Origin of the sequence: Kitasatospora sp. NPDC059577, assembly GCF_042735475.1 — a bacterium.
In the GTDB taxonomy this organism is placed as follows: domain Bacteria; phylum Actinomycetota; class Actinomycetes; order Streptomycetales; family Streptomycetaceae; genus Kitasatospora.
The window spans coordinates 288,870-331,303 of the sequence record NZ_JBHWBZ010000003.1 but is presented as its reverse complement, the minus strand read 5'-3'; the positions used below and the strand labels follow the sequence as shown (position 1 = coordinate 331,303).

The 42,434-nt window shown below is 75.8% G+C and carries 23 protein-coding genes and 1 pseudogene; 9 read left to right on the top strand and 15 right to left on the bottom strand.

What is annotated here, in order from left to right; translation table 11 throughout:
* The 3 genes and pseudogenes from ACFV0O_RS05390 to ACFV0O_RS05380 form a co-directional block, all read right to left on the bottom strand.
* Positions 1 to 1,952: pseudogene (locus tag ACFV0O_RS05390) on the bottom strand (hypothetical protein); the annotation flags it as partial.
* A gap of 206 nt (positions 1,953 to 2,158) precedes the next feature.
* The gene (locus ACFV0O_RS05385; RefSeq protein WP_380336701.1) at positions 2,159 to 3,745 is read right to left on the bottom strand and encodes a lipase maturation factor family protein; all 1,587 of its coding nucleotides are present in this window, start codon (positions 3,743 to 3,745) and stop codon (positions 2,159 to 2,161) included.
* 420 nt (positions 3,746 to 4,165) lie between these two features.
* A complete protein-coding gene (locus ACFV0O_RS05380) occupies positions 4,166 to 5,242 on the bottom strand; it encodes a GAF domain-containing protein (RefSeq protein WP_380336655.1) in 1,077 nt (358 codons plus the stop codon).
* Between the two features lie 410 nt (positions 5,243 to 5,652).
* Here ACFV0O_RS05380 and ACFV0O_RS05375 point away from each other — a divergent pair, with 410 nt between their 5' ends.
* The 5 genes from ACFV0O_RS05375 (at position 5,653) to ACFV0O_RS05355 (ending at position 11,091) form a co-directional block, all read left to right on the top strand.
* Positions 5,653 to 6,921, top strand: a complete 1,269-nt coding sequence (locus ACFV0O_RS05375; protein ID WP_380336652.1) for an acyl-CoA dehydrogenase family protein — start codon at positions 5,653 to 5,655, stop codon at positions 6,919 to 6,921.
* A gap of 506 nt (positions 6,922 to 7,427) precedes the next feature.
* The gene (locus ACFV0O_RS05370) at positions 7,428 to 9,593 is read left to right on the top strand and encodes an ATP-binding protein (protein WP_380336649.1); all 2,166 of its coding nucleotides are present in this window, start codon (positions 7,428 to 7,430) and stop codon (positions 9,591 to 9,593) included.
* Positions 9,593 to 10,024 (top strand): roadblock/LC7 domain-containing protein, encoded by a 432-nt coding sequence (locus tag ACFV0O_RS05365; RefSeq protein WP_360251186.1) that lies wholly within the window; start codon positions 9,593 to 9,595, stop codon positions 10,022 to 10,024. Before ACFV0O_RS05370 ends, ACFV0O_RS05365 begins: the two co-directional genes overlap by 1 nt.
* On the top strand, positions 10,021 to 10,404 hold the full coding sequence (locus ACFV0O_RS05360) for a DUF742 domain-containing protein (RefSeq protein ID WP_360251183.1): 384 nt from the start codon (positions 10,021 to 10,023) through the stop codon (positions 10,402 to 10,404). Before ACFV0O_RS05365 ends, ACFV0O_RS05360 begins: the two co-directional genes overlap by 4 nt.
* A gap of 111 nt (positions 10,405 to 10,515) precedes the next feature.
* Entirely contained in the window at positions 10,516 to 11,091 is a 576-nt protein-coding gene (locus ACFV0O_RS05355) for an ATP/GTP-binding protein (RefSeq protein ID WP_380336646.1), read from the top strand.
* 194 nt (positions 11,092 to 11,285) lie between these two features.
* Here the strand turns inward: ACFV0O_RS05355 and ACFV0O_RS05350 are convergent, their stop codons facing one another.
* The 8 genes from ACFV0O_RS05350 to ACFV0O_RS05315 all read right to left on the bottom strand — a co-directional run bounded on the left by ACFV0O_RS05350 (position 11,286) and on the right by ACFV0O_RS05315 (position 26,862).
* Positions 11,286 to 11,738, bottom strand: coding sequence for a MarR family winged helix-turn-helix transcriptional regulator (locus ACFV0O_RS05350; protein ID WP_380336643.1), 453 nt, complete (start codon positions 11,736 to 11,738; stop codon positions 11,286 to 11,288).
* A 107-nt stretch (positions 11,739 to 11,845) separates the two neighbouring features.
* Positions 11,846 to 13,813, bottom strand: coding sequence for a hypothetical protein (locus ACFV0O_RS05345; protein ID WP_380336640.1), 1,968 nt, complete (start codon positions 13,811 to 13,813; stop codon positions 11,846 to 11,848).
* Between the two features lie 2 nt (positions 13,814 to 13,815).
* Positions 13,816 to 17,550, bottom strand: coding sequence for a DUF5682 family protein (locus tag ACFV0O_RS05340; protein WP_380336637.1), 3,735 nt, complete (start codon positions 17,548 to 17,550; stop codon positions 13,816 to 13,818).
* Between the two features lie 4 nt (positions 17,551 to 17,554).
* Positions 17,555 to 18,751, bottom strand: coding sequence for an AAA family ATPase (locus tag ACFV0O_RS05335; protein ID WP_380336634.1), 1,197 nt, complete (start codon positions 18,749 to 18,751; stop codon positions 17,555 to 17,557).
* Positions 18,748 to 23,832, bottom strand: a complete 5,085-nt coding sequence (locus tag ACFV0O_RS05330) for a hypothetical protein (RefSeq protein WP_380336632.1) — start codon at positions 23,830 to 23,832, stop codon at positions 18,748 to 18,750. Before ACFV0O_RS05330 ends, ACFV0O_RS05335 begins: the two co-directional genes overlap by 4 nt.
* The gene (locus ACFV0O_RS05325) at positions 23,829 to 24,686 is read right to left on the bottom strand and encodes a DUF4132 domain-containing protein (RefSeq protein WP_380336629.1); all 858 of its coding nucleotides are present in this window, start codon (positions 24,684 to 24,686) and stop codon (positions 23,829 to 23,831) included. The genes ACFV0O_RS05330 and ACFV0O_RS05325 overlap by 4 nt, the downstream gene beginning before the upstream one ends.
* A 356-nt stretch (positions 24,687 to 25,042) precedes the next feature.
* Positions 25,043 to 25,825, bottom strand: a complete 783-nt coding sequence (locus ACFV0O_RS05320) for an ABC transporter ATP-binding protein (RefSeq protein ID WP_360251162.1) — start codon at positions 25,823 to 25,825, stop codon at positions 25,043 to 25,045.
* A 26-nt stretch (positions 25,826 to 25,851) separates the two neighbouring features.
* Complete coding sequence (locus ACFV0O_RS05315) at positions 25,852 to 26,862, bottom strand: ABC transporter substrate-binding protein (RefSeq protein WP_380336626.1); 1,011 nt, start codon at positions 26,860 to 26,862, stop codon at positions 25,852 to 25,854.
* A gap of 117 nt (positions 26,863 to 26,979) precedes the next feature.
* Here ACFV0O_RS05315 and fhuB point away from each other — a divergent pair, with 117 nt between their 5' ends.
* The 3 genes from fhuB to ACFV0O_RS05300 all read left to right on the top strand — a co-directional run bounded on the left by fhuB (position 26,980) and on the right by ACFV0O_RS05300 (position 31,258).
* Positions 26,980 to 29,160, top strand: a complete 2,181-nt coding sequence (gene fhuB / locus ACFV0O_RS05310) for a Fe(3+)-hydroxamate ABC transporter permease FhuB (protein WP_380336623.1) — start codon at positions 26,980 to 26,982, stop codon at positions 29,158 to 29,160.
* A 21-nt stretch (positions 29,161 to 29,181) separates the two neighbouring features.
* On the top strand, positions 29,182 to 30,309 hold the full coding sequence (gene fes, locus ACFV0O_RS05305; protein ID WP_380336620.1) for an enterochelin esterase: 1,128 nt from the start codon (positions 29,182 to 29,184) through the stop codon (positions 30,307 to 30,309).
* Between the two features lie 94 nt (positions 30,310 to 30,403).
* A complete protein-coding gene (locus tag ACFV0O_RS05300) occupies positions 30,404 to 31,258 on the top strand; it encodes an MBL fold metallo-hydrolase (RefSeq protein WP_380336618.1) in 855 nt (284 codons plus the stop codon).
* A 99-nt stretch (positions 31,259 to 31,357) separates the two neighbouring features.
* On the opposite strand, the gene ACFV0O_RS05295 is transcribed toward ACFV0O_RS05300, so the two are convergent.
* The 4 genes from ACFV0O_RS05295 to ACFV0O_RS05280 form a co-directional block, all read right to left on the bottom strand.
* Positions 31,358 to 31,906, bottom strand: a complete 549-nt coding sequence (locus tag ACFV0O_RS05295) for a Uma2 family endonuclease (RefSeq protein ID WP_380336616.1) — start codon at positions 31,904 to 31,906, stop codon at positions 31,358 to 31,360.
* A gap of 70 nt (positions 31,907 to 31,976) precedes the next feature.
* Entirely contained in the window at positions 31,977 to 33,380 is a 1,404-nt protein-coding gene (locus ACFV0O_RS05290; protein ID WP_380336614.1) for a DHA2 family efflux MFS transporter permease subunit, read from the bottom strand.
* Positions 33,377 to 33,562, bottom strand: a complete 186-nt coding sequence (locus ACFV0O_RS05285) for an MbtH family protein (RefSeq protein WP_360251144.1) — start codon at positions 33,560 to 33,562, stop codon at positions 33,377 to 33,379. Before ACFV0O_RS05285 ends, ACFV0O_RS05290 begins: the two co-directional genes overlap by 4 nt.
* Positions 33,559 to 41,001, bottom strand: a complete 7,443-nt coding sequence (locus ACFV0O_RS05280) for an amino acid adenylation domain-containing protein (protein WP_380336611.1) — start codon at positions 40,999 to 41,001, stop codon at positions 33,559 to 33,561. The genes ACFV0O_RS05285 and ACFV0O_RS05280 overlap by 4 nt, the downstream gene beginning before the upstream one ends.
* 120 nt (positions 41,002 to 41,121) lie before the next feature.
* Here ACFV0O_RS05280 and ACFV0O_RS05275 point away from each other — a divergent pair, with 120 nt between their 5' ends.
* The gene (locus tag ACFV0O_RS05275; RefSeq protein ID WP_380336608.1) at positions 41,122 to 42,264 is read left to right on the top strand and encodes an amidohydrolase; all 1,143 of its coding nucleotides are present in this window, start codon (positions 41,122 to 41,124) and stop codon (positions 42,262 to 42,264) included.
* The last annotated feature ends 170 nt before the right edge of the window (positions 42,265 to 42,434 follow it).

Here is a 42,434-nt window from a genome sequence, read left to right as displayed (position 1 = left end):
ACCTCTTCGGCAACAGCCTCGGTCAGCTCGGCAGCGGGCTCCTCGGCCTCAACGGCCGGCTCCTCCACCTCGACAGCAACGGCCTCGACCTCAGCCGCAGGCTCCTCGGCGACAGCCTCGGTCACCGGCTCGGCCTCGACGGCCGGCTCCACGGCAACGACGGCCGGCTCCTCGACGACAACCTCAGCCACCGGGACGACCTCGACGACCTCTTCGGCAACAGCCTCGGTCAGCTCGGCAGCGGGCTCCTCGGCCTCAACGGCCGGCTCCTCCACCTCGACAGCAACGGCCTCGACCTCAGCGGCCGACTCCTCGGCGACAGCCTCGGTCACCGGCTCGGCCTCGGCGGGCTCCTCGGCAGCGACGGTCTCCACCGCCACCTCGTCGGTAGCCTCGTCAACCTCGGCGGCGGACTCGTCGGTGACGACGTCGGCCTCGGCGGCCGGTTCCTCGACGACGACCTCGGTCTCCGTGACCTCGGCCTCGACCTCGGCCGGAGTGGGCTCCTCGACCTCGACGGCCGGCTCGGTCTCCGCCACGGCGTCGACCGGATCGGCGGTCGCGGCGGCGACCAAGTCGTCGGCGGCCGGGGAGGGCGCAGGGAGGGAAACCGCGGCAACCGGGGTCTCTTCCTCCGCCACCGGCTCGACGTCAGCGGCGTCCTGGTCGACGCCCGAACCCGTCACCGCCTCGACCTCGACCTCCGCGACCTTGACCTCGGCGACCTCGGTCTCAGCCTCGGCGCCGGTCCCTGCCTCGGTCCCTGCCTCGGGCTCGGCCTCGACAACGGCCGCAGCCTCAACCTCGGCCTCGGCACCCGCCGCAACCTCGTCGGCTTCCTCGACCGGAGCCGACACCGGGACCTCCTCCACGAGGCCGTCCCGCTGTCCACCGGCCAGCGCCTGACGCGCAGCCGCTTCGGCCTCGGCGTCGGCCACGGCGGTGTCGTCCGCCTCCGTCGTCGGCGCCTCGACCGCGCTCTCCTCGGCGGCGGCCTGCTGCGCCAGCCCGTCCCGCTGCCCGCCGGCGAGTGCCTGGCGGGCGGCGTACGCGGCCTCGGCGGCGCGGCGGTCGGCCTTGGTGGCGGCGAGTTCGGCGAGCAGGTCGCCGAGGCCGGCCTCCTCCAGGCCGGCGCGCAGGCCCCGGATGGTGGGGAGGCGGTAGAGGGTGCCCTCGTCGGCGGCGAGCCGGTCGACCAGGTCGACGAGCTCGGTGAAGGGGAGCCCGTCCAGGTCGTGGTCGGGCAGCAGGCGGGCGAGGTCGCGCAGGCCGCTGTTGATCGCCTCGAAGGCCTGGGCGGTGCGGTCGACCAGGGCGCCGTCGGCGGGCGCGGTCGGGAGGGCGCCGGCCGGGGCGAGGGCGGCCCAGGCGCGGCGCTCGATCTCGGCGGAGGTGAGGGCCTCGTGCAGGTCCTCGCGGCGGATGCGGCGGTCGGTGGCGAGGGCGGTGGCCTGCTTGCGCAGCGAGCGGCCGCGCAGCCAGGAGAGCTTGACGCCGTTCTCGCGGCGCCAGGCGCTGTCGGCGGTGGCGGCGGCGAGGGCGCCGAGGTCGGCGTCGTAGGCGGCGCTGGTGAGGGTGGCGGAGGTGCGGCGCACCCGCTGGAGCATCTCGACCAGCAGCGCGGTCTTGGCGACGGTGTCCGGCTCGTCCAGCTTGGCCTCGGCGGCGAGGGCGGTGACGGCCTCCCAAGTCTGCTGGAGGTCGTGTCCGCGCAGTTCGGCGAGCGCGGTGGAGGCGGCGCGGGCGTCCTCCGGGGTGGCGACGGTGTCGACGGCCGCGTACCAGGCGTGGGTGTCGGCGGTGAGGGTGAAGGCCCCGAGTTCGGCGTAGCGGCCGAGGTCTTCGCGGAGGTCGGGCTCCGCGGCGGCGTCCTGGGAGTCCTTGACGTCTGCGGCGTCGGCGACGTCCGCCGGGTCGGCTGCGTCGGCGTTGCGCGAGTGAAGCACTGTCATGTGAGGTCCGGTTCTGGGCGACGACGGCGGGGCTGGCGGCGAGGGGGCGGCGGACCGGTTGCGCGGGGTGCCCCTGGGGCGGGGCGAGGGGGCGCGCGGTCGGCCTGCCGGTTGTGGAGGCCCAGAATACGGGTGCCCGTTCGAGCGTTGCACGCACCCACCGCCCCGACGGGTCGGTGTCGTCTGCCATACCGCCCACCTGGCCGCTACTCGGGTGACCCGCCCGGGTGGTCCGGCGCTGGTCCGGACGGGTGGCCGGGCCGCCGAACGGTGGACGGGCCGGGGCGCCGGCCGGGCTGCCGGGGCCGTTCCAGCGGGACTTCGCGGACGCTGCGGGGCGGTCGGCCCGGCGGTGGCCGGTACCCGGCCCGGCCGAGGGCGGGCAGGTCGACCGGCGCGAGGTACTCGTGCAACGCGGTGCGGTGCCACCACGCTCCGGTCTCCCGCAGTTCGCGCCAATCGGTGAACCGGTAGTGGTAGAGGGTCGCCCGGACGTGGGTCGGCGGAGCGTCCGGGAACGGGTTGTGGCGCAGCAGGCGCAGGGTCGCCGGGTCGCCGGCCAGGAGGCGGGCGACGAGGGGCAGGAACCAGGGGCGGGCGTAGCCGGGCGAGATGCCGGCGAACCACATCAGCCAGTCGAGCCGCAGGTGGTAGGGGGCGTACTGGCGGGGGAGCCGGTGGACGTCGCCGGGTTTGCCCTTGAAGCCGTACTCGCGCCAGACGGTCCGCGGGGTGAGGACCGCCTCGTCGGTGCCTTCGACGACGACCTCCTGGCGGAGGCGGTTGACGCTGCCGAAGGCGCCGTAGGTGTTGACGAGGTGGAGCCGGTTGAAGGAGCGGTTCATGACCTGGCCGCGGGAGATCATGTTCCGCACCGGCCAGTAGCTGAGGACGAGGACGGCGGCGGTCAGCGCGATCACCAGGGTCTCGTACCAGAGCGGGGCGTCGGGGTAGCCACGGGCGTGGACGGGCAGGCCGAGGCGGGCGGGTTCGACGGCGGCGAGGGCCAGGGCGACGGTGAGCCAGTTGAGCCAGGCGAAGTTGCCGGAGGCGATCAGCCACAGCTGGGTGGCGACGACGGCGCAGGCGGCGTAGCTCGCGATCGGCTGCGGGAGCAGCAGGCAGACCGGTACGACGAGTTGGACGGCGTGGTTGGCCGCGGCCTCGATCCGGTGCAGCGGGTCGGGCAGGTGGTGGAAGAACCAGCTGAGCGGTCCGGGCATGGGCTGGGTCTCGTGGTGGTAGCGCAGGCAGGTCAGGTCGCGCCAGCAGCTGTCGCCGCGCAGTTTGATCAGTCCGGCGCCGAACTCGACCCGGAACACCAGCCAGCGCATCAGCCACAGCACCAGGGTGGGCGGGGCGGTGTCGGCGTTGCCCAGGAAGGCGGCGAGGAAGCCGGCTTCGAGCAGCAGGGACTCCCAGCCGAAGGAGTACCAGGTCTGCCCGACGTTGACGATGGAGAGGTAGAGGACCCAGAGCACCGCCCAGAGCACGATCGAGGCCCACAGCGGGACGGCGTCACCGAGCCCGGCCGTGACGGCGGCGGCGAGGGCGGCCCCGCTCCGGGCGACGGCGGCGAAGAAGCGGTCGCTGTAGTGGAGGTGGAACAGGCCGGGCGACTGCCGGAACGGGACGCGGGCGGTGAAGCGCGGCACCGGGAGCATGCCGTCCGTGCCGATGAGTGCGCGGAACTGGGCGGCGGCGTTGAGGAATCCGATCAGGTACAGGGCGGCGAGCAGGCGTTGGACGAGCAGCCGGCTCAGCCAGTAGTCGGGGGCGGCGAACCAGTCCATGCGGCCCATGCCTACCACCGCCGCGCGGCGGGCGGGCCCGGCCGGGACGCGGGCGGCGGACGGTTCACCCGCTCGGCCCGGCGAACTGCGCCGCACGGCCCGGACTGCCGTCGGACCACCGTTGGACTGCCGCCGGACCGCCGTCGAACGGAATCGGAACGGAACCGGCCCCGGACGGCAGCGTGGCGGGGAGCCTCTCCTCGGGGGTGAGAGGCGCCCCGCCACGGCGGTGAGCGGTACGGGTGGTGCGGTGATGCGGGTGATGCGAGTGGCGCCGGTGGCACCGGTGGAGCGGTGGTGCAGGCCGTACGAGCAATGCGGGTAATACGGATGATCCGGATGGAGCGGACGGACGGTACAGACGGTACGGACGGCGAGGACGCGAACCCCGGTGCCGCACGCGGGCGGGCGGTCGGCGGTTCAGCCCGGCAGGACGACGCCGGATCCGCCGGGGATGCCCGGGCGGCCGGTCGCGGTCGCGGTGCCGTTCTGCTGCAGCCGGTCGACCAGCAGGGCGGCCAGCGTGCCGAGTTCCTCCTCCGTGCGGGACTGGGCGGTGACGTCCATGCCGACGGTGAGGACACCGTTGACCTGGCCGGTGCGCGCGGTCCGCAGCGGGGTGCAGGTGAAGCTGAAGATCTGCTGGATGCGCTGGGCCTCGGGGCGGGTCGACTGCACCCGGACCTCGTTGAGGACGGTGGTGCGGCCGGTGCGGTAGGCCTCGGAGACGGCCTGCTGGAGGCCGGCCACGCCGAGTTGCGGGTAGGCCTGCCCGATCGCGCCGTACGCCACCGGGGCGCCGAAGGTGTCGGCGTGCTGGGCGTTGGCGTAGCGGATCTCCTGGCCGGGGCCGTCGGTGAGCATGATGGGGAACGGGGAGCCGTCGAAGGCGGCGAACATCTCCTGCTGCTGGGCGAGGAGGTTGTCGCGCAGCCGGATCTCGGAGAGCAGCGCCTCGGCGAGGTGCTGGATGTCGCGGAGCCGTTCGCGCCCCCACTGCCGGGGTTCCCGGTCGAGGACGCAGACGGTGCCGATGACGGTGTTGGTGTCGTCGACGAGCGGGGCGCCGAGGTAGGCCCGGACGCCGAGTTCGTCGACGACGGGGTTACCGGCGAACCGGGGGTAGGCCAGGATGTCGTCCAGCGCGAGGGGCGAGCGCTGGGCGACGACGTGCGGGCAGAAGCCGTGGCTCATCGGCATCTGACGGGTCGGGAGGTCGAAGGCGATGCCGCGGTCCGCCCACGAAGCTCCCTCTTCGGCCGCGACCTCGGCCGAGTTTGGCGGAATGTAGAGCCCCCGGAACATCTGGCGCTCGTCGTTGATGAAGTTGACCATCGCGATGGGAGCGCGGGTGATGCTCGCTGCCAGGTGCGCGAAGCGGTCGAAGGCCTCGTCCGCGGACGGTTCGTTGAGACCCAGGCTGCGCAGCCTGCGAGTCCGCTCGGACTCCCCGGCGGCACCCGGGAACTGGCCTTGAGTGCTCATCACATCAGTCATGGCGCACATGTAATCAGACATCCGGGCCCTTCGGTGCTACCGGTACCGGTCACCACCCTTGCTGATGAACAGTCAAAGCCGCATGTGAACGGCCGCTCAGCCGGATCGTGAGGAGGGGGAAGATCACTCCCCCGTCCGCACGGGAACGAAACCCGCGAGTAACAACGACGACCGGAATCCCGCCAATCCAAGATCAACTAGGTGTGAAGGGGGTGTTCACATATGACAATGAGCCCTGCCGAAGACACGGACGGTATTCCTCTCCCCCCGGGAAGCCGCGCCAGGGTCCGCATGCACCGATTGCAAGGGAGCGATCGGCCGTCACCCCCACCGATTCCCCGCGGGGCGGCCGGAGCGGCATCGACGGCATGAACGGAGGCACGACACCCACTGGAATGAGAGGACCAAGCATGGCTATGGACTACTTCACCGACGAGCGACACGAGAGCCTCCGGGCGGAGGTCCGAGAGTTCGCGGAGAAGGAGGTGCGTCCGCAGGTCGCCAGAATGGAGGCCGACCGCGAGGTCGAGTTCGAACTCTCGCGGGAGATCGCCCGCCGCGGCTGGATCGGCGTGACGATCCCCAAGGAGTTCGGCGGCCTGGGGCTGGGTCATCTCGCCAAGACCATCATCGTGGAGGAACTCGCCCGCGTCAGCGGCGCGATGGGCGCCATGGCACAGGCCTCCCAGCTCGGCGTCGCCAAGGTCATCCACTTCGGTTCCGACGCCCAGCGGCGCGAGTGGCTGCCGAAGTTCGCCTCGGGCGAGTCCCTGCCGACCATCGCGGTCACCGAGCCGGAGTCGGGGGGCCACGTGCTCGGCATGGCCGGCACCGCCCGCCGCGAGGGCGACGAGTACGTGCTGAACGGCCGCAAGTGGTTCGTCGGCAACTCCCACATCGGCGACGTGCACGGCGTGGTCTTCCGCACCGACAAGGGCAGTGGGGGGCTCTCCGCGTTCCTCGTCGAGAGCGACCGCCCCGGCTTCCGCACCGGCACCCTCGGCACCCAGGGCGGCCTGCACGGCTTCAGCTTCGGCGAGCTGATCTTCGAGGACTGCCGCATCCCGGTCGGCAACCGGCTGGGCGAGGAGGGCCAGGGCCTGGACGTCGCCTACTCCTCCTCCACCCTGTACGGCCGGCTGAACCTGGGCGCCGTCGCGCTCGGCATCCACGTCGCGATCGTCGAGGACGTCGTGCGCTACGCCGAGGAGCGGGTGCTGTACGGCAAGCCGCTCAACCAGCTGAACAGCGTCGCGCTGAAGCTGGGCGAGCTGCAGTCCAAGCTGATGACCGCCAAGCTGGCCGCGTACCACGCCTCGCACCTGCTCGACCACGGCAAGCCCTGCGACGCCGAGCTGATGAACGCCAAGCTCATCAACACCGAGTACGCGATGGACTCGGCGCGCAGCGCGATGGAGATCCTCGCCGCCCGCGGCACGCAGGAGGAGTTCAACATCATCCGCTACCTGCGCGACGCCACCCACATCTACGCCCCGGCCGGCACCTCGGACGTCCAGAAGCTGCGGCTCGGTCAGGTCGCCTCGGGCACCTACGGGAAGCAGTGGTCGGCCGAGCTGTCCGACCTGGCGAGCTGGGCGTGGACCGAGCTGAACCAGCTGGAGGCCGAGGGCCGCGACGAGCAGGACGGACAGGTGGTGCGGATACCGCTGGCGAGCTGACCACCGGCACCGGAGCGGGCCGAACGCCGGCACCGGAGCGGGCTGACCGCCGACACCGCGCCGGTCGTCGGCTCCGGACCGGGCCGAACGCCGGTGTCCGCGGTCCGGGCGGGACCCGGCCGGACCGGACGGCGGCGATCCGTCGGCCCACGACCGCTTGACCTGTTCCTGACGGCTCTCCGGGAGGCGCACCCCGCCTCCCGGGGAGCCGTCCGCATGTCACGGTGAAGGCGCTGAGCTGCGGCGATCCGTCGGCGAACGCTTCGCCCCGCAGGGCCCGGCAGAGCCATCAGCCGTTCACATATCGTCAGTTGATGTTGCGATGAGGGCACCTGGGACTGATAGGTTTCCTGCCGTCGGCGGCCGTGGCTGTACTCCGCCCGGACGGTGACACCGCGTCACCCCGTCCGGCAACCCCGGCCTCGGCGCCCTGAAGCCCGCCCGGGCCGACCCGCCGTTAGGATCCGCGACCCGGCCTGCAACTCGGCCCTGCACCAAGGAATCAGATGCCAGGCATATCGGCCCCCCGCACGGGCCACCGCGCCGGCCGGTCCGGCTCCCTCCGCGGCTCGCTCCTCGCCCTCGTGCTGGTCCCCAGCCTGGGCCTCGCCGCGGCCTGGGGCTACGCCGCCTACCTGCTGCGCGACGCCGGGAACAGCACCGCGGTGCTGATCGGCACCGTCGTCGTCGCCCTCGTCCTGCTGTTCAGCCTGATCCGCGGCATCCGGGCCGCCCGGGCGCTGTCCGGCCGCCTGTCCGGACTGCGCGCCGACACCCTCGCGCTCGCCCAGAGCGAGATCCCCGAGGTGGTCGGACGGCTGCGCGCCGGCGAACCGGTGCCCACCCCGCCCGCCTGGGCCCCCTCCCGCCGGATCGGCGACGAGGTCCAGCAGACCGCCGACGGCCTCGCCGCCGTCCGCCAGGCCGCCGTCGCGGCCATCGTCCACCAGGCCCAGGGACGGGAGGGGACGAAGAAGGTCTTCCTCAACATCGCCCGCCGCACCCAGATCCTGATCCACCGACAGATCAGCATGCTGGACGCGCTGGAGCGCGAGCACGAGGAACCCGAGCTGCTGCGCGAGCTGTTCGCGGTCGACCACCTCGCCACCCGGATGCGGCGCAACGCCGAGAACCTCGTCATCCTGGGCGGCGCCCTGCCCGCCCGCCGCTGGCGCAACGCCGTGCCCATGGTCAACGTGCTGCGCAGCGCCGTCTCCGAGACCGAGAACTACGCCCGCGTCGTCGTCCAGGGCGTACCGCGCGCCTCGCTCAGCGGGCAGGCCGTCGCCGACGTCATCCACCTGGTCGCCGAGCTGATCGAGAACGGCACCACCTTCTCCCCGCCGTACACCCAGGTGCAGGTCTCCGCGCAGGAGGTGCCCAAGGGCCTGGCGGTCGAGGTCGAGGACCGCGGACTCGGCATGACCGAGGACGAGTACGAGCGGCTCAACGAGTACCTGGCCAACCCGCCGGAGCTGGACGTTTCGGCGCTCGGCGACGACCTGCGGCTCGGCCTGTTCGTCGTCGCGCGGCTGGCCGCCCGGCACGACATCCAGGTCACCCTGCGGCCCTCGCCGTACGGCGGCACCCGGGCCGTGGTGCTGGTGCCCTCGGCGCTGCTGGAGCAGGCCGAGCAGGCGGCCGCGGTACCCGGGCTGCCCTCCGGGGCGCGGGTCACCCGCACCCCGGCGCCGGAGGCCCGGCCGACGGCGGAGGGCGACCCCGGCGAGGCCGACCAGGCGCTGTCGGGCGCGCTGGCCGGAGTGCTCAGCGGGCTGCTGGGCACCGGGCCTGGCGGCGCCGCTCCGGAGGCCCCCGAGGGGAGCGCTCCGGGAACGGCCGCCGGGCCCGTCGCGGGCAACGGCAGTGTGATCGCCGGCGACGGTGTGGTCCTCGACGGGGTGCTCCTCGACGGCGGCCTGCCGGAGGACGGCCCCCTCGACGGCGTGCTCCTCGACGGGGTGCTCCTCGACGGCGGCCTGCCGGAGGACGGCCCCGCGGGACCCGCCAACGGCGGACTGCCCGTCGGTGCCCAGATCCCCGGACTCCCCGGTGCCGTCGTCGTGCCCAGGCCCGTACTGCCGCGCCGGTACGACATCCCGGGCGACACCTCCGGCGACGGGACCGCGAACGCCCCGGGGAACGGGCCGACGGCCGGCCGCCACGGCACGGACCTCCCGGCCGAGCCGGCCGCGGCGCCCTTCGACGGGGTCCCCGCCGACCACTCCGCGCCGACCCACGAACGCCCGCAGGAGGACAACGTGGAGCACGGCCCGGACGGCGAGCTGCGCACCCCGCGGGTCCTGCCGCAGCGGGTCCGCAACGCCAGCCTCGCCGAGCAGCTCCGCGAGGCCCACTCGCCCGGCGCCCTGCCGCCGTCCTCCGTCGGCCGCCCCGGCCCGGCCGGGCCCACCGGCCCCGCCGCACCGCCCGCCCCGGCCGCGCCGCTCGCGCCCCGGTACGGCGGCGCCGAGGCCGACACCGAGGACACCTCCCCGCAGCGCTCCCGCGCCACCATGGCCGCCATCCAGCGCGGCACCCGGACCGCCCGCGCGGCCGCCACCGAACCGGGCGCCCCGGACCCCACCGCGCCCGCCGCCCCGCACACCCCGGCCGCACCTTCCGCCGCTCAGGAAGCCTCCGCCGCTCAGGAAGCCAAGGAACAGCAGTGATGACGCAGCACACCGAAACCCAGCGCGACCTCAACTGGCTGCTGGACCAGCTGGTCGCACGGGTACCCGAGACCCGGCACGCCATCGTCCTCTCCGAGGACGGCCTGCTGGTCGGCATGTCCCGGAACCTCGACCGGGCCGACGCCGAGCACCTGTCCGCCGTCGCCTCCGGCCTGCAGAGCCTGGCCCGCGGCGCCGGACACCGCTTCAACGGCGGGCGGGTCCGGCAGACCGTGGTGGAGATGGACCAGCTGTTCCTGTTCGTCACCACCGCCGGTCAGGGCGCCCGGCTGGCCGTCCTGACCAGCGAGCAGGTGGACGCCGGACTGATGGCCTACGAGATCAACATGCTGGTCAAGCAGGTCGGCCAGTACCTCACCGCGGCGCCGCGCAGCGATGCCGGCCAGGTCGGCGCGGGTGGCGGTGCGTGACCACCGCCGACGCCGACGAAGGCTGGTTCTACGACAAGGACGCCGGCCACCTGGTCCGTCCTTACGCGATCACCAACGGGCGCACCGGCCCGGTCCGTGACGGCTTCGCGCTGATCACCCTGGTGGTCACCGCCGACCCGCGCGCCGACACCAGCCGGCTCACGCCCGAACCGGCCGCGATCATCGACCTGTGCCGCGAACGCCCGCTGGCCGTGGCCGAGATCGCGGCCACCCTCGACCTGCCGGTCAGCGTGGTCAAGGTGCTGCTGGACGACCTGGCCGAGGCCCGGCTGATCCTCACCCGCGCCCCGGTCCAGCTCGCCGAGGCACCTGACATCTCGCTGATCCAGGCCGTGATCGAGGGCGTCCGCCGGCTCTGACGGACAGGCGTCCCCGTCGCGGTCGCACCGCGCCGGCGGGGCGCCGCCCCGTCGGCGCCCCGGTCGCACCCCTTGCCCCCGTTCTCCCCGTTCCCTTCCAGGAGACCCGAATTGACGACCCAGAGCCTGGTGCCGGGCGCGGTCAAGATCCTCGTCGCCGGCGGCTTCGGCGTCGGGAAGACCACCATGGTCGGCTCGGTCAGCGAGATCGAACCGCTGCAGACCGAGGAACGGATGACCCGCGCCAGCATCGGGGTCGACAGCCTCGAAGGCGTCCAGGACAAGTCCACCACCACGGTGGCCATGGACTTCGGCCGGATCACCGTCCGCGAGGACCTGGTGCTCTACCTCTTCGGCACGCCGGGGCAGTTCCGCTTCTGGTTCATGTGGGACGACCTCGCGCTCGGCGCCCTCGGGGCGATCATCCTCGCCGACACCCGGCGGCTCGAATCCAGCTTCGCCGCCGTGGACTTCTTCGAGCAGCGCGGCATCCCGTTCGCGATCGGCGTCAACTGCTTCCACGGACGCCGCGAGGCCAGCCCCCAGGAGGTCCGCCGCGCCCTGGACCTCGGGCCGGAGGTCCCGGTCGTGCTCTGCGACGTCCGGGAACGGTCGTCCAGCAAGGACCTGTTGCTCGCCCTGCTCGACCGGGTGCACCAGGAGGCCCTCGCCGCCGGGCGGCGGTGAGGGCCCGCTCCCGGTCGGGCGGGGCGGGCGGGGCGGGATGACCTTCCGGGCCGGCCCGGCCCGGTGGCACAGACGGCCCTGCGGGACGGCCCTCCCCACCGGGTTCAGGCGTGGCCCCGAATGCAGCTCCCGGGCGTGGGCCTCAGGTACGGGTCTCAGGCGTGGGCCTCAGGTACGGGTCTCAGGTGCGGGTCTCAGGCGTGGGCCGGGTGGAGCTCGGCGAGCGAGCCGACCAGCGGGGCCAGTTCCGGGACCTCGGTGGCCTGCGCCAGCGTCGCCTCCAAGGCGGCGTCGTGCACCGGACGGGCGGCCGCCAGCAGGTCACGGCCCTCCTGCGTCAGCTCGGTGTAGATGCCGCGCCGGTCGTCCGCGCAGAGGTAGCGGCTCAGCAGGCCCCGGTCCTCCAGGCGGCTCACCAGCCGGGTGGTCGCGCTGCTGCTCAGCGCCGCCGCGCGGGCCAGCTGCTGCATCCGCATGTGCCAGCCGTCCTGGCGGGAGAGCGCTTCCAGCACCGTGTACTCGACCACCGAGAGCCTGCACTCGGCCTGCAGCGCCTTCTCCAGCGCGGTGTCGATCATCCCGTGCAGCGCGGCGAGCGTGCGCCAGCCACGGGCCCGGATCTCGGCCGCGTCGTCCCGGATCCCCATGGCGCGCCGTCCTTTCCGCTGCACCGCGTGTTCGGTGCCTCCCTCGTCCCAAGTATGCCAGTAGGCGCGGATTACCGGTCCCTGCAAACAGTTCCGCGGCCCACGGTTCACCCCTCCCCGGTCCAGGCCGCCGAGCAGAGCGCCGAGGCCAGTTCCTCGGTGTACCAGGCGGCCGCCAGCCAGGCGGTGGCGTAGGCGTCGTGGTCGTCCGCGACGATCCGGCCGAACACGTCCCGTCGGCGGTTCGCCGCGGCCGCCCGCAGACCGTCCAGGAGTTCGGCGGCGGTGGCCAACCCGGCGGCGCGCAGCAGGCCCCGGTCGGCCGCCGCCGTGGCCTCGCTCGGGGCGAGGGCGTTCCGGCCGGTGGTGACCGTCTGCTCCACCCGGCGGCCGAGCACGTGCACGGGCGGGCCGTACGGCGCCGGGGGTTCCGGCCGCTCCGGGGGCGTACCGGCGACCCCCTCGGGGGGCGTGGGGCCGGCGGGCCCGAGGTCCGTGGACCCGAGGTCGGCGGTCCGAAGGTCGGCGGTCTGCAGGCGTTCGAGACCGAGGTTGACCCGGCCCGCGCGGTCGGCGGGCAGCGCCAGCGGGTCCGGCGTCTGCACGTCGGGCGCCTGCGGGGGCGTGCCGATCGCCAGCAGGCGCAGCTCCGGGCGGTCCGCGCGCTCCAGACGGCCGACCACCCGCAGCCGTAGACCGGGCGCGGTGGCGAGCAGCGCAAGGTTCGCCCGGAACGGCAGGTCGGGGTGCTCGTGCGCCGCACGCAGGGCGAGCACCGGGCCGCCCTCCGTGCAGCGCGCCCGCAGTTGCGGCACTCCGCCCGGGCCGGTGGGGGCCGTGCCCAGCAGCGTGACGTCGAGGAACAACAGGTCGCTCCCGGCCGGGCGGCTCTCGTACGGCAGGTCCTGCACGGCGAGCGCCCGTGCCACCTGGGCGGCCACCGGTTCGGACCAGAGCCGGGCCGCCGGCTCCGCCGTCCACGCCGCACCCGCGGCACGCACGGCGCGGACGGCGGCGCCGGCGCCCAGCCGCCCGGTGGCGGAGCGGGTCGCGCCCTGGACCACCAGCCCGGCCCGGCTGAACTCCCGGTGGCTGAGCGCGGTGTCGCCCAGCCGGACCGTCCGGTTGCCGGCCCCGACCGCCTGCGGGACGGCGGCCGCCGCGTCGTCGTGCGGCATGACCTCGGCGATCGTGCTCAGCCGCCCGTCGGCGTCCACCGCCCAGCTGACCGCGCCCGCGTGGGTCGCCGTCAGCACCGGCTCGGCGAACAGCCCGTGGAGCCGCAGGCCGCCCTCCTCCCGGTAGGCCTGCCGCGCGGTGCCGCGCAGCTCGGCGACCGGGCCGGTGCCGGCCGTCAGGGCCGTGGTGAGGCCCAGCAGTTCGCGCAGGCCTGCCACCAGGTCGGCCAGCCGGTGGTCGGGGGCGCCGGACCGGGCGGCCCGGACCCGGGTCACGACGGCGACGGCCGCCGCGGCCGGGCGGTACAGGCCCGCGACCCGGGCCCGGTGGGCGGCGCGCAGGAGCTCGGCCTGGGAGACGGCGCCCGCGCCGCTCACCCCGGCGGCGAGGACGGCGGCCGCGGCCCGGTGCAGGTGCCGGGCGGCCTCCAGTTCGGCGGCGGTGAGGGAGGCGGGCGCGGTCGGCCCGGCCGCCTCCCGGGCTGCACCGGTGTCCGCCGCGCCGGCCGCTCCGGTCGGCGCACTCGGCCCCGCCTCCCCGGTCGGCTCCGTCGGCCCTGGCGACCCTGTCGGCCCTGGCGGCTCCGTCGGCTCCGGTGCCTCGGCGAGCGGGCAGAGGGTGACGGCCGCGGCCCGGTGCACGCAGGCCGGGGCGAGCAGGCAGCCGCAGCGGACGTCCGCCTGCTCGGCGACCGTCCCGCCCGGGGCGTGCAGGACGAGCACCGTCTCCTCGTCCACCTCCACCCGCCACTCGTCGCCCTCCCGCACCACCGGACGCTCCGCCAGCTTCGCCGCCGCACCGTCCAGCCGCTTCTGCAGCCGGGCGCTCAGCCCGGCCACCACCTCCGCGACCACCTCCGGCCGCACACCGGGCCAGTCGTTCGTCCGATCGGTCACGCTCATCGCACCTTCTCCCCCACCCAGCGGGCCAGTTCCAACGGGCTCAACGCCGCCACGGGCATTCCGGCCGCCACCAGCCGGCCCGCGACCGCCTTCGAGTAGCGGGCCGTGCCGGTGTCGTCCAGCGCCGCGCAGCCGAGCAGGTGCACACCGGAGTCCACCAGCGCGCGGGTCTGGGCCAGCAGCCCGGCGACCGGCCCGCCCTCCTCGAAGTCGCTGACCACCGCGACCAGCGTGCGGGACGGCACCGTCACCAGCTCCCGCGCGTAGCGCAGCCCGCTCGCGATGCTGGTGCCGCCGCCGATCCGTACCTCCAGCAGCAGGCTCAGCGGATCCTCCACGCGCTCCGTGAGGTCGACGACCTCGGTGGAGAACGCGACGAAGTGGGTGCTCAGCGAGGGCACCCCGGCCAGGATCGAGGCGGTCAGCGCTGCCCAGACCGTGGAGGCCTCCATCGACCCGGAGACGTCCACCACCAGGATCAGCCGCCAGTCGTTGGCCTGCCGCGCCCTGGTCCGGAACACCGGGCGCTCGGGCACGATCAGGGTGCCGCCCTCCGGCGAGGGACGGGCGGTGGCGAGATTGGCCCGGATCGTCCGGTCCAGGTCCAGCCCGCCGCCCGGACGGCGGGACGGGCGCGGCACCGCGATGCCGGTCAGGGCCGGGCGCAGCCTCGTCGCCAGCTCCCGGGTCAGTTCCTCCACCAGGCGCCGCACCAGCGGACGCAGCCGGGCCAGCCGGGCCTCGGGCAGCCCGCCCGCGTGCTCCAGGACGGTGCGCAGCAGATCGACGGACGGGCGGACCGCCGCCGGGTCGACCGCCTCCAGGACGTCGGTGCGGCCCTGCGCGACGGCGGCGGCCAGCACCTCCTCCCGCAGGCCCGGGCCGAACAGCGACTCCAGTTCCTCCGCCCACTCCCGCACGCCCGGGTAGGGGGCCTCGCGGCCGCCCCGGTTGCCCCGGCTGTCCGCTCCGGGGCCGGAGCCCTCGCCGTGGCCGCTGCCGTACAACTCGTCCAGGGCGGTGGCGAGTCGGGCGCCGCGGCCGGTCAGGCCACCGTTCCCGGGGCGGCCCAGGAGCAGCCGCCAGCGCTCGGCGGGGAGGAGGGCGTGCCGGTGGACCGGGTCGGCGGGGTCGGGCCGGGCGACCGCGGTGGGATCGTCGGGCTTCTCGGCCGTGTCTGCCGCGGGGGCTGCCGGTGCTGCCGGTGCTGCGGATGCCGCCGGTGCTGCCGGCAGCAGGCCGCGGCGGGCCAGAGCGGCGCGGGCCGCGAGGTCCGCACGCACCCACTCGGCCACCACCGCGGGGCCGGCCTCCTCGGGCAACGCGGTGAGCCGGGTGCCCAGACGCTCCTCGACCAGGGCCAGCAGCCGGTCGCGGGCCGCCGGGCTGAGCGTGTCGAAGCCGCCGCGCAGCGCGGGCAACCGGTCCAGGAAAGCGCCGTCGGGCAGCGAGGTGACCCGCTCCAGGACCGGCTCCAGTGCCTCCGGCGCGGCGTCGAACAGTCCCTCCGCGGCCGTCAGCAGGCCGACCAGCGAGCGCCCGAGCACCTGCCGCGTCTCGGGACCGGTCGCGCCGTCCACCCAGGAGGCCGCCCGGCCGCCCAGCACCCCGGCCGGCTCCTGCCCGAGCAGCACCCGAACCGCCCCGGCCGCTCCCCGTACCAACGGGCTTCCGTGCATGGCGAGTTCGGCCAGCACGTACGCCAGCCGCACCCCGCCCAGCCGGTCCGCCCGCCGCACCAGCTCCACCAGTGCCCGGGCGTCCTGCGGATCGTCCGACCCGCCCAGCCCCTCCAACTGCCGTACTGCGGCGACCGTCAGAACCTCACCGGCTTCGGCCGGCGACCCGGTGGCGCACTGCGCGTGATCGTCACCGACCGCGCCCTCCGCAGCGCTTGACGCTCCGCCACCGGCTGGCGCGGCAGCCACCTCGTCGTCGCTCCCGGACGCGTGGGCGCCCGCGTCGGGTGCGGCGCCGCCCGGACCGCCGGTCGTGCTCGGGGCCGCCGCCGCGTCCGGGGTGCGGACCGGGAAGTGGCCCGCGGCGAGGCGGTCCAGGAGGGCGAGGGCGTCGAGGAGTTCGGGGAGGGTGCCCGAGGCGGGGAGGGTGGTGGTGAGTCGGGTGAGGCGGTCCTCGGTGAGCACGGGGAGGGCGCAGGAGGCGGCGGCGGTGAGGCCGTCGATGATCTCGCGCGGGCCGGGGTCGGCGCCGAGGCGGATGCGCAGGGCGCCCTCGGCGGCCTGGGCGGGGGTGACGCCCCGGGTGCCGGCGACGGTCAGCATGGCCGCGGTGGCGGGCGTCCAGTGGACGCGCCAGCGGGTGCCGAGGGTTTCGGTGCCGCCCGCACCGGTGCCGGCGACGGGGTCGGCGTACGGGACCTCGCAGGCGGTGAGGCGGTGGAGGAGGATCTCGCGGCGGCGGTCGAGCGGGCTGCGCAACGGGTCGAGCCGCAGGTCGCGCGGGCCCGGGTCGGCGGGGCCGGGGAGGCCGAGGTCGGCGAGCAGGGTCTCGACGGCGGGGGCGAGCCCGCTGCGCGGGGCGGCGGGGGTGGGCCGGCCGGTGCGGGTGCCGACCAGGACCTGTTCCAGGGCGCGGGCGACGGCTCGGCCGCGGCCGAGCGGTTCGCCCTGAGCCAGGACGGTCTGCACCGCTTCGACCAGTTCGCCGCGGCCGGGGGCGGCGTGGCCGCGCAACCGGGCGAGGTCACCGGCGAGGCGGACGATCTCGCGGGCGTCGGCCGGTCCGCTGGGGTGGTCCTGGGCGCGCAGGGCGACGCAGATCCGGACGGCGGTGGTGGTGAGCGCGTCGGCGAGCCGTTCCGGATCGCCGCCGGCGTCGAGGACGGTGTGCTGCCACTCCGGGTCGCGGATGCCCGCCGGGTAGCCGGAGCGGGCGTCGAGCAGCGGGTAGGTGTACGGGATCAGGGAGAGAACGTGGCCCGGTTCGTCCGGGTGCGGCGGCTCCTCGACGGCAGGCGGCCCGTCCAGCAGGGCGGGGGCGTGGAAGGCACCGATCACGGCGGCGATCCGGCGCCCGCCGGCCGCGGCGTCCCGGATGCGGGCGCGCATCCACTCCTCGCGGCGCAGGTCGTACGGGTCGACGCCGGGGCCGGTCTCGGCGTCGTGGCGCAGTGCCCAGCCGACGAGCAGGGCGGCGCGCCGGACGGCTTCCGGGGTGGAGCCGGGGGCGGCGGTCTCGACCAGCCGGTCCCACAGGTCCTCGTCGGAGTCCCGGCCGGTGAGCCGGTGGCGCAGCGCGCCGGCCACGCCGGGCGCCTCGGCACCGGGATGCCCGGGGCCGGGTCGGCCCTCCCCGGAGCGGGCGGCGCGCCGGGCGAGCGGGAGGTCACAGGCGATCACCTCCACCCCGTTGCGCCGGGCCCACCGCAGGGCGGCCAGTTCCGGGGAGAAGTCGGCGAACGGGTAGAAGGCGGGCCCGCCCGCCTCCTCGGTCCCGGCGGGGGCGGCCGCGAGGGCGACCGGGGCTTCGGTCGCCTCGTCGGCGAGCAGGCCGAGCCAGGGCTGGAACTCGGCGGGCAGTTCGACCAGGACCGCCTCCGGCCGGGCGGCGTCGAGCAGCGCGGGGACGACCGCACTGAGGGACGGCGCGTGGTGGCGTACGCCGATCAGGTAGGGGCCCGGTCGGCCGGCGCCCGAGGCGGCCAGCCGGTCGGCCTCGGTCCGGACCCTGCGGTCCGCGTCGTCCGGGACGGGAGTCACCGCGCTGCTCATCGGATCAGGCCTCCAGTGCCGAACGGAGGTCCCACAGGGTGCGCCAGGTGCCGGCGCCCTGCTCGGCGCGGCGCCGGACCGGGCCGTCCCAGTAGCCGAGCAGACGGGCTGCGTCGGCCGGGTCGTCCTTGCGGACCACGCCGAGGAGCTGTCCGGGGAGGCGGCCGAGCAGGTCCCCGCCGTCGGGCAGGTAGGCGGCGGTGACGCCGAGCGCGGTGGCGACGGAGACCGCCTCCGCGGTGCTCATCACGGTGGACGGGCGCTCGACGTCCCAGCCCTCGGTGGAGCGGCCGGTGCGCAGGTCGCGGAAGGCGGTGACCAGGGCCTCCAGGACTGCGTCGTCGACCCCGTAGGCGGCGCCGGCCCGGGCGACGGCGACGGTCGACTGGCGGCGGACCAGGTCGACCTCGGCGGCGAGGCTGCCGATCGGGCCGACCGTCTCGAAGTTGAACCGCCGCTTGAGGGCCGCGGACATCTCGCTGACGCCCTTGTCCCGCAGGTTGGCGGTGGCGATCAGGGTGAAGCCGGCGGCGGCGTGCAGCTGTCCGTCCGGGGTGCCCGCCAACTCGGGGACGGCGATGCGCCGTTCGGAGAGCAGGGAGACCAGGGCGTCCTGCACCTCGGGCAGGCAGCGGGTCACCTCCTCGACCCGGGCGACCGCCCCGGTGGTCATCGCGGTGAGCACCGGGGAGGGGACGAGGGCCTCGCGGCTGGGACCCTTGGCGAGCAGCAGCGCGTAGTTCCAGCCGTACTTGAGCTGGTCCTCGGTGGTGCCGGCGGTGCCCTGGACGGTGAGCGCGCTGCTGCCGCAGACGGCGGCGGCGAGCAGTTCGGAGAGCATCGACTTGGCGGTGCCGGGCTCGCCGACGAGCAGCAGGCCGCGCTCCCCGGCGAGGGTGACGACGCAGCGCTCGACCAGGGCGCGCTCGCCGACGAACTTGGGCTCGATGACCAGGCCCTTGCGTCCGGCCTTGAGCTTCTCGCCGCCGCTGCCCATCACGAAGGTGACGACGGCGCGCGGGGTGAGGCGCCAGCCGGGCGGGCGCGGGCCGGCGTCGTGCGCGGCGAGGAACTCCAGCTCGGCGGCGTACTTCTCCTCCGGCGGGACGACCTGCCGCTCCGCGGGGGCCGGAACGGGCGGCGTACCGGTGGCGGTCCCGGGGGTCGTGGTCCCGGGGGTCGTGGTCTCGGTGGCGGTCATCGGCGGGCCTTCCTGCGCTTGCTGGTCTGGAGCTCTTCGTAACCGGGGGCGTCACCGTCGACGGTGCGCTGCCAGGCCCGGGCGAACAGCTCGGGAACGGGCAGGGGCGCCAGCACCGGGTGGTGGGTGGGCAGTTCGTACAGGGCGGCCTTCCAGGTCTCGGCCGGCAGGGCCGGGGACTTGGCCTCCTGCCAGCCGCCGGGCAGGAAGAGGGCGCGGCCGGCCCGGGCGCGCTTGGCCTCCAGCACCAGGTCGGTGGCGGCGAGTTCGGCGCGGGCCTTCTTCAGCCGGGCGGGCTTCCAGCCCGTCCAGCGGGCGACGTTGCGGTCGGTGGGGTCGGGCAGGGCGAGCAGTTGGAGGTAGAGCGCGGCCGCGTCCTCGCCGAGGCCGTGGGTGCGGGCCGCCTCGGCGACCAGCTCGGGGGCGGACAGCTGTGGGTTCTGCAGCCAGGCGGGGGCCTCGCCGGTGGGCGTCACCCCGGCGGCGGAGGCGGCAAGTCGCTCCGTTTCGCCGCGCAGGACGGACTCGATGGCGACGCGCTCCAGGGCGAACCAGTAGCTGTCGGAGAGCCCGTCGACCAGGTCGAGCAGCGGGTCGTCCGGGCCGCTGAGGCCGGCCGGGCGCAGCCAGACCCGCTCGAAGCCCTCGTAGCCGGGGCCGATGACGAGCGCCGGGCCGCAGCGGACCAGGCCGTCCGGGTCCGCGCCGCCCTCGGCGGGCAGCCCGAAGTGGGTGCGCAGCACGGCGGCCAGCGGGGTGCCCTTGGTGGTGCGGAGGAGTTCGAGGTCGAGCAGCAGCTCCGGGTCGGCCAGGCGCCGGCGCAGCGCGGCGGCCGCCTCGGGAAGTAGCGGGCGCAGCGGGCTGTCGGCGGGCAGGTGGTAGGCGAGCCAGCGCAGGGCGTCGACGGCCTTGTCCAGCGCGCCGGACTCGGGCACCGCGGTGATGTCCGCGGGCAGCAGCCGGGGGGTGTCCCGGCCGTCGCTGCTGAGCCGGAAGGTGGTGGTGCCGGTCAGCCAGCGCGCGCGGGCGGGGTTGAGCATCTCCTCGATGGTGGTGATGGAGACGCCCTGGACGGTGGCGTGGGCCTCCTCGGGGAGGGTGACGAGCCGTCCGAAGTGCCGGATCCAGGCCTCGGCCCCGGCGGCGACGTCGGGTCCGTCGGTCCACAGCGTCTTCGGGTCGGCGGGCATCAGGGCGCTCCAGACGGCGGCGACGCCGGCGTGGTCGTGTCCGCGCAGCCAGCTGTGGGCGGCCCTGGTCTCGGCGGTCTTGAAGCCGAACTCGGCGGGCACGTCGATGTTGCCCCAGTGCAGCAGCCCGGACGGCGGGCAGAGCAGCAGGGTGGCGCGGGTGGTGCCGATGCCGGTGAGCGCGGAGAAGGCGGCGGCCCGGTCCGCGTCCCAGGGGACGGTGCCGCTCAGCGCGGCGGCCTGCCGGAACGCGGTCGCCCAGGTGGCGTCGACCCGCTCCTCGGTGCCGCGCTCGGAGACGGTGGTGAAGTGCGCGACGGGGCCGAACTCGCCGCTGGGGTCGTGGTCGGCGGCGAGCCAGTGGACGGTGCCGTCGTAGTTCCGGCCCCGGTGGCCGAGGATGACGACGGTGCGGTCGCCGTGGCGCAGCACCTCGCCCTGGCGGTGGGTGGCGGGCCGGCCGGTGGTGTCGCGTTCCGCCGGTTCGGAGAGGACGATCTCGCGCAGGGTCGCACCGCGGTCGGCGAGCGGGGCCCCGGTGAGTTCGTCGATCAGCAGGAGCAGCGAGGGGCGGTGGGCCGTCCGGGTGAGCGGGGAGGCCACGGCGTGGGCGAGGACGTCGATCCGGCCGAGCAGCCCCAGCCAGCCGTGGTTGGCGTCGCCCCCGCGCAGGGTGACGGTGACCGGGGTGCTCCAGCCCTCGGCGCTCGCGGCGGGCGGGGCGGCCAGGACGGCGGTGACGGCGCGCAGGTTGTTGAGTACCCAGCACTGGTCGGAGCTGCCCCAGCCGCCGCCGAAGCCGTCGAGCTCGGGCAGGACCCCGCGGACGGCGTCGCGCAGCTCGTGGTCGCGGCCGTGCTCGGGCTGCCAGACGGCGGCCTCCGCCTTGGTGGGGCGCTCGGCGTCCGGCTGCGGGACGAAGCGGGCGGCCCTGTCCAGCAGGTCGGCGGCGGCGCGGGCGAGCCCGGCCACGCCGGCGAGCAGCAGCGGGTGGGCGATCCCGGGCAGGACCGTGCCGACCGCCTCGACGGGCAGGGTGTGGCGGGCCTCGCCCCGCTGGGCCACCGGGCGCCGGACGCCCTGGACCGTCAGCCAGCGCTGCTCGTCCTCCGGGACGGGCTCGGGGTCGACGGGCCAGGCGAGGTCGATCAGCCGGGCGGCCTGCCCGGTGGTCACGGTGCGCAGCACCCGGGAGCCGGCCTCGTCGCGGGGGCGCAGGGCGTGCCAGTGGTCGTACGGCGGGATCAGCGCGGTGCCGGCGGCGGCGAGGTCGCCGCCGCGACAGGGGCGCAGGTCGGTGGTGCGGGCCGAGCGGTCGGTGAGGTCGGGCAGGTTGAGGGAGTAGTGGTCGTCGCTGTCGTGGCTGACCACCGGGGCGGCTTCGCCGGGCAGGGTGAGCCGGCCGACCGGCACGGTGTCCGTCCGCTGCCGGCCGTCCAGCGGCATGACGATCCGTCCGCCGTCGGCGGTGAAGGTGGTGACGGCGCGTCCGGCGTCGGCGCGGACCCAGCTGCCGAGGACGGTGCCGTCGGTGCCGAGCGGGGTGCCCTCCAGTCCGGGCTGCAGCGGCAGCAGGCGGGTGCGGTCGGTGACGAGCCGGCCGGCCCCGGCGGTGGCGGCGATCACGGGCGGTTCGGCGATCCGGCCCAGGGTGCCGGTGGCCGGGTCGAGTTCGCGCAGGACGCGGCTGCCGTCAGTGGCGTGGCGCAGCGTCCAGTGGCCGGTGCCGTCGCCGAGGACGTGGCGTTCCTCGGGCATCCGGGTGTCGCCGGGGTGCAGCGGGCGCTCGCCGGTGGTGCGGCCGCCGCCGGACAGCGGGAGCGAGGGGGCCTCCGGAGAACGCTCGCCGTAGTAGTAGCCGGCGATGCTCTGGCCCTCCAGGACGAAGGTCTGCTCCGGCCGTCCGGACCAGTAGGCCCGCTGCTCGCCCTCCTCGTACCAGACGACGAGGAGTTCGCCGTCGACGAAGCGCAGTCGGGGCCGGTTGCGGGTGCCCTGCAGCGGGGGCACCCGCAGGGTGTGCTCCAGCAGGATGCCGTCCGGGCCGACCACGACGGCCCGGTCGAGGCGGGCGAGGACGAGGTACGGCCAGGCGTCCTCGACGATCAGGTCGTTCAGGCCCCGGGGGCGGTGGCCGGGGGCAGTGACCGGGAGGGCGTCGGCGGCGGGCGGGTCGGCGAGCTTGGCGAGCGCGTCCTCCAGGGCGGGCCAGCCGAGTTCGTCGAGGATGCCGGTGGTGAGGGCGCCGGTGAGCAGGCCGGTGACGTCGAGTGCGGCGATCCGCTCGGCGGCGGCCGGGGCGACCGTGCGGATGGCGGTGCGGTGCTGGCCCAGGGCGCGGACCAGGTCGGCGGCGGCGGCCAGGCCGCGGGCGGCGGCGACCTCGTCGGCGCGGGCCTCGGCCCACTCCGCGAACAGCTCGTTCAGCAGCGGCAGCGCGGGGGCCTGGCGCTTGACGGCCGTGTCCCAGGCGCCCGGGGTGGCGCGGCGCAGCAGCGGCCGGAAGCGGTCGTCGGCGGCGACGGCCGCGAGGCCGGGGCTGTCCGCGCCGGTCTGGGCGACCCAGTCGCGCAGGTCGAAGCCGAGGCCGGCGGGCGGGTCGGCGACCGGGACGCCGGCGGCGAGCAGGAGCTCCAGCAGGTCGATGCGGGTGTGGCTGGCGCGGACGCCGGTGAAGAGGTCGACCGGGACGGCGTCGGCGCGCAGCCGCTCGACCATCCGGCGGGCCAGGGCGAGGGTGGCCGGGCAGCTGGGCCGGCTGCGCCAACCGCGGCCGAGGTGGTGGCTCCAGCGCTGGAGCCAGGCGGCGGCGGGTTCGGCGCCCTCGGCGCGCGGGCCGGTGAGCAGTTCCTCGGCGCCGGTGGCGGTGAGGACCTCCAGCCAGGTCGCGTCGTACGGGGAGTCGGAGCCGGAGCCGCCCGGGTCGGGCAGCAGCTCCAGCAACCGGGTGCGGACGGCGGCGTCGCGCCGGCCGAGGTCGAGCAGCGCGCCGTGCCAGGACTTCCAGAACGCGGCGGGTGCCCGGTTGACCGCCGGGGAGTCCAGCAGTTCGGCGAGCAGGGCCTGTTCGTGCTCGGTGCGGTCCAGTCCGGCGGCCCGGATCAGGGCGCGGGCGTCCTCGGCGACCCCGGCGTACGGGGCCATGCCGGCCGCGGAGCGTTCGGTGCACAGCTGGCGGAAGCGCTGCCAGGCGGTCAGCGGGTCGAGCCGCTGGGCGAGCTCCTTGACGTACTGGCGCAGGGACTTGACGGTGAGCGCGCCGGCCAGGGCGAACTCCAGGAAGACGGCGCGCAGCCGCTCCTCGTCCACCGTCAGGCCGTGGGTGCGCTCGGCCTCGCGGGCCTTGCCGAACCAGGCGGCGGCGTAGGTCTGGTTGCCGCAGCCGAGGAAGATCCGGCCGACCTCCTCGCAGAAGGTGGGCAGGAAGTGCGGGACGGCGCGGCCGAGGCGGGTGGCGAGCGCGTCGAAGCCGTCCTTGGCGGCGCCGGGCTTGGAGGTGGCCTGGCGGGCCAGCCGCTCCATCTCCTTGACCAGGGCGAGCGCGTGGTGGCCGTTGGCCGGGTCGTGGACCAGCGCCCAGGCGGGGAAGCCGAGCGCCTCCTGGCGGACCTGGCCGACCTCGACGGGCTCGGCGTCGGGCGTCAGGCCGAGGAAGTCGAGGGCGAGGTCCTCGGCCCCGCCGAGCGCGCCGGGGACGAGCCGGACGATCCGGCGGCCGTCGAGCGCGGGGTGGGCGTAGGTGCGGGCGGTGAGGAGGTCGGCGGCGCTGTCGGGGCGGCCGGCGTCGGCCAGGGTGCCGGTGGGCAGCACGGCCCCGGCGTCGAGCAGGGCCTCGGGCGTGGCGGTCGCCGCCGGGCCGGTGGTGGTGGTGTTCGAGCCGGTGGCGGTCATGCGGCGTCCTCCCCTTCGATGGTGCGGCCGGCGTGCAGGGCGGCGGCCATCCGCATGCCCTCGGACCAGGCGACCGGTCCGACCTCGGTGAGCGGCAGGGCCCGGCCGTCGGGGCCCGCCCAGCTGAGCGCCCCGGTCTCGCAGGCGTCGTACTCGTAGTAGTCGCCGACCCAGACCCGGGCCTCGACGGTGCGTCCGCCCTCGGTGATCGACTGGACGGCGGAGCCGCCGCGCACCCGGCAGCCGAGCCGGTTGCAGCGGCCGACCAGCTCGCGCAGCTCACGGTAGCGGCCGCCGGCGTAGGTGGTGATCTCGGTGCCGCCCGGCAGCTCCGCCGGTCGGTGCCAGACCTCGCGGTAGAGCTGCTGGACGCGCTGGGAGACGCCGAGTTCGACGGCGAACTCGCGCAGTTCGTCGAGGTCCTCCAGGAGGACGGGGTGCGGTATCAGGACCTCGCCGTCGGTGAGGCGGACGGTGTCGCCGTCCAGGTCGACCAGGCCGAGGCCGCGCTCGGCGTCCGCGCCGCGCAGGAAGCCGGCGACCGCGCCGTCCGCCCCGGTGACCACCAGGTCGCGCAGCACGGCCTGCCAGGCCGCGTCGGGCCACACGGCGGTGATCACCGCGGCGGGCACCGGCAGCGAGCGCACCATCCAGCGCTCGACGTCGTCCAGGCAGCTCCGCTCGTGCGCGGACAGCCACTCGGCGAGCTGCTTGAGCTGGGTGACCACCGGGTCGTCACCGAGCTTCGACGGAACGGACTTGAGCTCACGGCCGGCCGCGTTGCGGCACACCACCCGGCCCTCACCGTCGAGTGCGACGCGGTACCCTCCCGCGCCCGTCTCCACCCATGCCACGGCCGTACTCCTCCCACCGGGGAACCACCCGGGAACCACGTCTCGATCGCCTGCTGACCAGCGATGCGAGGAACGTAGCGAGGCCCACTGACAACGCGCCGGGCAGGGTGGAGCCGACCGGGGGAAGGGAAGTCGAAACCGCTCGAACGGGTGATCGAAGCAGTGCCGGGCTCGGGCGGAGGGAGCGGCCGCGCCGGCCCGCCGAAGGGCCCGCGCCCACGGCGAGCACGGCGAAGGCGGCGAGCACGGCGGCTACGGCGAACACGGCGAACACGGCGGAGGCAGCAACCCCGGCGACCACGGCGAAGGCGGCGCCGTCCGGAAGGAACGGCGCCGCCCGACCGGCCGCGCGGGCGTCAGCCCACCGGCGCCCGCGGCACGATGACCGGCGCGCCGTCCCCCGGCGCCGTGAGGACGTGGCTGTCGATGTCGTACAGCGCCCGCACCAGCGGCGCGTCCACCACCTCGCGCGGCGGCCCGCAGGCCACCACCGCGCCGTCGCGCAGGGCGACCAGCAGGTCCGCGTAGCGGGCGGCCGCCGCGAGGTCGTGCAGCACCATGACCACCGTCCGTCCGTCCGCCGCGACCCGGCGGACCAGCTCCAGGACCTCCACCGCGTGCCCGAGGTCGAGCGCGCTGGTCGGCTCGTCGAGCAGGACGACCGGGGTGTCCTGGGCCAGCACCATGGCGAGCCAGCAGCGCTGGCGCTGGCCGCCCGAGAGGCGGTCGAGCCGGCGGTCGGCGAGTTCCTCGACGCCGGTGGCGCGCAGGGCCGCGGCGGTGAGCCGCTCGTCGTCGGGCGACCACTGGCGGAACAGGCCCTGGTGCGGGTGGCGGCCGTAGCGGACGAGTCCGGCGACGGTGACCGCCTCCGGTGCCTGCGGGCTCTGCGGCAGCAGCGCGATCCGGTGGGCGGCCTGACGCGGGCGCAGCCGCCACACGTCCTCGCCGCCGACCAGGACCCGGCCGCCGTCCGGCCGGTGCAGCCGGGCGACGGCCCGCAGCAGGGTGGACTTGCCGCAGCCGTTCGGCCCGACCACGGCCACCACCTGCCCGGCCGGGACGGTGAGGTCGACCCCGCCGAGCACCGGGCGCCCCGGGCCGTAGCCGGCGGTGAGCCCCTCGATCGTCAACTCCATGGCAGCCTCCCCCGGTCCGGCCCCGCTCAGTTCCCGCCGAGCGCCTTGCCGAGGTCGCCGATGACGACGTCGGCCGCGAGCGGGCCGCCCCGGGTGGACCAGACCGAACCGTCCACGGTGACGACGTGGTTGTTCTTCACCGCGTTCAGCTCCTGGTACGCGGGCTTGGACTGGACGTCCTTGAGCGCGGACCTGCCGTCGTCGGTGAGGGTGGACAGGAACAGCCAGTCGCCGTCGATCTCGGAGAGCTTCTCCAGGCTGAGCGCCGGGCTGTGCGCGTTGCCGTCCTTGTCCTGCGCCGCCGGGCGGGTGAGGCCCATGTCGAGGGCGACGCCGGCGGCGAACTGCTTCTTCTCCATCCAGCTCGGGCCGGTGGGGTTCCAGCGGACGATCGAGACGGCGGCGCCCTTGTTCCCGGTGAGTCCGGCGCCGGCCTTGGCGGCCTTGGCCTCGTAGTCGCCGATGACCTTGTTGGCCTGGTCGAGCTTGTTGACGGCGTTGCCGATGCCCCGGAAGGCCAGCTTCCAGTCGTCGGTGGGCGCCATGGTGACCAGGGTGGCGGGGGTGATCTCGCGCAGCTGCTTGAGCACCTGTTCGTCCTGCATGTCACCGGCGAGGATGAGGTCGGGCTTGGCGGCGATCACCTTGTCCATCACCGGCTGCAGCAGGTTGCCGACCACCGGCACGCCCTGGACCTTGTCCTTCAGGTACGCGGGCGGCTCGTTGAGGCCCTGGCCGTTGGTGATGCCGGCCGGCTTGACGCCGAGGGCGAGCACCGCGTCGAGGTCCTCCTGGGTGAGGGTGACGATCCGCTTGGGTTCCGCGGGGACCTCGACGGCCTTGCCGGTGGCGTCCTTGACGGTCCGCTTGCCGCCGCCCGCCGCGTCCGCCGCCGGGGCGGAGGGGGCGGCCGAGGAGGAGCCGGAGGAGCCCGAGGAGCCGCAACCCGTGAGCAGGAGGGCGGCCGCCCCGGTGACGGCCAGCGCCTGGGCCGCGCGGCGGCGGACGGGGCTGAGCGGACGGCGGGCGAACGGCATGGGTGCCTCCGGGCAACGGTGGTACGTGAGTTGGGCGGCGTCCGGGCAGCGCGGTGCGACGGGGTGCCCGGTGCGGGACCCTGCGGGACGGCTCGGCCATTAGGTTAGCCTTACCTTATGACATTGTCGCAAGCGGGCGTGCACGCAGCGTCCCCCGCCACCGCGCCGGACGAACCGCCGCCGCGGAAGGACCCCCGCCGGGCCGGGACCGGCCGGGCCACCTGGCCGGTCGCCGTCGGAGCGGTGGCACTGCTGCTCGCCCTGGCCGCGCTCTCGCTGTCGGTCGGCGCCGGCGAGGTCGGCCCCGGCCGGGTCCTGGACTACGTGCTGGACCGCGGCGGCGCCCGCGCCGACGGCCGGCTCGCCCTCGTCGTCGGCGACCTGCGACTCCCCCGCACCCTGACCGCCCTGCTGGTCGGCGCCGCCCTCGGCGTCGCCGGCGCCCAACTGCAGTCCGTCACCCGGAATCCGCTCGCCGAGACCGGCCTGCTCGGCGTCAACGCCGGCGCCTCGCTCGGCGTCGTCCTCGGCATCGCCGTGCTCGGCGTGCAGACCTCCTACGGGTACCTCGCCTTCGCCTTCGGCGGCGCGGTGCTCGCCAGCACGCTCGTCCTGCTGATCGCGGGCAGCCGGGGCGGCGGATCGCCCATGCGGCTCGTCCTGGGCGGCTCGGCGGTCGGCGCGACCTTCGGCGGACTCACCGGCGTCCTGATCGTCAACTCGCCCGAGGCGTACGACCGCTACCGGGTCTGGGTGCTCGGATCGTTGTCCGGGGTGGAGGGCTGGACCACGCTGCGCCGGCTCGCCCCCGTCCTCGCCGTCGGCTTCCTGCTCGCCCTGCTCACCACCCGGCCGCTCACCGCCCTCGCACTCGGCGACGACCTCGCCCGCGGCCTCGGCCACCGGCCCGGCGCCACCCGCGCGGCGGTCGCCGCCGCCGTCACCCTGCTGACCGCCTCCGCGGTCGCCCTGGCCGGGCCGATCTCGTTCCTCGGTCTGCTCGCCGGATTCCTCGCCCGCGCCGTCGCCGGCCCGCGGGTCGGCCGGCTGACCCTGCTCGCCGGGCTGTTCGGCGCCGCCGTGCTGACCGGCGCCGACGTCCTGGCGCGCGTCGTCGCCCGGCCCTTCGAAGCGCCGGTGTCGGTGATCGTCGCCCTGGTCGGCGCCCCGGCGCTGATCGCCATCGTCCGCTCCCGGCGCTCCGCCGCCCTCGTCCTGACCGACCCGGCCGAATCCGCCGCACCGCCCGGCCGCCGCGCCGAACCGCCCGCCCCCAAACCGGACCTGGCCCTGCGGTACGGCGTCTGGTCGCTGCTGCTCCCCCGCCGGGCGCTCGCCGCCTCGCTCGGCCTCACCGCCGCGCTGCTCGCCGCCGTCGTCGTCTCCGCGCACGCCGGGCAGGGTGAACTCGGCCTCGGCCGCACCTTCCAGGCCGTGTTCGGCTACGGCGACCGCCTCGACGTCCTGCTGGTGCAGAAGTTCCGGCTCGGCCGGATCGTCGCCGGGCTCGCCGCCGGAGCCGCGCTCGGCCTGGCCGGCTGCCTCACCCAGACCCTCGCCCGCAACCGCCTCGCCACCCCCGAGCTCCTCGGCGTCAACGACGGCGCGACCGCCGCCGTCCTGATCTCCGCCACCGCCTCCGGCACCTTCGGCGCCTGGTGGGCCGGACCGCTCGGCGCACTCGCCGCCGTCCTGGTCGTCACCCTGGTCTCCGGCGGGCTCGGCGCGCGCGGCTACCGGGTGCTGGTCGTCGGGCTCGCGATGTCCGCCCTCGCCTCGGCGGTCGTCCAGGTCGCGCTCGCCCGCCGCTCGCTCAACTCGGCCGGCTCGCTGTACGTCTGGACCTCCGGCAGCCTCAACGGGCGGGACTACGCGATCGCCGCGCCCGTCCTGACCGGGCTCGCGGTGCTGGTGCCGCTCGCCCTGGTGGTGGCCCGACGGCTGGCCGTGCTGCGCTTCGACGACAACGTCGCCTCCGCGCTCGGCGTCGATCCCGGCCGGGTCCGGCTCGTCTGCCTGCTGCTGGCCGTCGCCCTGGCCGGGCTCGCGGTCGGCGTCTGCGGACCGGTCGGCTTCGTCGCCCTGGCCGCGCCCGTGATCGCCGGACGCCTCGCCGGGCCCGCCCGCGTCCCGGTCCTCGGCTCGGCGCTGACCGGCGCCCTGCTCGTCGTCCTCGCGGACACCCTCGGACGGGTGCTGATCGGCGGGGTCGAGATCCCCGTCGGCATCGTCACCACCGTCCTCGGCGGTCCGTTCCTGCTCTGGGTGCTGCTCGGCCGCAAGGGCACCCCCGCGTAAGCCCCTCCAGGAGTCCACACCATGGAAACCCCGCCCCTCGTCACCCCCGACCCCGTCGACCCCGCCTACCGCCTGGTCACCCTCACCCACCGGGGCGGACCGTGCGACGGCGTCCTCGCCCTGCTCCACACCGTGACCGACAAGGACCGCCACGCCGGCGACCTCACACCACACCTGATGACACGTCGGGACGACGGCTCGTGGACGATCACCTACCGGCTGCGCGCCGACCACCGCGCCTCCTACCAACTCCACCCCTTCCACGGCGACGCCCCCGGCACCGCCCGCCCCGACTGGCTGCACGTCCTCGACCACGCCCGCCCCGACCCGTACGACACCGAACCCCGGCTGCCCGCCCGCGACGGCCGCCACCCGGCCTCGGTGCTCAGCCTGCCCGACGCTCCCGCACAGCCCTACGTCCGGCGGCGCGAGGACGTGCCGCGCGGCCGGACGGTGCCGCACACGGTCGCCGGCCGGCGGGTCGACGTCCACCTGCCGGCCGGCCACGGGGACGGCCCCCACCCGGCGGCCTTCCCGGTGGCCGTCCTGCTCGACGGCGAGATGTGGGGCGAGGTGCTGTCCGTCGGCGACACCCTCGACAACCTGACGGCGGACGGCGCGATCCCGCCCACCGTCGCCCTGCTCGTGCACACCATGGGCCCAGGCCGGCCCGACGACCTCAGCTGCAACCCGGCCTTCGTCGACCTCCTCGCCGACCGCCTCCTCCCTTGGGCCGCCCAGGAGTTCGGCGCGACCACCGACCCGGCCCGCACCGTGATAGCGGGCCAGAGCGCGGGCGGGCTCACCGCCGTCTACGCCGCCTACCGGCGGCCCGAGCGCTTCGGCAACGCGCTCTCCCAGTCCGGCTCCTTCTGGTGGCCGGACGAGACCGAGTTCGACGAGGGCAGCGAGTGGCTGACCCGGCGGTTCGCGGCCGAGGAACGACGGGCCGCCCGCTTCTACGTCGAGGTCGGACTGCAGGAGTGGATGCTGCTCACCCAGAACCGGCACCTGCGGGACGTCCTCGTGGCGCGCGGCTACGACCTCGCCTACCGGGAGTTCAACGGCGGTCACGACTACGCCTGTTGGCGCGGCGGACTCGCGGACGGGTTGGCGCACCTGCTCGGGTCACCCGAAAGGACGAAGTAGGGCCGGGCCGCCCACCCGCCCGGCGGCCGGGCCCCTAACGTTCGGGGGACCCGCCGTCCGGGGCGGACGGGCGGACGACCTGACGGGAGAAGCCATGACCACCGGTGCGCCGGTCGCCCGCCCGCTGGAGGCGCGGTGGATCCACGGGTCCCCGTCGGCGAAGCACAACACGGACCCCGAACTCCAGGTCCACGCCTACGACGAGCACACCGTCATCCTGCGGCAGAACAAGGCGACCCACTACGAAGCGCCGTTCCTCTATCTGCTGTTCGGGGCGGACCGCGCCCTGCTGCTGGACACCGGCGCTACCGCCGAGCCCGCGTTCCTCCCGCTGCGTGCGGTCGTCGACGGGCTGGTCGACCGGTGGCTCGCCCGCAACCCCCGCGACGGCTACGAACTCCTCGTCCTGCACACCCACGACCACGACGACCACGTCGCGGGCGACCGGCAGTTCGACGGCCGCCCCGCGACGACCGTGGTGGGCGCGCACGTGGACGCCGCCTGGCCGTACTTCGGCTTCGACCGGGACCCGGAGGCGGTCGCCACGGTCGACCTGGGCGGCGGACGCGTCGTGGAGTGCCTGGCCACCCCCGGACACCACGCCTCGGCCGTGACCTACTACGACCCGTGGACCGGCTTCCTGCTCACCGGCGACACCGTCTACCCCGGCCGGCTCTACATCGACGACTGGCCCGCCTTCCGCCGCACCGTCGACCGCCTGATCCGCTTCACCGCCACCCGCCCGGTGACCCACGTCCTCGGCTGCCACATCGAGATGACCCGCCACCCGGGCCTCGACTACCCCGCCGGCACCACCTACCAGCCCCACGAGGCGCCCCTGCAGCTCACCCCCGACCACCTCCACCAGATCCGCGCCGCCCTCGCCCACCTCGGCGACCGGCCGCGCCGGCACCGGCTGCCGGACCTGATCCTCTGGCCCGAGGGCTGAGCCGGGCCCGGAGGGGCGGCACGGAGGGGCAGCGGGGCGAGGCGGCGCGGCGGGATCAGTCCCGGTACGGGACGAGCCGGGACCGGAGGGGCGGCGGGGTCAATCCCGGTACGGGACGAGCCGGGCCAGGTCCAGCTCGAAGCCGAACGGCTCGGGGATCCGGAGGGTCTCGCCGAACTCCCGTTCCGTCCGGGTGTGGTAGCGGTCGCGGTTCGGCTCGGAGAACAGCGTCACGGTCTTCTGCCGGGGGTCCACGATCAGGTAGAGCGGGAATCCCATCCGCGGGTAGTCGCGGACCTTCCCGGTCCAGTCGTTCTCGGGATTGGACGGCGAGACGATCTCGACCGCGACCAGGGCCAGTTCGGCGGGGACCTCACGGCCCAGCTCGATGACCTCCTCGGGCAGGTAGGTGAGGTCGGGGTTCCGCACGGAGCCGACCTCCGGCGAGGAGAGGTCGCTGTTCCCGGACGGGAAGTAGCCGGGCGGGCAGTGCGCCTCGAACCGGCGCTGGACGATCGCCAGGTTCAGCTGGTGGATCGGGGACGGCGAGGCCTGCATGACGATGAGGTCGCCGGACAGTTCGACCTTGTAGCCGTCCGGGAGGCTGCGACGGACCTCTTCCAGCAGGCGGTAGCGCTCAGGGTTCATGCGGGCTCCTCCGGTGCTCCGATCACCGTAACGGCAGCCGGGGCACCGGAGGAGACGGTCCCGCGCCCCGTCAGTCCTCCGGGGGCGGCCCCGGGGCCTCGGCGGGGAGGCGGGTGGCGAGGAGGGCGCCGGCGGCGACCAGAGCGGCCGTCAGCAGGAGGGCGAGCCGGTAGGGCGTGGTGCCGGAGTCGGCGGGCCAGGCGCCGATGAGGGCGGCGGTGGCGGCGATGCCGAGGGCGCCGCCGAGGGTGCGCAGGATGGTGAAGAGGCCCATCGCGCGGCCCATGGCGGGCGGGGGGACGTCGGCGAAGCCCGCGATCTGGACGGTGAGGACGGCGGTGCCGAGGATCAGGCCGACACCGAACATCAGGGCCCGGACGAGCCATGGGTTCTCCGCGTAGCCGAGCGCGGCGAGGACCGCGGCGGCCAGCAGCAGGCCCGGTAGGGCGAGTCGGCGCGGGCCGAGGCGGGGCAGCAGGCGGTCCACCACCTGGGAGGCGGCCATCAGGCCGATCGCCTCCGGGAAGACGCTGAGGCCGGCGTCGAGGGCGGAGGCGCCGAGGGCCGCCTGGTAGAGCAGCGGGAGGGCGAACAGCGCGCCCATCAGTCCGGCCGAGGTGAGCAGCGCCAGCCAGCCGGCCGCGCCGAAGGTCCGGTCGGCGAGCAGTCGGAGGTGCACCAGCGGTTCCCCGGAGCGGAGTTGGTGCCGGACGGCGGCGGCCAGCAGCACCAGGCCCGCGATCCCGCCGAGGGCGACGCCCGGGGAGGACCAGCCGTGGGCCGGGCCGAAGCCCAGCGCGTAGGTCAGCAGGCCGAGGCCGGGGGTGGCGAGCAGGAAGCCGGTGGTGTCGAAGCGGCCGGCCGGGGGCTCTTCGGCGCCGCGCAGGCCGAGCAGGCCGATGGCGACGGCCGCCGCCCCGATCGGCACGTTGACCAGGAACAGCCAGTGCCAGGAGAGGTGTTCGGTGAGGAAGCCGCCGAGCGGCGGCCCGAGGGCGGGCATCAGCGCGGTGGGGACGATCAGGATCCGGCCGAGGCCGGCCCGCTCGTGCGGGGCGAAGGCCCGGAACAGCAGCGTCATCCCGACCGGGGTGAGCAGTCCGCCTGCCACGCCCTGGCCGGCGCGCGCGGCCGCCAGCGATCCGAGGCCGGGGGCGGCGGCGCACAGGGCGGAGGCGAGGGTGAAGGCGGCGAGCGCGCCGAGGAAGACCCGTTTCACGCCGTACCGGTCGCCGAGCCAGCCGGCGACCGGGAGACCGAGGGCGAGGCCGACCAGGAAGGCGGTCTCGACGGCGTTGGCCGCCGACACCGGCCGGCCGAAGTCCTCGGCGATGGTGAACAGCGCGGGGTTGACGATGGTCGAGTCCAGGCCGTTCATGCACATCGCGGCCGTGTAGACGACGACCACCGCGGCGCGCCCCGCAAGCAGGGGGCGCGCCGGGGCCTGGGCCGCGGGGGCCTCGGGAGGGGTCACAGGGCGGTCCAGTGCGCGGTGATCCACTCCAGGGCGGCGGCCCGCTCACACGGGCCGTGGGCGACGTCCCAGCCGGCCGGGACGGCGGCGAAGGCGGGCCAGAGGGAGTGCTGGCCCCCGGGGTTGACGAGGGCGAGGAACTCGCCGTCGGCGTCGAAGGGGTTGGCGGGGGCGTCACTCATCGGAGGCGTTCTCCATCGTCGGTCTTCTCCAGGTGGTCGGCGATCACGCTCGCGATGTGCGCGATCGGGGCGGGCAGGGTCATGTCCTTGTGGGAGCAGGCCACGTCGGTGTTGGCGATCCGGCCGGTCACGTACGGGGTCCACAGCTCGGGCACCAGGGTGTCGTCGATGGTGTCGACGGTGGCGCGGAAGAACAGCACGTCGCCGTCGAAGCGACGGTGGTCGTAGCCGCGCACCAGGTGGTTGGTGTTGAGGTAGATCCGGTTGAGCGCGGCCACGGTCGCGTCGTCGAGTCCGGCGAGGGGGCTGCCCTCGCGGCGCAACAGCTCGGTGACGGCGTCGAGTTCGAGCGGCCGGCCGGCGAGGTCGGCGGGGCCGTAGCCGCCCATGGTGAGCAGTGCCTCGAGTGCCTCGGCCTGGTCGGGGACGGGCAGCTCGCGGAAGCCCTCGGCGGGGTAGGCGTCCAGGATGGCGAGCAACTCGACGTCCTGGCCGACTTCCCGGAGCCGGACGGCCACCGCGTGCGCGATGATCCCGCCGGTGGACCAGCCGAGCAGCCGGTACGGCCCCTCGGGCTGGACCTCGCGCAGCCGGTCGGCGTAGTGCGCGGCCAGGTCCTCCAGGGTGGCGGGCAGCGGTTCGGCGGCGGTGGCGGCGCCGACGCCCTGCGCCTGGAGGCCGTAGATCGGGACGTCGCCGGGCAGGTGGCGGATCAGGCCGGTGTAGCACCAGCCGAGGCCTCCGGCCGGGTGCACGGCGAACAGCGGGCGCTGCCGTCCGGGGGCGACCGGCCGCAGCGGGAGCAGGACGTCCAGGGCGTCGGTGTCGTCGGTGCCGGCCGCGAGTGCGGCGTCGAGGGCGGCCACCGTGGGGGCCTGGAAGAGCGTGCCGATGCCGACGTCCAGTCCGAGCACCTCGCGGATCCGCCCGGCGAGGCGCACGACCAGCAGCGAGTGCCCGCCGAGGGCGAAGAAGTCGTCCTCGACGCCGACCGAGGCCGTGCCGAGCACCTCGGCGAAGAGTTCGCACAGCTGCTGTTCGCGCGGGGTGCGCGGCGGCCGGCCGGCGCCCGCGGCCGGGGCCTCGGGGGCGGGCAGGGCGCGGCGGTCGAGCTTGCCGTTGGCGGTGAGCGGCAGGCGGTCGAGCAGGACGACGGCGGACGGCACCATGTGGACGGGCAGTCCGGCGGCGGCGTGGGCCCGCAGATCGTCGGGCGTCGGGCCGTCGGCCACCGCGTAGGCGACCAGCCGCTTGTCCCCCGGCACGTCCTCGCGCACCACCACGGCGGCGTCGGCGACGGCGGGGTGGGCGGCCAGCACGGCCTCGATCTCGCCGAGTTCGATCCGGAAGCCGCGCAGCTTGACCTGCTGGTCGGCGCGGCCGAAGTACTCCAGGACGCCGTCGGCGCGGCGGCGGGCGAGGTCGCCGGAGCGGTACATCCGGGTGCCGCGTTCACCGAACAGTGCGGCGTACGGGTCGGCGACGAAGCGGGTGGCGGTGAGCTCGGGGCGGCCGAGGTAGCCGCGGGCCAGGCCCGCCCCGGCCACGTACATCTCGCCGGTGACGCCGGGCGGGACGGGCTGCAGGTGCCGGTCGAGGACGTAGACGCGCAGGTCGGGGATGTTGACGCCGATCGTGCTGCTGCTTCCGGCGGCGGCGCTCGCCCGGTCGAGGGCGACGTACGAGACGTGCACGGTGGTCTCGGTGATGCCGTACATGTTGACCAGGGTCGGCGCGTCCTCGGCGTGCCGGGAGTACCAGTCGTCCAGGCGGCCGAGTTCCAGCGCCTCACCGCCGAACACCACGTAGCGCAGGGCGAGTTCGCTGCCGGGGCGGTCCCGGTCGGCGGCGCTGAGCTGGTAGAACGCGGACGGCGTCTGGTTGAGCACGGTGACGCGTTCGCGGGCGAGCAGGTCGAGGAAGGCGGCCGGGTCGCGGCTGACCAGGTGCGGGACGACGACGAGCCGGCCGCCGTGCAGCAGGGCGCCCCACAGCTCCCAGACGGAGAAGTCGAAGGCGTAGGAGTGGAAGAGCGTCCAGACGTCGTCCGCGTCGAAGCCGAACCAGTGGTCGGTGGCGGTGAACAGCCGGACCACGTTGCGGTGGGTGACGGGTACGCCCTTGGGACGGCCGGTGGAGCCCGAGGTGTAGATGACGTACGCGGTGTCGTCGGCGCGCAGCGGGCGGGTGCGCTCGTGCGGGGCGAGCGGCACGGCCGGGTACCGCTCGGCCTCCGGTCCGTCGACGAGGAGTCGGCGCACGTCGTGGGCGGGCAGTCGGGGCGCGGTGTCGCGATCGGTGAGCAGGGCGGCGGGGGCGGCGTCGGCCAGCATGTAGGCGAGCCGGTCGGCCGGGTAGTCGGGGTCGAGGGGCAGGTAGGCGGCGCCGGACTTGGCCACGGCCAGCAGGGCGACGACGAGTTCGAGCGAGCGCGGCAGGGCGAGGGCGACGATGGTGCCGGGGCCGATGCCCTCGGCGGCCAGCAGGCGGGCCAGCCGGTCGGCGCGGGCACCGAGTTCGGTGTAGTCGAGCCGGTCGCCGAGGTGACTCACGGCGATGGCTTCCGGGTTGGCCGCGGCGGCCGCCTCGAACAGCTCGGGCAGGGTGGCGTCGGGCGCGGTGGGTCCGGGAGCGGCGGCGTCGGAAGCGGTGGCGTCGGGAGCGGCGGTTCCGGGAGCAGTGGCGTCGGGCGCGGCGGCGGCCGGGCCCGCCGGGGCCGCCGGGGCCGGGCCGGCGTTCCACTCGACCAGGGCACGCAGCCGCTCCTCCTCGCCGATCAGCGGGAGCCGGCCGATCGGGGTGTCGGGGGCGGTGGCGGCGGCGGTGAGCAGCCGGGTCAGGCGTTCGCCGAGGGCGGCCACGGTGGTGGCGTCGAAGAGGTCGGTGCGGTATTCCAGGAAGCCGCCGATGCCGCCGCCGGGCCGTTCACCCGCGTTGAGGGTGAGGTCGAACTTGGCGGTGCCGCTGGGGACGGCGGTGGTCTCGGCCGCGAGGCCGCCGCCGAGGTCGGTGCGCTCGTCGGGGCGGCTCTGCCAGGCGAGCATCACCTGGAACAGCGGGTGGCGGGCGAGCGAGCGGGCCGGGTTGAGCTCCTCGACCAGGCGGTCGAAGGGCAGGTCGGCGTGCTCGTGGGCGCCGAGGACGGTGGCGCGCACGCGGGCCAGCAACTCGCGGAATGTCGGGTCGCCGGAGGTGTCGGTGCGCAGGACCACGGAGTTGACGAAGTAGCCGACCAGTGCGGCGGTCTCCTCGTCCTCGCGCCCGGCCACCGGGGTGCCGACCGGGATGTCGGTGCCGCAGCCGTGCCGGGTGAGCAGGGCGGCGAGGCCGGCCTGGACGGCCATGAAGACGGTGCTGCCGGCGGACCGGGCCAGCGCGGCGAGGGCGGTGTGCGCCTCGGTGCCGAGGGCGAAGGGGACGGTGGCGCCCCGGTGGCCGGCCACGGCCGGGCGGGGGCGGTCGGTGGGCAGTTCCAGCTGGTCGGGCAGTCCGGCGAGCGCGGTGCGCCAGTACGCGGTCTGCCGGACGGCGAGCGGGCCGGGTGCGTCGGCGGTGCCGAGGCGCTTGCGCTGCCAGGCCGCGTGATCGGCGAACTGGACGGCCAGTGGCGGAAGTTCGGGTTCGCGTCCGGCGAGCCTGGCGGTGTAGGCGGCGGCCAGGTCGCGGACCAGCGGGGTGGTGGAGGCGCCGTCGCCCGCGATGTGGTGCAGCAGGAGGAGCAGGGTGTGCCGGGCGGGTCCGTCGGTGAACAGGGTGGCCCGCAGCGGCGGTTCGGCGGCCAGGTCGAAGGAGTACCGGACGGCTTCGGCCGCCTCGACGGAATCGTCGTGCAGGTCGACGGGCGCGGCGGGCAGGATCCGCTGGTACGGCGTGCCGTCCGGCTCCTCGCCGTAGACGGTGCGCAGGACTTCGTGCCGGGCGACCAGGTCGGCCAGCGCGAGGGTGAGCGCGGGACGGTCCAGCGGGCCGGTGAGGGTGAGCGCGAGCGGGATGTTGTAGGTGGGGCTGGGGCCTTCGAGGCGGTGCAGGAACCAGAGGCCGCGCTGGGCGGGCGAGATCGGCATCCGCTCGGTGCGCGGGACGGGCCCGAGGACGGGGTGCTCGTCCTGCGGCAGACCGGCTGCGGCCCGGTCCCCTTCGGCGCGGTCCCCTTCGGCGTGGTCCCCTTCGACCCGGACCGCGTCGGCCCGGTCCCCTTCGGCCCGCTGCGCCTCGGCCTGCTCCGCTTCGGCCCGGTCGCCGAGCAGGGCGGCGAGGCCGGCCGGGGTCGGGTGGCGGAACACGTCGGCGAAGCCGGCCCGGGTGGCGAAGGTCTCGCGCAGCCGGGCGGCCAGGCGCCCGGCGAGCAGCGAGTGGCCGCCGAGGTCGAAGAAGGAGGCGTTCCGGCCGGGTGCCTGCGACAGGCCGAGGACGTCCGCGAACAGCCCGCAGACCAGTTCCTCCCGGGGCGTCGCCGCCGAGGCGCCCTCGGCCTGCGCGGCCGGCTCCGGCAGGGCCCGGTGGTCCAGCTTGTCGTGGGCGGTGCGCGGCAGTTCGTCCAGCAGCAGGACCGCCGCCGGGACCATGTGCGCGGGCAGCCGGGCGGCGAGTGCGGCGCGCAGCCCGTCCGGGTCCGGGGCGGCGCCCGGCGCGGGGACGGCGTAGCCGAGCAGGCGCTTGCCCTGCGGGCCGGGGCGGGCGATCACCACGGCCTGGGCGACGCCGGGCAGTTCGGCGAGGACGGCGGCGACCTCACCGGGCTCGACCCGGAAGCCGCGGATCTTCACCTGGTCGTCGGCGCGGCCGAGGAACTCCAGGGTGAGGTCCGGTCGGCGGCGGGCGAGGTCGCCGGTGCGGTACATCCGGGCGCCGGGCGGGCCGAAGGGGTCGGCGACGAAGCGTTCGGCGGTGAGGTCGGGGCGGCCGAGGTAGCCGCGGGCCAGGCAGGCGCCGGCGACGTACAGTTCGCCGGTGACGCCGTCGGGTGCGGGGCGCAGCGAACCGTCCAGGACGTAGGCGCGGGAGCCGCGCACCACCCGGCCGACGGGGGCGCCGTCCGGGCCCGGGGTCCAGGCGTAGGCGTCGACGGTGGTCTCGGTCGGGCCGTAGAGGTCGACGGGGTGCAGGCCGGGGACGGCGGTCAGGCGCTGCCAGAGGGCGGGCGGGGTGGCCTCGCCGCCGACCACGAGGACGGACGGGCGGTGCCGTCCTTCGTCCAGGACGCCCTCGGCGACGAGGACTTCGAGGTAGGAGGGGGTGAGGTCGAGGTAGTCGATGCGCTCGCGGTCGAGGTGGTCGGCCAGGGCGGCCGGGTCGCGGTAGGTGGCGTCGTCCAGCAGGTGCAGCTCGTGGCCGTGGACCATCCAGAGCACCGGGTCCCAGGAGGCGTCGAAGGCGAACGAGGCGCTGTGGGCGACGCGCAGGCGCTCGCGGCCGGTGCGGCGCACGGCGGGGGCGATGTGGTCCTCGGCGAGGCCGGCGTGCAGGTTGGCCAGTGAGGCGTGGGTGACCACCACGCCCTTGGGGCGGCCGGTGGAGCCCGAGGTGTGCAGCACGTAGGCGGGGTCGTGGAGCCGGGGCGCGGGCGGGGCGGTGTCCGGCTCGCCGTCGGCCTCGCCGGGCCGGACGGCGGGCAGTCCGGCGGGCAGGTCGAGTCCGGCGAGGGCCTCGGCGGTGCCGACGACCGCGCAGACCGGGCGGGCGTCGGCCAGGACGGCGGTCAGCCGCTGCGCGGGGTGGGTGAGGTCGAGGGAGACGCAGGCGCCGCCGGCCTTGAGGACGGCGAGCATCGCGACGAGCGTGTCCGCGCCGCGCGGCAGGGCGATCGCGACCGGTGCGCCGTCCCGTACGCCGAGGGCGATCAGGCGGTGGGCGAGCCGGTTGGCGGCGGTGTCCAGCTGTCCGTACGTCAGGGCGGCCGTGCCGCAGCGGACGGCGACGGCCTCCGGGGTGCGGGCGGCCCGGGCGGCGAACAGCTCGGGCACGGTCCGCTCGGCCGGGGGTTCGGTGCGCCCCTCGGTGGCCCGGCGCAGTCCGTCGGCGTCCAGCAGGTCGATCCGGGCGATCGGCGTCTGCGGGGCGGTGAGCAGCAGCTCGGCGAGGGCGTCGAGGTAGCGCAGCAGGCCGTCGCGGTGGGCGGCGAGGGAGTCGGCGTCGTGGCGGGCCGGGTCGGCGTCGATGACCAGGCGCAGCGCGCCGTCCGGGCCGGGCGAGACGTTCAGGGCGAGGTCGTCCACGGGGCCGGCGGCGAGGTTGCGGACGGTGCCGGGCAGGCCCGCCAGGTCGAGGTCGCCCTCGAAGGCCTTGATGTTGACCATCGGGCCGAACAGCGCGCGGCGGTCACCGGTGCGGCCGAGGTCGCGGCGCAGGTCCTCCAGCGGGTAGCGCTGGTGGCGGCGGACGGCGCGCAGCTCGCGGACGACCTGGCGCAGGAGCGCCTCCGCGCTGTCGGCGGGCCGGACGGCGAGGCGCAGCGGGAGCACGTTGGCGGTGGCGACGGGGGTGCGCAGGGCGGCCGGGCCGCGGCGGTTGGCGAGCGGCAGGCCGAGGACGACGTCCCGGCTGCCGGACAGGCGGTGCAGGTAGCCGGCGGCGGCCGCGAGGAGCAGTTCGGCCCAGGTGGCGCGGACGGCGGTGGCGGCGTGCTCCAGGCGCCCTCGGGTACCGGCGGGGAGTTCGGCGGTGAGGCGCAGCGGGGACGTTCCGGCGTCCGGGGCGGGCGCGCCGGGCAGGGTCGGCGGGGCGTCGGCGTCGGCCATCCGGGCGGACCAGTGGGCGCGGTCGGCCCGGTACTCCTCGCCGTCGCGGTAGGCGGCCTCCTCGGCGGCGGCCTCGGCGAGGCGCGCGAACGGGGTCGGGGCGGGCTCGGCGCCGGTGACGCGCGCGCGGTACAGCTCGGCGACCCGGTCGCCGAGGAGGGTCAACGCGTAGGCGTCGACGGCGAGGTGGTGGATCCGGCGGTACCAGAGCCGGCGGTCGTCGGCGAGCCGGATCAGGGCGTGGGTGAACAGCGGGCCCTCGGCGAGGTCGGCCGGCCGGGCGAGGTCGGCGCGCATCCAGGCCTCGGCGGCGGCCCGCGGGTCGGCCGGGGCCGCGGCGTCGGAAGCGGACGCGGCGTCGGAAGCGGAGCCCGCCCGCAGGTCGAGGCGGTGCAGCGGCCACGGGCGGCCGGGCCTGAGCCGCTGACGGGGCGTACCGTCCGAGCCGGTGACGACGACGGCGCTCAGCGCCTCCGCCTCCTCCACCGCCTGCCGCAGCGCCTGTTCGAACCGGGCCTCGTCGAGCGGGCCGGTGATCTCGACGGCGTCGCCGGTGTTGTAGACCGGGCTGGCGGGGTCGAGCGCCTGGGCGTACCAGATGGCGGCCTGGGCGGCGAGCAACGGAACGTCGACGGCCTGGGTCTCGACGATCTGGGTGTCACCCGTCCGGGTGTCACCGGTCTGGGTCTCGGCGGCGGGCATGGTTCGGAGAGCTCCTCGGGGATCCGGAACGCCTTACTTAGGTTAGCCTAATCTAACTTCATACGATCTGGTCAACGGCCCGGGGCAGCCCGGGCCCTGACACCGCCGGAGGCGCCACCCATGCCCCTGTCCGCGACCAAGCAGGCCGTCCACGAGCGCGTGCACGCGCACCGGGACGAACTGCTGGCGCTCAGCCGCCGCATCCACGCCCATCCCGAGACCGCCTTCGAGGAGCACCGCGCGGCCGCCTGGTGCGCCGAACTGCTGCGCGGCCACGGCTACACCGTCACCGCGCCCGCGCACGGCCTGGCCACCGCGTTCAGCGCGACCCTCGGCAGCGGGCCGGTCACCGTCGCCCTGGTCTGCGAGTACGACGCGCTGCCCGGCCTCGGCCACGCCTGCGGACACAACCTGATCGCCGCCGCGGGCCTCGGCGCGGCCCTCGGACTCGCCCCGTACGCCGATCGACTCGGGCTCACCGTACGGGTGATCGGCGCGCCGGCCGAGGAGCGCGGAGCCGGCAAGGCCCTGCTGCTGGAGGCGGGAGCCTTCGCCGGGGCCGACGCGGCCATGATGGTGCACCCCTGCCCGGTCGAGGTCGCCGACTTCCGCTCCTTCGCCCTCGGCACGCTGTCCGTCCGCTACACCGGGCGCGCCGCCCACCCCAGCCTCAACCCGCACGACGGACGCAACGCCGCCGACGCGCTCACCGTCGCGCAGGTCGCGATCGGGCTGCTGCGCCAGCAACTCCCGCCGCACTGGCGGGTGCACGGCGTCACCACGGCGGCCGGGACGGCACCGAACCTGATCCCGGACGGTGCCACCGCCGAGTACGAGATCCGGGCCTCGGCGGCCGAGGACCTCGCGGAGCTGCGCGCCCGGGTCGAGGACTGCTTCCGCGCCGGGGCGCTGGCCACCGGGTGCGGGGTGGAGCTGACCCGGCCCGAGCCGGACTACCTGGACATGCGGTCCGACCCGGGCCTGCTGGACCTGTGGCGGTCCAACGCCGCGGCGCTCGGCCGGCCGGAGCCGGTCGAGCGCGGGCCGTTCGCCTGCACCGACATGGGGAACGTGTCGCACGTGGTGCCCTCGATCCATCCGGTCCTGGACATCACGGGCGGCGCCTGCGCCCCGCACGAGGCGGCGTTCGCCGAGGCGGCGCTGGGCGCGGAGGCGGAGCGGGCGGTGCTGGACGGCGCGGTGGCCATGGCCTGGACGGCGGCGGACCTGGCGGCGGCACGACGCCCACCGGCGGGCCGGTGACGGATTTCGGCTGACGACTTCCGGCGAACGGAGATCATCATCCGTTCGCCGGAAGTCGTCGTGCGGGGACCGCCCCCCGGCACCCCCCCCCCGGCGCCCGCGGGGCCCCCCCCCCCCCCCCCCCCCCCCCCCCCCCCCCCCCCCCCCCCCCCCCCCCCCCCCCCCCGCCG

Bases quoted from the DNA above. Each gene is read 5' to 3' on its own strand.
- ACFV0O_RS05385 (WP_380336701.1), bottom strand. From the start codon at position 3,745: ATGGACTGGTTCGCCGCCCCCGACTACTGGCTGAGCCGGCTGCTCGTC.
- ACFV0O_RS05380 (WP_380336655.1), bottom strand. From the start codon at position 5,242: ATGACTGATGTGATGAGCACTCAAGGCCAGTTCCCGGGTGCCGCCGGG.
- ACFV0O_RS05375 (WP_380336652.1), top strand. From the start codon at position 5,653: ATGGCTATGGACTACTTCACCGACGAGCGACACGAGAGCCTCCGGGCG.
- ACFV0O_RS05370 (WP_380336649.1), top strand. From the start codon at position 7,428: ATGCCAGGCATATCGGCCCCCCGCACGGGCCACCGCGCCGGCCGGTCC.
- ACFV0O_RS05365 (WP_360251186.1), top strand. From the start codon at position 9,593: ATGACGCAGCACACCGAAACCCAGCGCGACCTCAACTGGCTGCTGGAC.
- ACFV0O_RS05350 (WP_380336643.1), bottom strand. From the start codon at position 11,738: ATGGGGATCCGGGACGACGCGGCCGAGATCCGGGCCCGTGGCTGGCGC.
- ACFV0O_RS05340 (WP_380336637.1), bottom strand. From the start codon at position 17,550: ATGAGCAGCGCGGTGACTCCCGTCCCGGACGACGCGGACCGCAGGGTC.
- ACFV0O_RS05335 (WP_380336634.1), bottom strand. From the start codon at position 18,751: ATGACCGCCACCGAGACCACGACCCCCGGGACCACGACCCCCGGGACC.
- ACFV0O_RS05330 (WP_380336632.1), bottom strand. From the start codon at position 23,832: ATGACCGCCACCGGCTCGAACACCACCACCACCGGCCCGGCGGCGACC.
- ACFV0O_RS05320 (WP_360251162.1), bottom strand. From the start codon at position 25,825: ATGGAGTTGACGATCGAGGGGCTCACCGCCGGCTACGGCCCGGGGCGC.
- ACFV0O_RS05315 (WP_380336626.1), bottom strand. From the start codon at position 26,862: ATGCCGTTCGCCCGCCGTCCGCTCAGCCCCGTCCGCCGCCGCGCGGCC.
- fhuB (WP_380336623.1), top strand. From the start codon at position 26,980: ATGACATTGTCGCAAGCGGGCGTGCACGCAGCGTCCCCCGCCACCGCG.
- fes (WP_380336620.1), top strand. From the start codon at position 29,182: ATGGAAACCCCGCCCCTCGTCACCCCCGACCCCGTCGACCCCGCCTAC.
- ACFV0O_RS05300 (WP_380336618.1), top strand. From the start codon at position 30,404: ATGACCACCGGTGCGCCGGTCGCCCGCCCGCTGGAGGCGCGGTGGATC.
- ACFV0O_RS05295 (WP_380336616.1), bottom strand. From the start codon at position 31,906: ATGAACCCTGAGCGCTACCGCCTGCTGGAAGAGGTCCGTCGCAGCCTC.
- ACFV0O_RS05285 (WP_360251144.1), bottom strand. From the start codon at position 33,562: ATGAGTGACGCCCCCGCCAACCCCTTCGACGCCGACGGCGAGTTCCTC.
- ACFV0O_RS05280 (WP_380336611.1), bottom strand. From the start codon at position 41,001: ATGCCCGCCGCCGAGACCCAGACCGGTGACACCCGGACGGGTGACACC.
- ACFV0O_RS05275 (WP_380336608.1), top strand. From the start codon at position 41,122: ATGCCCCTGTCCGCGACCAAGCAGGCCGTCCACGAGCGCGTGCACGCG.